Genomic DNA, 53,301 nt, shown 5'->3' with positions numbered 1-53,301 from the left:
TTGGACGTCCCCCCCCGTGACCGCACGGTCAGCGTCGAGCGGTCACCACTCGCGCCGCGGCACCTGCCGCGAGCGCGAACGCGATGAGGATCGCTGCGATCGCACCGGCCGGGACTCCGCGGTCAGCCGCGAGGCCCTGGGTACCGGCCGCGACCTCGGACGGGCTCGAGGCGTGGGTGTCGACAGTCTGGACCGCGAGGTCAAGGTTGCCGTCCTCCGCGCTGCCCCACGCGTAGACGATGGTGTTCACGCCATCGGCGATCTCCACGTCTGTCGGGCCAAGCACCGGGTCAGTCTCGCCGGTCAGCGAGACGGCCGCGGAGTAGGTGTCCGCGGCGACGTCGCCCATCACCTCGTCGGGGTTCGAGAGGTTCTCGAAGAGCACCGAGTCGTTCGCCCACACGTCGACGGCAGGAGCCGCAGCGGTGTGACGCACAGTGAGGCGACCCTCGCCCGCAGCGGTCTCGGAGATGTCGTTGGTGAACAGGTTGGCAGTAGGAGCGCCATCCGCGTCGAGGTGGGCGACGGCGGTGTAGCTCATGCCCTCCTCGAGAGTGAGGTCGATGGGGCCGAGGACCGGATCCGAGTCGTCTGCGGCGTCGGTTGCGGTGAGCGCGACCGAGTACGTGCCGGGCTCGAGGTCGAGGGGGCCGGCGAGGTCGCCGGGCTGGAAGTCGTCGATGGTGTTCTCGCCGTTGACGTACACATCCACAGGGGTGTCGGGGATGCCGTGAAGCACCGACAGCTCTGACATTCCGTCCTCGACTGCGAGGGCGGGAGCGGCTGCTCCGACGGCGATGAGCGCACCGGCTGCGACGCCGGCGATTGCTGACTTGCGCATGGTCGTTCTCCTTCTCCTGAGCTCGGGAGGGCGCCTGTTGCGACCTCCTTCACCCGGTACTTCCGGCCCAGGTGCCCGTTTGGATGCACCGATGTCGAGAATTCTTGAGAAGTTGCGATTCGGCCTCACTCTCCACCCAACGATGGCGCGCTACCAGGCGTCTTCTTAGCATGAGCACTATGAACGCCACAGGCGAGGGGACGGTGCGCCGCACGCGGCGCATCGGGGTCATGGCAGGACTGATCATCATGGCAGCGCTGATGGCGGGTTGTTCGTCGTCGAGCGAGTCGTCCGACGCGGCGTACGACACGGCGTCTGAGCCGGCCGTGAGCGAGGAGTACGCCTCCAGCGCAGGCGACACCGCGGGCTCAGAGGGCGGCGCACAGGACGACTCGGTAGGCGATGGGTCCCAGTCGCCCGCCGACCAGAGTCTGATCGTCACCGGCTCGCTGTACATGACTGTCGAGGACCCGCTCGCGGCCGCCGACCAAGCGGTCGCGATCGTGCAAGGCGCGGGGGGTCGCATCGACGCTCGCGACGAGACCACTCCCGACGAGTACGAGGGCGGCTCGGCTTCGCTCGTGCTGCGCATCCCGCAGGACGAGCTCGATCCGACCGTGAACGAACTCCGCGCGCTCGGCACCGTCGACCACTTCGCGACGCAGTCACGCGACGTCAGCAATGAGGTCACGGACCTCGAAGCCACGATCTCGACGCTGCGAGCGTCGACCGACCGCATCCAGGCCCTGCTCCTCGAGGCTCAGAGCATCAAGGACATCATCACGCTCGAGGACGAGCTCTCCCGTCGCCAGGCGGAGCTCGAGAGCCTGGAGGCGCGGCAGCGAGGGCTCAACGACCAGGTGTCGATGTCGACCATCGAGCTGTCGCTCACGACCGAGCCCGTCGTCATCGTGGACGACGCGCCTCAGACCTTCGTCGACGGCGTCACGTCGGGCTGGGACTCGCTCGTCACGTTCGTCTCGGGAGCGCTGGTGGTGACCGGTGTGCTGCTGCCCTGGTTGGCGCTGGCAGCCGTCATCACCCTCGTGGTGATCGCCGTGGTCCGCGCGCGGAGGTCACGGGCCGACCGCCCCGCCCCCGCATCGGCCGCTACCGAGACCGCGGCAACGACCGAGAGCTAGAGCGACGCGACGACCTCCACGGTCGAGCCCGCAGCCGCGTAAGGAACGGTGTTGCCCTCGATCGACGTGCCGTCGACGGTGAGGGTCGCCCCCTTGGCGCCCGTGCTCTTCACGGTGATGACGTAGGTCGCTCCGCGCACCTGGCGGCGCACGGTGTACTCGCCGACCTCTTCGCCGATGCACGGGTCGACCACCAGGCCGTCGTAGTCGGGCCGCACGCCCAGCAGGTACTGCGAGACGGTCACGAAGTTCCAGGACGCCGTGCCGGTGAGCCACGAGTTCTTGGCCTCGCCGTGACGCGACGCGTCCTTGCCCGCGATCATCTGCGCGTAGACGTACGGCTCGAGGCGGTGCACCTCGGAGATCTCCTCGCGGTAGGCGGGGGTGATCTGCTTGTAGTACTGCCACGCATACTCGGCGCGGCCCACGACCGTCTCCGCGATGATCACCCACGGGTTGTTGTGGCAGAAGATGCCGCCGTTCTCCTTGTAGCCCGGCGGGTAGGTCGACACCTCGCCCAGTTCGATCTGGTAGCTCGTGTAAGCGGGGTTCTGCAACACCATGCCGTGCGGAGTGTTGAGCCGTTCGCGGGACGCATCGAGGGCCTGGATGGCCTTGCCGTCGTCCACGCCGATGCCGCCCATGATGCAGAAGCCCTGCGGCTCGATCCAGATCTGACCCTCGGCGTTCTCGTGCGAACCCACCTTGTTGCCGTAGAAGTCGTAGGCACGCAGGAACCACTCGCCGTCCCAGCCGTGATCGAGGACCGCCTGCTTCATGTCGGCGATGGCCTTCTCCGCCCGATCAGCTTCCGCATCGTCCCCGCGGCGGCGCGCGAGCGCCGCGTAGTCAGGGCCGATGGCGGCGAACATGCCGGCGATGAACACCGACTCGGCGACGCCGCCGGCCTGGTTCTCGGTGGTCTGGAAGGACTCACCGGGCGTCGAGGAGAAGCAGTTGAGGTTCAGGCAGTCGTTCCAGTCTGCGCGGCCGATGAGCGGCAGCCCGTGGGGGCCGGCCTTCTCGAGCGGGTGGTTGAAGCTCCGCTTGAGGTGCTCCATCAGCGGCTGCGCCAACGACTCGTCGTTGTCGAACGGCACCATCTCGTCGAGGATTCCGAAGTCGCCGGTCTCCTTGATGTAGGCGGCGACGCCCAGGATCAGCCACAGCGGGTCGTCGTTGAATCCCGAGCCGAGCGTGTGGTTTCCGCGCTTGGTGAGCGGCTGGTACTGGTGGTACGCGCTGCCATCCTCGAACTGGGTCGACGCGATGTCGATGATCCGCTCGCGAGCGCGCTCGGGCACCAGGTGCACGAATCCCAGCAGGTCCTGACTCGAGTCGCGGAATCCCATGCCGCGCCCCATGCCGGTCTCGAAGTACGAGGCCGAGCGGGACATGTTGTAGGTCACCATGCACTGGTACTGGTTCCAGATGTTGACCATGCGGTCGAGCTTGCTGTCCGTCGACGAGACGGTGTAGCTGCCCAGCAGGTTGTCCCAGTACTCGTTCAGCCGCGCGAACTCGGCGTCCGTCTTGGCGTTGTCGTCGAACCGCTCAAGAAGCGCGTGGGCGGGCGCCTTGTTGATGACGCCGGGCGACTCCCACTTGTCGTCCTCCGCGTTCTCCAAGTATCCGAGCACGAAGGTGTACTGGCGCGACTCCCCAGGAGCGAGGTCCGCCTCGAGGTGGTGCGAGGCGACCGGGTACCAGCCCGAGGCGACGGAGTCCTCGGACTTGCCGGCGTGAGGCACAGCGGCCTCGTGGAAGCCGTTGCCGTAACCGAGGTACGCATCGCGGTCGGTGTCGAAGCCCGCGATGGGCGCATTGACCGCATACATCGCGTAGTGGTTGCGACGCTCGCGGTACTCGGTCTTGTGGAAGATCGCGCCGTCGACCACCTCGACCTCGCCGATGCTGAGGTTGCGCTGGTAGTTGGTCTGGTCGTCCTCGGCGTTCCACAGGCAGAACTCGACAAAGCTGAACAGGTCCACCGACTTGGGAGCATCAGACTTGTTGGTGAGCGTGACCTGGTGGATCTCCGCATTGACGTCGACGGGCACGAAGAACAGCACCGACGCCTCGAGGCCGCCGCGCTCGCCGGTGATGCGCGTGTAGCCCATCCCGTGGCGCGTCTCGAACCGGTCGAGGTCCTTCTTGTAGGGGCGGTACGAGGGGCTCCACACGTCGCCGCCATCGTTGATCGAGAAGTACCGGCCGCCGTCGTCGACGGGGGTGTTGTTGTAGCGGTAGCGCGTGAGGCGGCGCATCTTCGCGTCGCGGTAGAAGCTGTACCCGCCGCCGGTGTGCGACACGAGGCCGAAGAACTCCTGCGAGCCCAGGTAGTTGATCCACGGGAACGGGGTGTGGGGCGTCGTGATGACGTACTCGCGCGCTTCATCGTCGAAGTGACCGAACTGCATGGGGGTAGAGCCTTCCGCCAAGGTGTGTGAGCCGCGTCCCACTCTAGCCGAACTCGAAACGTTGCGATATCTCCCGGCCGGGACCGTTCATACGGCCGATGCGCCCGTCCACCTGGGTGCACTGCGCGCACCCCGGTAGGTTGTCACCATGCTGCTCTCCGACCGCGACATCCGCGCCCAGATCGACTCGGGCCGCGTGGTCCTCGATCCGTACGAGCCGGACATGATCCAGCCCTCGTCGATCGATGTGCGGCTCGACAGGTTCTTCCGGATCTTCGACAACCACAAGTACGCGGCCATCGACCCGTCGGTCGAGCAGCCGGACCTCACCCGGCTCATCGACGTCGATGACGAGCGCCCGTTCGTGCTGCACCCCGGCGAGTTCGTGCTGGGCTCGACCTACGAGACCGTGACCCTGCCCGATGACGTCGCTGCGCGGCTCGAGGGCAAGTCATCGCTGGGACGCTTGGGGCTGCTGACTCACTCCACGGCGGGGTTCATCGACCCGGGCTTCGTGGGCAACGTGACTCTCGAACTGTCCAACACCGCGACGCTGCCCATCAACCTGTGGCCCGGCATGAAGATCGGCCAGCTGTGCTTCTTCCAGCTGTCCTCCGCCGCCGAGCACCCCTACGGCTCGGGCAAGTACGGCTCGCGCTACAGCGGCCAGCGCGGCCCCACCGCGAGCCGGAGCTTCCAGAACTTCCACCGCACCGATATCTAGACAACGCAGCTATCTAGACAACGCAGAGATCTGAAACCGGCCATCGCCTGAGCCGCGGGTCCGCGACCAGGCCTCCCGCGCATCGGCGTTATGCTGTCTGAGCAACGACAGGGGAGCGCTTCCCGCAAGGGACCAGAGCGCTGAGAGTGCGGACCAGCCGCAGACCCTCGAACCTGATCCGGATGATGCCGGCGTAGGGAGTCGAGACTCGTCCCCTCCTACTCGTGGGAGGTTCCACACATGCGTGCACTGCGCACCACGACCGCACTGGCGGTCACCGCATCCTTCGTACTCCTCGCAGGCTGCTCCAGCGACGACCCCGCCGATCCCTCGCCCGAGCCGAGCGCTGACGAGAGCTCGCCGAGCGCATCGGCCGATCTCGATGGCCAGAGCGTCACCGTCGTCACGCACGACAGCTTCGCGGTGCCGGATGACGTCCTGGCGGCCTTCGAGGAGGACTCGGGCCTCGACGTCACCTTCGTGCAGCCCGGCGACGCCGGCACGCTCGTGAACCAGCTGATCCTCACCCAGGACGCGCCGCTGGGCGACGTCGTGTTCGGCGTCGACAACACGTTCGCGTCGCGTGCGATCGAGGAGGGCGTGTTCGCCGACTACAAGCCCACGGCCCCCGCCGCGGCGGACGCCGCCGAGTACGCGGTGGCCGGCTCGCAGGCGCTCACCGCGATCGACTACTCCGACGTGTGCCTCAACTACGACATCGGATGGTTCGAGGAGACGGGTCGCGAGGTTCCGGAGAACCTGGGACTGTTGTCCGACCCCGAGTACAACGGCATCCTGTCCGTCACCAACCCCGCCACCTCTTCACCCGGGCTCGCGTTCCTGCTGGCCACCATCGCGGAGTTCGGCGAGGACGGCTGGGAAGACTACTGGCGCGCGCTGGCCGACAACGACGTGCGCGTCACGTCGTCGTGGTCGGACACCTACTTCGTGGACTTCTCGGCCCCGAACTACGGCGGCGACTACCCCGTGGTCCTCAGCTACGCCTCGTCCCCGCCGTCCGAGGTCATCGACGGTGAGCCCACCACGGCCGCGCTGCTCGACACGTGCTTCCGTCAGGTGGAGTACGCGGGAGTGCTGGAAGGCGCCGAGAACCCCGAAGCCGGCCAGGCCGTCATCGACTGGATGCTCTCCGACGACTTCCAGGCCAGCGTGCCCGAGAACATGTACGTCTACCCCGTCTCCTCACAGGTCGACGTGCCCGCGGAGTGGGCCGAGTACGCGCCGCTGGCCGACGAGCCGCACACCATGGACCCCGAGGTGATCTCCGAGAACCGCGACGCGTGGATCGAGTCCTGGACCGAGATCGTCCTCGACTGATCTAGGTCAAGGGACCGCGATGGGCACACGGCGGCTCCACCATTCCTTGGGGTGGTGGGCGCTCGCCGCTGTGCCTTTGGCGTTCCTCGGGCTGTTCTTCCTGTGGCCGCTCGCCGCGGTCATGGGCCGTGGGCTTTTCGACGGCGGCTTCGACCTCGCCGGGGTCCTCGACGTGGCCACGTCTTCCCGCACGGCCGATGCGGCGGTTACCACCCTCGCTCTCGCGGCGGCGGGCACGGTGGGAGCGCTGCTGCTCGGGGTGCCCGGGGCGTACGCGCTGTATCGGCTGAGGTGGCGCGGCCAGACGGCGGTGCGGGCGGTCGCCGCCGTGCCCTTCGTGCTGCCCACAGTGGTGGTTGCTGCGGCTTTCACCGCGCTGCTGGGGCGCTCCGGTCCGCTGAGCGGCCTGGGCCTCGACCAGTCGCCCGTCGCGATCGCGGCGGCGCTTGTGTTCTACAACGTCGCGGTGGTGATCCGGGTGGTCGGGGGCACGTGGGCGAGCCTGGATCCGTCGACGGCCGATGCGGCCCGCACCTTGGGCGCGGACCGGCGCCAGGCGTTCACTCACGTCACGCTCCCCGCACTCGCGCCGTCGATCGGCTCCGCCGCGGCCGTCGTGTTCCTGTTCTGTGCCACCTCCTTTGGAGTGGTGCTGGTGCTGGGCGGCACGCGCGTGCGCACCATCGAGACCGAGATCTATCTGCAGGTGAACCAGTTCCTCGACCTGCGCGCCGCGGCGGTGCTGTCGGTACTGCAGCTGGTGTTCGTCGCCCTCGCGCTGGGCGGGGCCGAGTGGGCGCGCCGTCGCCGCGAGCGCTCGCTCGGCACGCGCCGGCTCGACGGCACTCGCCCGCTGTCGGGCCGCGGCGACCGCTGGGCGGTCGGCGCCGTCCTCACGGTGCTCGCGGCGGTGCTCGCGACCCCCCTGTGGGCGCTCGTCGAGCGGTCGCTCCGGACTCAGGACGGCCACGGCCTGGACCACTACGCGGCCCTACTGACCGACTCCGGACTGGGCTCGCTGGCGGTGCCAATGTGGCAGGCGGCCGTGAACTCGCTCGTGGCCGCGACCGTGGCCGCCGCCATCGCGACCTCGCTGGGACTGATCGTGGCGGCCCTGCTCACGCGGCGCACCCGTCGATCCACCGCCCTGGACTCGATCGTCATGCTGCCGCTCGGGGTCAGTGCGGTGGTGGTCGGACTCGGCATGCTGCTGACGCTCAACCGCTCGGTGCTGGGCGTGGACCTGCGCGGATCGTGGTGGCTCGTCCCCATCGCACAGGCCGTGGTCGCACTGCCGCTCGTGGCACGCACGCTGGTGCCCGCGGCGCGCGGCATCCCCGCGTCGATGCGCGCGGCCGCCGGAACCCTGGGCGCTTCTCCGTGGCAGGCGTGGCGCACGGTGGACTGGCCGCTGCTCAAGCGGCCCTTCGGGCTCGCAACGGGATTCGGCTTCGCGATCGCGCTCGGCGAATTCGGGGCCACCACCTTCGTGGCGCGCCCGGACCATCCCACGCTCACGACGGCGATCTACCGTCTGCTTGGACGCCCGGGGATCGAGAACGTCGGCATGGCCTTCGCGGCCGCGGTGGTGCTCGCGGCGATGACGGCAGCCGTCATGATGGCATCTGAGGGTCTCAGGACCCAGGTAGGAGCGGACCTGTGACGGGACTCGAAGTGCGGGACGTGACCGTGACGTACCCGGGACGCCCGCCGGTCTTAGCGGTCGACTCGGTGTCGCTGACCGTCGAACGCGGCGAGATCGTCGCGCTGCTCGGACCCTCGGGATGCGGAAAGTCATCCCTCCTTGGTGCCGTCGTCGGGACCGTGCCCCCCGCATCGGGCGTGGTGCGCTGGGCAGGCGAAGATGTCACGCGCGTGCCCGTGCACCGCCGCCAGTTCGGAATGATCTTTCAGGACGGTCAGCTGTTCCCCCACCGAACCGTGGCGGGAAACGTGGCGTTCGGGCTCGAGATGCAGCGCACGCCGCGCGACGAGCGCGCCCAGCGGGTCGCAGAGCTGCTCGAGACGGTGGGCCTCACCGGCTACGAGGACCGGCCCGTGACGGACCTGTCCGGCGGTCAGCGCCAGCGGGTCGCGCTCGCGCGGTCCCTCGCGCCCCGGCCGCGGCTGCTCGCACTGGACGAGCCGCTGTCCTCGCTTGATGCGGGGCTGCGCGCGCGGCTCGCGACCGAGGTGCGCGACATCCTGCTAGCCGTGGGAACCACCGCGATGGTCGTCACCCACGATCCGGCCGAGGCCGAGACCATGGCGACCCGCGTGGTGCGGATGGAGGATGGGCGGCTGCTGTAGAGCGAGCCCGCTCCCTCCCGCACCACCATGCCGACGGGACGGATCAACTGAGCGCGCGCATCCCGTCGCCGCACGCGCCGCGCGGTGACGGCTCAGTTGAGCCGTCCGTTCGGCTCGAATGGGTGCGATCGTCAGGCGCGAGGGGAGGCCGAGGTCAGCAGTCGCAGGCGATGCGCTCGCCCAGGCGTGCGGCGGGCGCGGTGAGCGGGTCCGGGGCCTGAGTGGCATCCACGTCCACGCGGCGGCCCTCGACCTCGACCACGCGGTCGACGGGCATGCCCTCGCGCGCCCAGTACTCGAAGCCGCCGATCATCTCCCTGACCGTGTACCCGAGCTCGCTGATGATCAGCCCGGCCCTCGTCGCCCCGTTGCACCCAGGACCCCAGCAGTACACGACGATCTGGCTGCCAGGACCCGCAACGCCGGGAATCTTCGCAGCGAGCTGCGCCTTGGGGATATGGAGGGCCCCGCGGGCGTGGCCCTGGTCCCAGGCGACCTGATCGCGCGTGTCCACGAGCACCAGCGACGGCTCGCGCGCCTCGAGCGCCGCGTGCACGTCCGACGGATCGGTCTCGAAGGCGAGCTTGGCGGCGAAGTGGGCTGCGGCCTCGGCGGGAGTCGTCATGGCTCGCACGCTACTCGCGGGCGCGGTGGCCAGTCGAGCCTGACGTGGCACCGCGCTCACCACTCACCAGCAGCGGCGACTTGAGCGTCTTCGACTCAACTTTGCACGCTCCGGCTTGACACCGCTCTCGCGACGTGGATACTTGAGCGTAGGCGGCTCAAGTTACGGGCCGGCAGACGTCGCGGCTGATTCGGCCGCAGAAGAAGGAGGACAGCAATGTCACGAGCAGTAGGCATCGACCTGGGAACCACCAACTCCGTGGTGACCGTTCTGGAGGGTGGCGAGCCCACCGTCATCGCCAACGCCGAGGGCGCCCGCACCACCCCGTCGGTGGTCGCGTTCTCGAAGACCGGTGAGGTGCTGGTGGGCGAGATCGCCAAGCGCCAGGCCGTCACCAACGTGGACCGCACCATCGCGTCCGTCAAGCGTCACATGGGCACCGACTGGACCACTGAGATCGACGACAAGAAGTACAACGCGCAGGAGATCTCGGCGCGCATCCTCGGCAAGCTCAAGCGCGACGCCGAGGAGTACCTGGGCGAGAAGGTCACCGAGGCCGTCATCACCGTCCCGGCCTACTTCAACGACGCCGAGCGCCAGGCCACCAAGGACGCCGGCGAGATCGCGGGCCTGAAGGTCCAGCGCATCGTCAACGAGCCCACCGCCGCCGCGCTCGCCTACGGGCTCGACCGCGGCAAGGAGGACGAGCTCATCCTGGTGTTCGACCTGGGTGGCGGCACGTTCGACGTGTCCCTGCTCGAGGTGGGCAAGGACGAGGACGACTTCTCCACCATTCAGGTGCGCGCCACCGCCGGTGACAACCGCCTCGGCGGTGACGACTGGGACCAGCGCATCGTCGACCACCTCATCAAGGAGGTCAAGAACAGCGAAGGCGTCGACCTGGCCAAGGACAAGTCCGCCGTGCAGCGTCTCCGCGAGGCCGCCGAACAGGCCAAGAAGGAGCTGTCGAGCGCGACCAGCACCAACATCTCGCTGCAGTACCTGTCGATCGGCGAGAACGGACCTGTCCACCTGGACACCCGCCTCACCCGCGCACAGTTCCAGCAGATGACGCAGGACCTCATCGAGCGCACCAAGACTCCGTTCGAGCAGGTCATCAAGGACGCGGGCATCAAGCTCTCCGATATCGACCACGTGGTCCTCGTCGGCGGCTCGACCCGCATGCCTGCGGTCGCGGACGTCGTCAGGGAGCTCACCGGTGGTCAGGAGCCCAACAAGGGCGTCAACCCTGACGAGGTCGTCGCCGTCGGCGCCGCACTCCAGGCGGGCGTCATCTCCGGCGAGCGCAAGGACGTGCTGCTCATCGATGTGACCCCCCTGAGCCTCGGCATCGAGACCAAGGGCGGCGTCATGACCACGCTGATCGAGCGCAACACCGCGATCCCCACCAAGTCTTCCGAGGTCTTCTCGACCGCCGAAGACAACCAGCCCTCCGTGTTGGTGCAGGTCTACCAAGGCGAGCGCCAGTTCGCCCGCGACAACAAGATGCTCGGCACGTTCGAGCTGGGCGGCATCGCGCCGGCCCCGCGCGGCGTTCCTCAGATCGAGGTCACGTTCGACATCGACGCCAACGGCATCGTGCACGTAGGAGCCAAGGACCGCGGCACCGGCAAGGAACAGTCGATCACCGTGACCGGCGGCTCGGCCCTGTCGAAGGAAGACATCGAGCAGATGGTCAAGGACGCCGAGGAGCACGCGGACGAGGACAAGAAGCGCCGCGAGGAGGCCGAGACCCGCAATAACGCCGAGACCTTCGCGTACTCGACCGAGAAGATCCTGTCCGAGAACGAGGACAAGGTTCCGGCCGAGACCGCCGAGGAGGTCAAGACCGCGATCGCCGACGTCAAGACGGCGCTCGAGGGCGACGACGCCGAGGACATCAAGGCCAAGCACGACATCCTGGTCGAGAAGTCGCAGAAGATCGGCGAGGCCGTGTACGCCGCTTCGCAGGCCGAGGGCGCTGACGGTGCCGAGGGAGCAGAGGGCGCGCCGGCCGGCGAGTCCCAGGAGCCCGCTGACGACTCCGACGACGATGTCGTGGACGCCGAGATCGTCGACGACGAGGACGACAAGAAGTAGCGACGCTCGAGCGACGGATGCGGGGCGACCCGCATCCGTCGCCTCAGCCGCTCACGGAGGCTCACATGACTGATGACAACAAGACGCCCGACGAGAACCCAGACGAGACCCCAGGCGAGACCCCCGAGCCCGCGCACGGCGAGGACAACGACTCGCTGGCCCAGGCCGAGGCAATCGTGAACGACGCCGCTGCCGGCTACGAGGGCCAGGACGGCGACGCGGACAAAGACGAGCAGGACGCGGCCGATGCCATCGATCGCGCCCAGCAGATGGCTGCCGCTCACCTGGCCGACCTGCAGCGGCTGCAGGCGGAGTACGTCAACTACCGCAAGCGCGTGGACCGCGACCGCGAGGTAGCCGGCGACGTTGCCGCGGCGAAGATGCTCGAGGCGCTGATCCCCGCGCTCGACGACATTGCCGGAGCGCGCGAGCACGGCGACCTCGATGAGGGCCCCTTCAAGGCCATCGCCGCCAAGCTCGAGGAGGCCCTCGCCCGTTTCGGTTGGTCTTCCTATGGCGAGGTCGGCGAGGAGTTCGACCCGCAGCTCCACGAGGCGCTGATGTCTCAGCCATCCACCGATGTCGAGGTGCCGACCGTGCAGCACGTGGCGCAGCCCGGCCACAGAATCGGCGACCGCGTAGTGCGTGCGGCGCGCGTGATCGTCGCGCAACCCGAGTAGACCACCGAGAACAGGCGAGAGGAGGCGTGCAGTGACGAGTCAGGATTGGTTCAGCAAGGACTTCTATTCGGCGCTGGGCGTCCCCAAGGACGCCAGCCAGGAGCAGATCAAAAAGGCGTACCGCAAGCTCGCCCGCGACCTGCACCCGGATCGCCATCCCGATGACAAGGTGTCGGAGAACCGTTTCAAGGAGGTCGGCGAGGCGTACGGCGTGCTCTCCGACCCCAAGCAACGTCAGCAGTACGACGCTGTGCGGACGATGGGCGGCGGCGGGCCGCGTTTCCAGGCAGGAGGACCGGGCGGGGCCGGCTTCGAGGACGTGTTCTCCGGAATGTTCGGTGGCGGGGGCGGCCAGCCTGGCCCGGGCGGAGCAGGTGGCCCGCAGTACCGGGCTCAGGGCTTCGAGGACATTCTGGGAAACCTGTTCGGCGGTGGCTTCCAACGCGGCCCGGTCAAGGGCACCGACATCGCGGCCACGACCGAGGTCTCGTTCCGCCAGGCTGCGGAGGGCGCAACCATCACGCTGCGCGCTGCGACCGGGGACATCACCACGCGGCTCCCAGTCGGGGTCCGCGACGGCCAGAAGATCCGGCTGCGTGGCAAGGGCCGGCCGGGACAGAGCGGTGGCCCCGCAGGCGACCTGCTCCTCACGGTGCGGGTCGCCAAGCACCCGGTGTTCACCGCGGAGGGACGCAACCTGCGCGTGAAGGTGCCCGTGACGTTCGACGAGGCGTCGCTGGGCGCGACCGTCGAGGTGCCCACCCTCGACGGTGCCCGCGTCAAGGTGAAGGTCGCGCCTGGCACACCCAGCGGAAAGACCCTGCGGGTCAAGGGCCGCGGGCTGCAGGCGAAGGACGGCGTGGGCGACCTGCTGGCGACCATCGAGGTCGCGGTGCCGAGCAAGCTCGGCCGCAAGGCCAAGGAGATACTGCAGGCGTTCGCCCTGGAGACCGCCAAGGATGACCCGCGCAAGGACCTTTACCGGGACGCGGCGAAGTAGAGCGGCCGATGCGCGCATCGGCGATAGATTGAGCGCACCTCAGGTGCGGCCAAGGAAGGAGGCACCGTGGACAAGCCAGCAGTCGACGAGCCCGTCTTCCTGATCTCTACCGCCGCCGAACTCGCAGGCATGCATGCGCAGACTCTCCGCCAGTACGACCGCCTGGGACTCGTCATTCCGCGGCGGCGCCCCGGAGGGGGCCGCCGCTACTCGCTTCGCGACGTGGCCACCTTGCGCCAGATTCAGCGGATGAGCCAGGACGAGGGAATCAACCTCGAGGGCATCAAGCGCATCCTGGCGCTCCAGAAGCGAGTCGACCGCCTGGAGACCGAGGTGGAGAAGTTGCGCCCGCGCGCCGACACCGGTTCCCGAATCTTCGCGTCGGGGCCCACCGGCTCTGTCGTGATCGTCGAGCGCGGGCATCGTGCTCGGAAGGACGAGGGCCGCTCGCTGGTGCTGTGGCGCTCGACGGGACGCGACAGCCGCGACTGAGCGATCACCGGGTGCTCGCCTCAGTGTGACCCGGCTACGCCGCACGCCTCGCACGGGCACTGACGCCCAAAGCGAACACCGGACACGAATGTCGCACCCCACTCATACGCTGTCGCTATGAGCATCGAGAACGCGGTGGAGGCTGAAGGGCTCGTCAAGAGCTTCAAAGACACCAAGGCACTCAAGGGCATCGACCTCACCGTGCCTCGCGGAACGGTGCTCGGGGTGTTGGGGCCGAACGGTGCCGGGAAGACCACGGCCGTGCGCATCCTCGCGACGCTGCTGCGCGCGGATGGTGGAGTCGCAAAGGTTGCAGGCTACGACGCTGAGCGTCACCCAGCCGAGGTCCGCAAGCGCATCGGCCTCACGGGCCAGTACGCCTCGGTGGACGAGGAGCTGACCGGCCGGGAGAACCTGCTGATGATCGCGGCCCTGCTCAACATGCGCAGCGCCGACGCGAAGTCGCGCGCGAAGGATCTGCTCGAGTGGTTCGACCTCACCGCCGCCGCAGACCGCACCCTCAAGACCTACTCGGGTGGCATGCGGCGGCGCCTCGACCTTGCCGCATCGCTCACAGGGCATCCGGAGGTCGTGTTCCTGGACGAGCCCACGACCGGCCTCGACCCCGCGAAGCGCGAGGACATGTGGGACGTCGTGCGGGACATCGTTGCGCAAGGGACCTCGGTGCTGCTCACCACCCAGTACCTCGAGGAGGCCGATGCCCTCGCCGACGACATTGTGGTGATCAACCACGGCGAGGTGATCGCCCACGACACCGCCCACAACCTCAAGCGGGTGGTCGGCTCGCAGACGCTCCGCGTGCGACCGACTGATCCGAACCACGCGGGCGCGGTGCGGGCGCTGCTCAGTGCAGTGGCGGCGGATGGCGCCCCCATCGACGAGCACCGGCCTGGTGAGTACTCGGTGCCCGTCGTAGACGACGGTGCACTGGCGGACGTGGTCACGCGGCTGCGCGGGGACGGCATCGGCGTGACGGAGCTGTCCCTGCAGCTTCCCAGTCTCGACGAGGTCTTCTTCACTCTCACGGGCGAGCGCCAAAGAGCACCAAGCAGCACGAACAACGGCGGGGAGGCGGCATGACCACTCGCGGCATGGGAACTGAGGGCGTGACACGGGCGGTCGAGATCATCCCGCGGGGCCCCATTGATGTGTTCCGACACTCGTGGGTCCTCGCCAAGCGATCCCTCGTCAAGACCTGGCGCACTCCAGAGGGCCTGATCGACGTCACGTTGTCGCCGATCATGTTCACGCTGCTGTTCACCTACATCTTTGGTGGAGCGATCGCCGGCTCGACGAGCGAGTACCTCGTCTTTCTGATCCCCGGGATCATCGGACAGAACATCGCCTTCGCATCTGTGGGCATCGGCATCCAGCTGAACTCCGACATGGCGAAGGGCATCTTCGACCGATTTCGTTCGCTGCCGATCTCTCGGATCGCTCCGCTGCTCGGGGCTGCGCTCGGGGACGTAGTCCGCTACGTGCTGCTCATCGCGATCATGGTCGGCACCGGGTACGTGCTCGGCTATCGGATCGCCACCGACCTCGTCAGCTTCCTCGCAGGCTGCCTGCTCGCCATCGTGTTCGCGCTGTCCCTCGCGTGGGCGCCGATGCTCGTGGGGCTAATCGCCCGGTCCGAGAGAGCGGTTCAGGGAATCGTGTTCATGACCCTGTTCCCCCTCACGTTCGCGTCGAGCGCCTTCGTCGATCCCTCCACGATGCCGGGCTGGCTTGAGGCGTTCTCCAACGCGAATCCGCTCACGCACCTGATCGAGTCGCTCAGGGCACTCTGGGGCGGAATGGGCGACTGGCAGACGCCCGTGGCGTGGACGCTCGCGTGGTGCGTCGGTCTCGTGGCGGTATTTGCTCCGTTGGCGATCCGGGCGTACAACCGCCGCGCGTAGCTACCCGACGACCGAGGGTCTGGCACCGCCCTCAGCGCGGTGCCAGACCCTCTTCGGGGCCACCGTTGCCTATCGCTGCAAAGACTCCATGAGCTCGCAGGCGTACGCGTGTGTCCCGGGGAGAGACTCGATCCACACACGCGGGGGCTGACGCATGAGGCTGTCGACCTTCATCGCGACTGCTCGTTCCCCTAGTTCGCCTCTCAGCGTGGCAAGGCCCGCACCGAGCGTCTCGCCGCGCTCAACGAGCACCGCGTAGAGTCCGTCGCTCAGGCGTGCCATCGGGTGGCCCTCGCCATAGGCGCCGCGCAGCGCGGCGCCAGTTGCGGCATTGCGCGCAATGCGCTGCCACGGATCTGTGCTCTCAACCGAGACGTCGACCATGACCAGGGCGTGTGTCTCGTTCACTACGTGTTCAAACCGAGCGGCCGTGCCATAGACCTCTGCCAGTCGCTGCGAGAGGTACTCGGCGGTCCCGAGGCCTGACTCGGCGTCGGTCATGACGGGGGCGTCAAGGGGGGGAACTGTACCCGTAGTCCACCCCTCGCACAGCGAGCGGATCGATCGGATAGGTGCGGACTCGTAGCCAGCCGCCTTGAAGAGCACCGCCATGTCATCGATCGCCTCAGTGATGCCCACGCCCGCTGCGGACCGTGCCTGGCCTAGTCGGTACGCGGCAGGGGCCGTATCGAGCCGAGCTTCGAGCGACTCCACCAGCGCGTCCGCTGCGGGCGTGTACCAGTCACCTGGGCGCAGCCACACCGTGTCGACACTTGCGCTCTCCCATCGCTGGATGAGGGCGCGAGGTGCCGGTGCGGGGACGGGAGTCTCGCTGTTCATGGACGATGAGACGGACGAGCTACAGGGCTATGACGCGACTTCCGAAAAATTCTTTTGCGACTCGCCCAAGGGGCCAATGTGACCAATTACGCTTCGCGGGCCTTGCTATGCAGGCAGTGCTACAGCGAACATGGGTAGGCATTCCTCGGAGTCGCCGTGGAAAGGGCCCCAGAATATGTCGTCGGAGGCGATCGCGCTGTGGACGGAGACGTCCAGCGATCCCGAGTTGATCGCAGGCGTGCGCGCCGGCGACTCAGCGGCCTTTGGCGTGCTCTACGAGCGTCACGCCCCCGCAGCACGAAAGGTCGCCTCCCAGTACACGAACGCCGCGAGCGACGTGGACGATGTCGTGTCCGAGGCCTTCGCCCGCGTTCTCCGTGCACTGCAACGAGGCGACGGACCTGACCTCGCTTTCCGTGCATACCTGTTCACGATCGTCAGGCGCACGGGCATGGACATCATCGAGAAGGGCATCCGGACCAAGCCCAGAGACGACATGTCTCCATATGAGTCCGCAATCGGCTACGGCGCCTCGTCCGACGAGCCTGCGCTCGAGGGATTCGAGCACGGCATGGTGGCTCATGCCTTCACTTCCCTGCCGGAGCGCTGGCAAGCAGTGCTCTGGTACACGGAGGTGGAGAAGAAGAGTCCGCGTGACATCGCGCCGCTGCTCGGTCTGAGCGCCAACGGTGTCGCTGCCCTGGCCTATCGCGCTCGCGAGGCGCTGCGGCAGGCATACCTGCAGCAGCACCTCGGCAGCTCTGAGGATCAGGCCTGCCTTGAGGCCAACACCCAGCTCGGAGCGTACGTCCGGGGCGCGCTGTCCAATCGAGAGCAGGCCAAGGTCGACTCCCACGTCAAGACGTGCGAGCGCTGTGCGGCTCTGGTGGCCGAGCTCGAGGACGTCAACCGTGGCATGCGCGGCATCATCGCTCCGCTGTTCATGGGTGTGATCGGCGCTGGCGCTCTCGAGGGAGGCATGCCCATTGGAGGCGCACTGGGGCCCCACGCTGCCGCGAGTACCGGCGCGGGCGGCGCAGGTGCCGCCGGCACCGGCGCGGCCACGGCTAGCGGCAGCGCCGGCGCGGGTGGGTTGGCCGGTCTGCTCGGAGTCGCGTCACACCTCGCACTTCCTGTCGCGGCCGCGATCGGCGTGACCGCCCTGGCTCTCAACGGAGCGAGCATCCTCGGCTGGCTCTCGCCTGCGGAAGACCCCGCCCTCTCCGGAGGACCAGTCCTGGCGGCTGCGTCCCCTTCTCCCTCCCCCACGCCCGAGCCCGACGGGAATGCCACCCCGTCCCCTGGGCCCTCCCCCACTCCCGAGCCTTCTCCAACATCCAGTGCAGGGGGTCCTGAGGATCCGCCCAACGCAGTCGCGCCTGACGCCAATGGTGACGGCAGGCTGCCCGAGGGTCAGGCTGCACCTCCCCCCGGCGCCGGCAACGTGGGTACCGGTAACGGGGATGCCGCCGACCCGGGCACCGGCACCGGCAACGGCCCGGGCACCGGCGGCACAGACCCTGGCGACCCTGGCGACCCCGGTGACCCTGGCGACCCCGGCGATCCCGGCGATCCCGGCGACCCCGGCGATCCCGGCGATCCCGGCGATCCCGGCGACCCTGGCGATCCCGGCGATCCCGGCGACCCTGGCGATCCCGGCGACCCCGGTGATCCCGGCGATCCCGGCGACCCGGGCGACCCGGGCGGAACGCCCCGGCTCTCGATCGCCAAGTCACCCTTGGACTACCTGGAGATCTCCAGAACCTCACCGTCCGTATCCTTCGAGGTCGCCAACGAAGGTGACGGCGCGGCTCAGCCGATCACCGCGCAGATCACCTTGCCCGACGGGCTGCAAGTGGCTCCTCCCGGCGGTGGCGCAGGGCTTGCCCTGGCGTCCTACGACCGCGTGTCGACCTTCCTCGACTACGCCACGACCAGCACGCTCAGCGTCGACGATTGGGAGTGCACCGTCTCTGACGGTGCGAATGTCGCGTTCTGCGCCCTCGACTCCATCGATCCTGGCGGCACGGCCGCTCTCACGCTGGACGTCGAGATCACTGCGGAGGAGCTGAGCGAGGAGTCCTTCACCGAGTTCGATGTGCGAGCCGGAGACCACCGCGAGACATATTCCGTGCGGACCGGGCTGGCCCCGCACGACGGTGGCTCGAATCCTCTTGATCCGGGCTACGCGGACGGGGGCGGGCTTGCGGTCGCACAGTTCGGCGGCACGGTGATGGGATGCAACCCCGCTCCGCTGCAGATGCCTGCGCAGAGCGCGTGCCGCACCGTCATGGACACGTTCAGCCCGCAGTCCATCCTGCGTCAGTCCAACAACGACTGGAACATGGTCCAGCTCAACGAAAATGGGGGAACGACCAACTCGGGTACGACGAGCATCACCCTCCCCGCCAATGCGACGGTGGAGGCCGCGTTCCTCGAGTGGTCGGCGAACCGGTACGTCCATCCCTCTGACGCCCAGCCTTCGGACACGTGGACGGGGCCCCTCGACTCGGCCCGCGTCAGGATAGGTTCCGGAGACTTCGTGAACGTCGAAGCGGGCACGGTGGACGACGGAATCGTCGAGGAGGACCGGCAGTACTACCTCTCGCGTGCTGACGTCACCGACTTGGTCGCCGATGCGAGCGGCGAGGTCCTCACCGTCGCTGACATCGCGGTATCCGAGACCACGCGCGAGCGGAATGTGAAGACCTACTACGGCGGCTTCACCCTCACCGTCGTGTACAAGGACCCGGAGCAGCCGGAGGCCTCAACTGTTGCCCTGTTCGAGGGTCCGCACTGGGTGACGAGCTCTGCGCCCGTGACCATTCGCTTCCACGCGGCCGAGGGTGCGTCGGTCACCCCCTCCTGGACGGCGTTCGAGGGTGACCGGGGCAACAAGGGTGACTCGATGCGGCTGGGAGGCGACAACTTCCAGCCTCTCGGGCCAGACGGAAGTGGTGCCATCGGACCGCGCGATTCGGGCGACATCGCCGATTCGACCGCCTTCGGGTCGCCATGGGGCAACACGCTCGGCGTCGATGCACGACCCTTCAGCACCAAGGTGATCGCTCAAGGCGGGATGCAGACTCTCACCACCTGGACATCAGGGGACAACTTCATGATTGGCACTCTTGCGATCACTCTGGTGGGCCCCCAGGGCAATCCGGCTCCCTGATCTGCGCGCCGCGCGTCCTTCCACGATCTATCGCGTGGGGTCCGGGCTCCAGTCCATGTCCAGCTGGCGGGCGGTGCGCCGCGCCATCGGCTCGCCCAGCATCAGCGACACGACATGGAGCGCCATGTGCATCCCCGAGGTCAAGCCTCCGCTCGTGATGATCTGCCCGGCATCGACCCACCGCACGCCACCCGTCGCGCCCGGCACACCGGCCTCGCGCAGGGCTTCGACGTCCTCCCAGTGCGTGGTCGCGGGAAGATCGTCGATGAGACCTTGCTGCGCGAGCAGGAACGAGCCGGTGCACACCGACGTCGCAAGCTTGGCCGCATCGACCAGCGTGCGCACGGAAGCGCCTACAGGCTCTTCACCGAGCGCACCCTCGAGAGCGATGGTCCCGGGAATCACCACCGCGTCGTAGTCCCGCGACTCGTCGGCGTTGCCGAGCGCGGTCAGAGTCATGCCGCCGTACGCGACGACGTCGTGTCCCCCCGGGCTCACCAGCTCGACGGAGAAGGCGGGTGCGTCACCGTCGCGCTCCGCGAGCCGCGACGCCGTGAGGAACACCTCATAGGGGCCTCCCGCATCGATGATGTCGAAGCCGTCGTACACAAGAATCCCGATGCGAGCGGTCATGCGACCACCGTAACCGCCGCTTGCGAGACGCCGAGACGCGCAGGAGCGTGCGGCGTCGTCCGCCTCAGCGGACGACCTCACTGGAGGTGCGCGGCCTCACGACCAGCCACAGGCTTGCGTGCGCCACGGCCAGGGCGCCGAGCATGACGATGGCCATGGACGTTGCGGAGGCCCCCAACACGCCGACGATGGGCGACAGCAGGCCAGCGACACCGAAGTTCATGGCGCCGATGAGGGAGGCCGCTGTGCCGGCCTCGGAGCCGTGCTTCTCAAGTGCCATCACTTGCACGGACGGCATGATGAAGCCCAGCGGAGAGACTACGAAGAACAGCGGGATGATCACTCCGAGCAGCCCGAGGTCCAGGGCCGCGAACAGCAGCAATGACAATGCTCCGCTGGTCATGACGATGATTCCCACGGTGGCGACCGCACGAGGTGCGACCACCCGCATCAAGCGTGCAGCGAGTTGGGTGCCGGCGACGACCCCGATCGAGTTGAGGCCGAAGACCACGCCATACTGCTGCGCGGTCAGGCCGAACTGGTCCTGGAGCACGAACGATGATCCGGACAGGTAGGCAAAGAGGGTGGTGAACGTCATCGCGCCCAGCACCGCCACGCCGACAAACGCACGGTCGCTCAGCAGCCGACGGTAGCGCGCGCGCATGGCGGCGAGGCCATCACCGCCACGCTGGCCGGCGGGCCGGGTCTCGCGCAGTTTCAGGCCGGCGATGGAGGCGATCAGGACCCCGTAGAGGGCGAGCACCACGAAGATCTCACGCCAGTCCACGACGCGCAGCAACTGAGACCCGATCACCGGGGCCAGCACCGGCGCGAGCCCAGTGACGAGGGCCATGCGCGACAGCATGCGAATGAGGCGTTGGCCATTGAAGAGGTCTCGCACGATCGCCATGGCGACCACAGCGCCGCCCGCGGCGCCGATGCCCTGGAGCGCACGGCCCACGAGCACCCATTCGACGGTAGGAGCGAAGACCACGAAGACGCTGGCAAGGATGTGCACGAGGGTGGCCAGCATGAGCGGCACCTTGCGACCGAAGGCGTCGCTGAGCGGACCCACGACAAGTTGGCCGACGCCGAACCCGATGGTGGTCGCGGTGAGGGTCAGCTGGATCGCGGCGTCGCTCGCCGCGAGGTCACGAGCCACCTCGGGGAAGGCGGGAAGGTACAGGTCGATGGTGAACGGGCCGAGAGCGACCAAGGCGCCCAGGATCAGGATGTACGCCACGCGCTCGCGGCGGGTCAGGCTGTCGCCGAGAGAAGGGATGGTCGCGCGCGACGTGGCAGGCTCAGTACGCAGGGTCAAACCAGAGTTCTTTTCTTGAGTGGGGCGGCTATGCCGAGTTCAACAGACGGATCGCGATCAGAGCGCACGGCTCGATCAGCGGGACACGTGAGTCAACACCGTCGGGTTCAGTGTATTCCCGACCGCGTGGTAAGTCGAACTGAACGGCGAGGCACTCGCCCAGCACTTTCGCCCAAGTCGCAGCTGGTGGCCCCTCACCGTCCCACTACGAGCAACGGCGGCCCCGTGGCGCGCGGGACGATTCGCCCCTGCGCACCACGAGGCCGCCGCCCCGGAGCCTTCGAGGGCTCTACCTCTTCGTCGCCTGTGCGTTGACCTCGTACGAGGTGTTGGTCGCTTCGAAGAAGTTCACGAGCTGAAGCGTGTCGTTCGCGGTAGCCATCCACTTCGCGGGGTTCGACACGTTGTAGTAGGGCTCGAAGCCAAGCTCCTCAAGGCGACGGTCCGCGAGATAGCGGACGTACTGGTTCACGTAGTCGGAGTTGAGTCCGAGGATGCCCTTCGGCAGGAGGTCGCGGTTGTAGGCCTCCTCCATCTCGACGGCATTGATGATCATCTGGCGAATCTCGTCGGCGAAGTCGGGATCCTGAAGATCCTCGTTCTCCTCGAGCACGGTGAGGATCAAGTTGATGCCGAACTGGAGGTGCAGCGACTCGTCGCGGATCACCCAGTCCATGAGCGAGCCGAAATTGCGCAGCAGGTTCCGCTGGCGGAACGACAGCGCGACCATGAAGCCCGAGTAGAACCAGATGCCCTCGAGGATGATGTTGTAGGCCACGAGGTTGCGGACGAAGTCCTTCTTGCCCTCGGTCGTGGAGATGTCGAGAGTCTCCTCCGTCATGCGACGGATGAACTTGACCTCGAACTCCTCCTTGGCAGCCATCGACGGCACGTCCACGTGGGAGCCGTAGGCCTTGTCGCGATCCAACGGGAACGTCTCCAGGACGTACTCGAAGGACATGCAGTGATTCGCCTCTTCCCACATCTGCTTCGCGAGATACAGGTGGCATTCGGGAGCGTTGATGTAGGGGTAGACGCCGAACGCAAGCGCCTTGTTGACGAGCAGCTCGTTCGGGTTGAAGTAGGACATGAGGAAGGTGACAGCGTGCTTCTCCTCCTCCGTCATCTTCCTGAAGTCGGACAGATCCTCACCGAGCTGAATCTCGTTGGGGAACCACGTGTTCGCGACGGCCTGGTTGTACAGGTCCATTGCCCACGGGTAGGTGATGGGCTTGAGCAGCAATCCGTCTTGGATGCCGGTGCCGAGAATGGCCATTTTTCAGTTCCTCTCTGCCAGCACTACTGGCAGGACTCGCACTGGAGCGCTTCCATCGGGTCCACGGGGCAGGCGACTCCGCCCACCACCTCCGCTTCTCCGGTGGGTGACGCATAGGTCTCTTCACTCACATTGAGCACCGCCGCGCCTTCGGGAGCAAACGCAGCGCCCGTCTCGAGGGCTCCGGTGGCCGCAGGTGCCTCCGCGGGCTCGGGCAATGACGTCGGCGGAACGTCTGGCTTCTCCGCCGGCACGGGTGCGAACGCCTGGCTCGACACCGCCGCAAGTACCGAGGCGGGTGCCGTGGCGATGGCGGTCCTCACGGCCTGAGGCTCTGTCTCTGCGGGTGCAGAGGCCGAGCTCTCCGCGACGGGCCCAGGCGCCGATGCGGGTGCCGCCTTCGCTGCCACCGCACCGAAGCCCTTCTTGGCTGGGGCTGCGGACGGGGCAGACTCCGCGGCGACAGCATGCGCCGCTGCGACAGCCTCACCCGACTCGACTGCAGCTGCGGCCGCGGCGTTCGCTGCAGTGGCGTTCGACGCGCCGGCGTTCTTGCGAGCGCCGAAGCCGCGACGCGAGGGGCCGCCGGCAGAGCCGCCGGTCCCGCTCGAACTCGCCTTGTTCATCTTCTCCGTCTTGTTGACGCGCACGGTGGACTGCTCCGCCGTGTGGCGCGGCTTCATGTGGAGGTAGTAGGTGGTCTTGACGCCGCGCTTCCACGCCGCCGAGTACAGCTCCATCATGTTCTCCACGTCGCGGTCAGCGAGGTAGATATTGCGGCTGATCGCCTGGTCGATCCACTTCTGGGCGCGCGCCGCGACCTCGATGAAGGCGTACGGCGAGAGCTGGAACGAGGTCTTGTAGACCTCCTTGAGGTGGTCGGGGGCGTCCTCGAGCTGCGACAGGTCACCCTGCACCTCGAGCAACTGGTCCCGCAGCTGCTCCCACAACCCCAGCTCCTGCAGATCGCGCACCAGGTTCCGGTTGACCTCGAGGAACTTGCCCGAGGAGGTGGCGCGGGAGAAGATCTGCGAGAACTGCGGGTCGAAGCCCGGCGTCGTGCCGGCGACGAGGCCGATCGATGCCGTGGGGGCCACGGCCATCAGCGTGGCGTTGCGGATGCCGCCCTTGACCTTCTCGCGCAGCACGTCCCAGTCCTGGCGGGTGGTGCGGTTGACCTCGATCTCCACGCCACGGTCGGCCTCTGCCTCCGCGATCGTGTCGAACGGCACCTTGCCCTGGGACCAACCTGACCCCTCGAAGTTCGAGTAGGAGCCACGCTCGCGGGCAAGATCGGCCGAGGCGTCGATCGCGTGGTACGAGACGAACTCCATGATCTCGTCGATGAGGTCGTATGCCTTCTCCGACTCGTAGGCGAGTCCCATACGTTCGGTGAGATCGGTGAAGCCCATGACGCCCAGGCCCACGGCGCGGTTCTCGCGGTTCGCGTGCTCGGACTCCGGCACGGAGGACAAGGTGATGTCGACGAGGTTGTCGAGCTGACGCACCGCAAGGCGCGTCGACTTCTCCATGCGGTCCCAATCGATCTTGCCGTCGACGAAGTGCTCGGAGAGGTTCACCGAGGCGAGGTTGCACACCGCGATGTTCTCGCGGTCCTGCGGCAGGCAGATCTCGGTGCAGAGGTTCGAGAGGTGGATCGTGCCGGTGTTGGTGTTGAGGGCACGGTTGTTGATCGTGTCCTTCCACGTCAGCCACGGGTGCGAGGTGGTCTGCAGCATGATCAGGATCGACTTGTACTGCTCACGCGCCTTCATCCTCTTGAAGCTGCGGATCTTGCCCGCCTGGGCGAGCGAGACGTACTCCGCGTACTTGGCCGAGAAGGCGGACCCGGTGAGCTCGACGAGATCCGGTGCCTCGGCGGGGTCGAACAGGTACCAGTCGTCATCGGCCTCGACGCGCTTCATGAACTCGTCGGAGATCCACACGGCGGTGTTGGCGGTGCGGGTGCGGCGGTAGGGGTCGCCGGAGTTCTGACGCAGGTCCAGGAACTGCGCGAAGTCCATGTGCCAGTTCTCCATGTAGAAGCACAGAGCACCGAACTTCTTGCCACCTCGCGACACGGCCCGGAGGGTCGAGTCGATGGTGTGCATGAACGGGATGGGGCCGGTGGAGGTGGTGTTGTTGGACTTGATGGGCGAACCCTCTGAGCGCAGCTTGGTCACCGACAGGCCGATGCCGCCGGTGCCCTTGGTGAGCCACATGACGTCGCGCACGCTCTTGGCGATGTGCTCGATGTCGTCCTCCATCTGCATGACGAAGCAGTTGGAGAGCTGGGGGTATGAGGTGCCGGCGTTCACCAGCGTGGACCCGGCGGGCAGGTAGTCCAGCGCCGAGATCTTCTCGTAGAACTTGATGGCCATCTCGGTGGGGTTGGCCTCGTTGAGCGACAGACCCATCGACACGCGCATCCAGAAGTACTGGGGGACCTCGAGGGCCTTGCCGTGGCGGTCGGTGATCATGTAGCGGTTGCGCATCGTGACCGTGCCGATGTACTTCAGCAGGTCGTCCCGCTCGTGGTCGAGCGCAGCCGCGAGCGCGTCGAGGTCGAAGTGCGTCTCCAGGCGCTTGTCGAGCAGTCCGTCCTCGACCGCGTCGCGCACGTAGCCCGGAAAGCGGGCCTGGTGCAGCAGGGCGAGCTCGAGGTTGGTCTCGTAGCCGCCGAGCACGCGCTTGTAGATGACCTTGCGCAGCAGGCGCGCGGCAACCGTGTCGAAGTGGGGGTCGTCCTTGACGTTCTGGACGGCGACGCCGATGGCGGCCTCGTCGAGCTGCTCGGTGGTGATGCCGTCGAAGAGCGTGATGGCCAGCTCGGACGCGATCTGAGTGGTGATCGAAATCTGGTCGGGCAGGCCCTCGGCAGCACGTTCGATCGCCTTGTTGATCCTGTCCGCGTTGTACGGCTCGCGAGTGCCGTCGCGCTTGGTGACGTGGATTCCCGAGCGGGCGGGATTGGCCTCCGCCACCGCCTCCGCCACGACGTCTCCGTTGACGCCGGACTGGGCCGAGTTCTCTGTGATGGTCACGATTCTCCCCTTGCGTTCAAGCTGCTATGCGAGCAGTACTGCGGGCCTGCGGCCTCGTGGTGTGGTGCTGACTTCTGTGGTGCTGGGGCCGGGGCGGAATCCCCCGTTGGGGACGCCGTCAAGAGCGCGAAGCGTGTGACGACAGTAACCCGAATTACACCGGTGTGCAACAAGATATAGGGGTGAGTTGGGGTGAATAACCCCACATCTTGTGGTCGTGTGGATAAACCTGTGTAAACCCTGTGGACAGCGCGGCGTGTCGTCCACAGGCACCCGCGGTATCTGGGGACGATATGAATTTCGCTGCTCTTGAGCCACCCCAACAGCCTCTCAGGGTGGTCTGACATCGGGGCCGCTCGGCCCCAGACGTGGCGAACGGCGCGGCGCCATAGGAGGCGCGGCGCGCGAGGTGCTACAGGTCGACGATGCCGTACAGCCGGTCGCCCGCGTCGCCGAGGCCCGGCACGATGTAGCCCACCTCGTTGAGGCGCTCGTCGACCTGCGCCACGACGACCTTCACGTCAGCGCGCTCACCGAGGGACACCCGGACGTGCTCGATCCCCTCGGGCGCGGCCAGCAGGCACACGCACGTCACGTCCGTCGCCCCGCGCTCGAGGGCGTACTCGATCGCGGCGACGAGGGAACCGCCCGTCGCGAGCATCGGATCGATGAGGAACACCTGCCGGCCCGTGAGGTCCTCGGGCAGCCGGTTAGCGTAGGTGATCGCCTCGAGAGTCTCCTCGTCGCGCTTCAGCCCCAAGAATCCCACCTCGGCGCTCGGAATCAGGCGAGTCATGCCGTCGAGCATCCCCAGCCCCGCGCGCAGGATCGGCACGATCAGCGGCGCCGGGTCCGCGATCTTGGTGCCCGTCGTCGATGTCAGCGGCGTCTCCACCTCGCAGTCGGTCACCCGCACGTGGCGAGTGGCCTCGTAGGCGAGCAGCGTGACGAGCTCGTCGACCAGCAGGCGGAACGTCGGGGACGGCGTGGTCTTGTCCCGCAGGACCGTGACCTTGTGACGGATGAGCGGGTGGTCCGCGACGTGAAGCTGCATGCCACGACTTTACCGGGCCCGGCGGCCCCGCTGCCCAGCCGCCCAGGCGCGTGAAGCCGATGCGCGGGTAGCCTGGCAGCGTGAGCGACGGGGACCGTATTGACTGGGACAGCGCGATGGGCGAGGCGCTCGCGCTTGCCCAGAGCGCATCGGCCGCTGGGGACGTGCCGGTGGGCGCGCTCGTCCTCGATCCGGACGGAGCGGTTCTCGGACGAGGGTTCAATCACCGCGAGATCGCACACGACCCCACGGCCCACGCCGAGATCCTTGCGCTGCGGGAGGCTGCGGCGACCCGCGGCACGTGGAGGCTCGACGGCTGCACCCTGGTGGTCACTCTCGAGCCATGCGCGATGTGCGCGGGTGCGCTGCTCGCCGCCCGCATCCCGCGCCTGGTGATCGGCGCGTGGGACACCAAGGCCGGCGCGACGGGGTCGCAGTGGGACCTGGTCCGGGACGCGCGCATCGGCGCCAAGGTCGAGGTGATCTCCGGTGTCAGGGCCGCGGAGAGCTCGTCCTTGCTGTCCGCATTCTTCGAAGGCAAGCGCTGATCGCGCCTGCGGCGCCCCTGCGGCCGATGCGCGATTTGGGTTCCACGGTCCGCGACAGGTATCCTCGGCGGCGGTGACGTGTCCGAGCGGCCGAAGGTGCAGCACTCGAAATGCTGTGTACGGTAACCCCGTACCGTGGGTTCAAATCCCACCGTCACCGCCAGATCGAGAGCCCCGAGCTCCCTGCTAGACGCAGGGACCGGGGCTTTCGTCGTTCCGGGGCTACGGCGCAGCGCTCGCCATGGCGTTCCACCACAGCAGCCCGGTGAGAGTGACCACCATGAAGACCATGCCGACCCATCCGACGATCGCTCCGGCCTTCGCGAGACCTTCGCCCTGCTCGCCGCGCTCCCGCGCCTGACGGCGGGCGATGTGGCCAGTGATGATGCCCGCGATCGAGCCCACCACGAGCAGGACGCCTACTCCACCGAGGATGGACAGCACCAGCGACACGACGGCGAGCATATTGGTGGGTGCGGGGGCCTCCTCGCCGGGGTACGACGGGTGCTGCGGCTGCTGCTGAGGGCTGGACGCGGTCATGCTTCACGAGCGTATTGCTCAGGCCCCGGAGGCGGCTCTAGTCCTCCGCCGATGGACTCGGTAGTATCACACGCCGGGAGCTAACGCCTCGGGTTCTCTCTGAGGCCTACGCGGACCACGGTCGTGTAGTGCCTGGACTCTCCGGGTTCGAGCCAGATGACCTCAGCGTCGTTCTCGGCTCGCGCTCGGCCACCATCCCGGGAGGTAGAAGGCTCCACCCCGAGCACATTCACACCGGGGCGCGCATCCCTCCAGAGAAGGAGGAACGGCCACGTCGCCGTGGACTGCTCTATCTCGCACCACGCACCGTCCGCGCCAGTCACGGTGACCGTGGCGCGCGGTCCGGAGAAGGGCGTGCAGTAGAGAACGGTCTCCGGTTCGTCTGCGGAGGATGCGATATCCAGCACCCATGGCAGCGTCGTGGGGGTGCTCGCCACCCGGTCTCGCTCGCCGTCCGGCTCAGCTGTCGCGTTCACCGTAGAGCCCGGGCCTACCAACGGGTAGCCCAGGTTGAGGTGATGGCGAAACATGTGCCCTGCCGGGGAATGTCCCGCGTTCATGACCGTGTCCTCGACCCGAAGCGTCGGTCGCACGGTGCTGGCGACGATGCGTCGCCTGAGACGCAGCGAAGGGCCCCCCAGGGACGTCTCGACCACGTCCCCCGTGATCTCGACACTCAGGTCGGCTCCGTCGACCACCAAGCCCCACCGCACGTTCTCCGCGGGGATGTGGCCCACACGGCCGTGGAGGCCGTGGTGGACGCCGTCCACGTCCGACGGCATTCCGGTCGCGGAGAGGCCGCAGGTCGTGAGCAGTCCCCCGCCAAAGGTGCGTGTCCAACCGAACCCGTGAGGCTCATATCGCGATGACTCCACGGGCCCGCGCAATGCCCGCCAGGCCAGTGGGAGTCCCTTCGCGTCGGCCCAACCCAGGTCCAGAGCTCGGTCGATGAGCACGTCGAACGACACGCCCTGCGGATTGCGGACGACCAGGACGGGCGCACCCCGCCCGGGCCCATCCTCGCGGACGAGTCGCTCGACTGAGATGAGTTGATCGGGCGCACCGACCATGCGACTCAGCTCTGGATCGAGCGCCGCGGAGTCAGCGCCAAACCCCATCAGCTCGCCCCACGGACCTCTCCGGCGGAGGATCGCCGAGCGCCGACCGCCACTGCCGCCGCGAGAACCGTGCCGGTGAGCACGTACTGCCAGTACGAGGCCACACCCAACAGGTTCAAGGAGTTGGCCAGCACGGCGAAGAGCACTGATCCGACGACGGTTCCGAACAAGGTCCCGCGACCGCCTCTCAGGGCAGTCCCTCCGACCACGACCGCCGCGATGACATTCATCTCGAAGCCCATCGCCATGTTGCCCTCCGCCGAGGACAGCCGCCCCGCCATGAAGACGCCCGCGAGTGCAAAGCACATCCCGGCGATGATGAACACTCCGACCTTGGCCCGGTTGACTGGCAGACCAGCGAGCTTTGCCGCGTGCTCGTTCGAGCCGAAGGCTCGGAGAGTACGGCCGAAGTACGTGCGCTTGAGCAACAGGTATGTCAAGAACGCCACCACGACCAGCACAAGGAATGGGATGGGCAGCCAGCCGACCGTGCCTGTGGTGGTGGCGCGGTAGTTGCTCGAGGTGATCGCGACGACGCCGCCGGAGGTCCAGATGAACGCCAGGCCGAGGAACAGATAGAGCGTTCCAAGTGTCGCGATGAAGGGCGCAATGCGCAGGTATGTCACCAGGAGGCCGTTGAGCAGACCGAGCGCCGCGCCGATCAGCAGCGCTAGGCCAATGGCGGCACCGATCGTCGTGCTGGGAAGGACTGTCGCAACGCCGATCGCGCTGACGGCAATCACGCCGCCCACCGAGAGGTCCAACAGCCCGCCGGCGATGAGCAGCGTCATGCCACACGCCGCAAGCCCGACGAACGATGCTTGGAACAGCACATTGGACAGGTTTCCGACGCCCCAGAACGAAGGCGCGGCCCAACCGACGGCAATGCAAAGGACGATCAGGACGACGACGAGATACTGCTGTGAGAGCACGTGGCGGACGTATGCGCCGCGGCTGGCCTTGGCCGGCGCCTCCTCCTCGGTCAGCTCATGCCCGGAATCGGTCCCGGCAGTTGCGATCTGACTGTTCCTCACGAGAGCCTCCCCTGAAGCATGCGCTTGACGGCCGCGCGCTGGGCGCCGTCGATGCTCAGCGCGAACACGAGCAGCGCGCCTAGAGCGACGTATTGGTAGAAGGACGGGACATTGAGCAGGTTCAGGCCCGAATTGATCATTGACAGCAGCAGCGCAGCGACGAACGTTCCGATGATGCGCGGTCGCCCTCCGGCGAGACTCGTCCCGCCCAGCACCACGATCGCGATCACTTGGAGTTCGAGGCCGGAAGAGATGGACCCATTCACTGCACCGAGCTGGCTTGCCAGGAGGACGCCTGCAATTCCGGCCGATGCGCCGGAGACGAGGTAGGCGAGCAGTTGCACTCGGCGCACGCTGATCCCGGAGTCGACGGCCGACTCGGGGCTGCCTCCCACCGCGACGATGTGCTTGCCGACGCGCATGCGGTCGAGGACGAACAGAGCGATGAGGCCGAAGATCACGGCGAGGATGAAGGGCACCGGGATCCCGAGCAGTGTCGTGGTGGACACCGACTTGAAGCTCGTGGAAGCGATCATGATGGGTGCGCCGCCTGTAAAGAGGAGGACCAGCCCGCGGAACACACTGAGGGTGCTGAGAGTGGCGATGAAGCCCGGCACTCTGAGGTGACTCACCAGCACACCGTTGAACAGTCCGAGTCCCACACCGACCGCGATGCCCGCTGCCACACCCGCGAGGGGGCCGGCCGCGTTCACCGTGGCCGCGGCCACGCATGCGGCCAGAGCCTGGGCCGAGCCGACCGACAGGTCGATTCCGCGAATAGCGATCACGACGGTCATGCCGAAGCCGACGATGGCCAGGATGCCCGCGTTGACCAGCATGTTGGTGACGTTCGAGGACGAGGCGAAGTTCGGCACCGCGAACAGCCCGATGAGCAGCACGATGACGAAGGGGATGACCACTCCGGCGTTCTGCAGCAGTCGGCGCCTGCTGTCGGCGCGTCGGGCACGCTCCGCTGATCTCGCGCGCTCGTCCGCGACGAGAGACTCTGCGGCCGTCGTGGCGATGTTGGACTCAGGCATGAGTGGACTCCTCTGCGCTCTGGCCGACGGACGCGCCGACGATGTTCTGCTCCGTGACGTCCTGGCCGCGCAGTTCCGCAATCTTGCGTCCCGCGAAGAAGACCGCGCAGCGATCCGCGATCGCGGCGATCTCGGGTGCGTCCGAGCTCGACACGATGATGGCGACGCCAGACGCTGCGAGTTCCTGGATCAGCTGGTAGATGTCGACCTTGGCGCCGACGTCGACTCCGCGGGTGGGCTCGTTGAGCACCAGCACCGCGCAACCCGACAGCAGAGCGCGCCCGAGGAGTACCTTCTGCTGATTCCCGCCCGAGAGGTTCCCGATGAGTTGACGACCGTGCGGCACACGAATGCGCATGTCCTTGCGCAGGCGCTCGAACTGTTGACGCTCATCACGCACCGCGGGCACGATCCTGGCGAGAAGCGGCAGGGCCGAGCGGTCTCGCGACACCATCGTGTTCTCGGTGACGTCGAGGTGGGGCAGGATTCCGCCGCCTTTGCGATCCTCGCTGAGCATGAAGATTCCATGGCGGATGGCCTCGCGGCTGTTGCGCAGTCGCACCTGTTTGCCATCGACCTGAACCGTGCCAGCGGAGGGCAGGTCTCCGAAGAGTGCGCGCGTCACCTCGGTGCGCCCCGACCCCACGAGGCCAGCCAGGCCCAGGATCTCTCCGCCGTTGACCTTCAGGTCGAACGGGGCCTGGAGTCCCGGGACGCGCAGCGCCGTGACCTCAAGGCGCGCGTCAGACGTCGCTACGACCTCGGCGTCGCGCTCGTACACCTCGGGCTTGCGACCGAGCATGTGCTCGACCAGACCCGCCTCGTCGAGCTCGCTGGTCGGGGCGTGCGCGACGAGTTCACCGTCACGAAGGACGGCCACACTGCCACAGATATCGAAGACCTCGGAAAGATGATGAGAGACATAGATGAGGGCCTTGCCCTGGCTGGCGAGCCTGCGGACGATCTCATGCAGCCTGCGCACTTCTTCGCCGTTCAGCGCCGCCGTGGGTTCGTCCATGATCAAGATGTCGAAGTCGCGCGAGAGCGCTCGTGCGATCTCGACCATCTGGCGATCACCGACCGTGAGCGAGGCAACCGCCCGGTCGGGGTCCAGGTCGAGCCCGAGTTGATCGAGGATGTCCTGAGTGCGCTGCCGCGTCTCGGATGCGCGAATCACTCCCGAACGCGTGAGCTCGTGGCCCAGGAAGACGTTGTCTGCCACTGACAGCTCGCCGATGAGTCGGAACTCCTGGCTCACCACGCTGATGCCCGCCGCCTGCGAGTCGGCCGAGCCTTGGAAGGTTCTCTTCTCCCCGTTGACTCGGATCTCACCGCTCACGGGCTGCTCGATGCCCCCGACGATGCGAATCAACGTGCTCTTCCCGGCGCCGTTCTCACCCACGAGGCCCAGCACCTCGCCGGCACCGACCTCGAGCGACACGCCCTTCAGCGCGCGTACACCTGGGTACTCCTGAACCACGTCCTCGACGTGCAGCACAGCAGACATTGACGTCCCTTCTTGACCGGTGAGACCGGGGTGGGGCGCATGCCCCACCCCGGTCATGACGGACTCAGTCCTGAGCGGACCTCGAGGCGCGGAAGTCCTCCAGGTTCTCGTTGGTGACGAGCTCGACCGGGAAGAAGATCGTCTTCAACTCCTCGTCGTCGTAACCCGAGTAGTCGCCTTCGAGCAGCGCGAGGATCGTCTCCACGGCTTCCATGCCCTGACCATAGGGGTCCTGCGCGACGGTCGCGCTCATGTCACCGGCCTCGATGAGATCAAGCGCCGCGTCCGAGCCATCGAACCCAATGAGGTAGAACCCGTCCTGGACCGACTTGCCTGCTGTCTCCATGGCCCGCTGTGCGCCAATGGCTGACGCGTCATTCGCGGCGTAGATGACCTCGAGGTCCGGGTTGGCCGACAGCATGTCCTGAGCGGCGGCGAACCCGCCGTCCACGGTGTCCTCGCCGTCAAGGCTCGAGACGATCTCGAAGTTGTCGTGAGCCTCGATCGTGGAGACAAACTCCTCGACCCGCTCCTCCCCGACGACCGAGCCTGCGTGCAGCTCGATGACACCGACCTGGTGCGGCCCGTCGGTCTCGCCCAGTTCGTCGATGATGTACTCGGCGGCGAGGGCGCCGCCTTCGGTGTTGTTCGACTGGATGTAGGCGTCGTAGTCGCCGGCGGTGCCGATGTCGGCGATGACGACCGGGATCTTCTCCGCGTGTGCGGCGTCGATCGACTCAGGGAGCGCGGACGGCTGCACCGGCGTGATGATGAGACCGGAGATTCCCTGGTTGATCAGGTCGAGGCTGCCCGAGACCTGCGCCTGCTGATCCGACTTCTGATCGGCGATCAGGATCTCGATGCCTGCCTCCTCGCCTGCGGCCTCGACGCCTGCGGCGTACGACTGCCAATAGGGGTTCTGCAGGTCGTATACCGAGTAGCCGATGGTCAGAGGTTCCTTGGCCTCGAACTCGACCTCGGTGCTGGAGCCGCCAGTGGCGGACCCGGACGTGTCCTCAGGCTCATCGGCGCCGCTTGCACAGGCGGTGAGCAGCATTCCAGTGGCCGCGGCGATCGCGACTGCGGGGAACTTGCGCATCTTCTATCTCCTTTGATGGGTGGTGCGGTGGGTGGGTGTGGATCGTGGTGGATATGGAGTCGTCAGCGAATGACGGTGGCGAGGCGACCCGAGTTCGCGGCCGGCGCGACGAAGGCGTTGTCGTGCAGACCAGCCCAGGAGGGCAATGGGGCGGGCTTGTCGTGGGCGTGCTCCGTGGGCTCGTGACTGAACGTCGACACCTCGCGGACCACCAGCGGCACCCGTGAATCTGCGGGGCACCGGAAGGCGTGGAGGTGCTTGCGGTGCATCACGAACTTGGGGTCTCCCGCGCGCAGACGCACGTAGCTGGTCAACTCGGCGTACGAGTCCTCGCGACCTGACGGCAACGCCACGCCCTCCGGCCATACATCACCGGCCGGCATGGGGCGGAACTCGAGCACGTCCTCGTCCCCCACTGTGACCGGGGTCGGCGAGTAGAAGACCTCCATCTCGCCCATGACGACCTCGTAGCTCTCGGTCTTGCGCTGGTGGAAGTGGGGCGGGCAGAACTTGCCGGGGTGCACGATCATCAACTTGTCGCACAACCCGCCGTACTCGGCATGTGCAGCGCCACCGACCGGGAGCCCATCCACCGCGGCCTCGTTCAGTGACTCGAAGATCACCATGGCCTCGTAGGGGTCGCGCGACCACAGCCCGCGCTCGAACGCCTCGTACTGGTCATCTCCGAAGATGATTCCCGCACTGTCGTTGACCATGTCGGGCGTGACCGGGTACCGCAATGCGAGTGCCAAGCTGGCTGCCTCGTTCATCCACTCGTCGTATTCACGGCGGGTTACGTGGTCACGTGTCACAGCAGCTCCCTCATTGGATATCTCGCGGGCGACGACCCCTTCAGGCGGGAGCGTCTGTTTTGAACCGGTTCATCGTGAACCGGTTCAATGATGCAGGCGCGTGATCGCCGATGTCAAACGTTGCGGGATCACGGTTTGGTCACGGCCGGGAGTCTAGGCATGTCAGCTCGCCGCCCGCGCGCGTTGCGCCATTGCGGCTTCAGAGCGCTTCGCTCCCCTGGCGGACGCTTGAGCGACGAATGATGAGCTTGGGCTCGAACTCGACGTGTTCGCCAGGCTGGCGGCCCGGGGTCTGCAGCAGCAGACGTGCGGCGGCCAGGCCCATCTCGAATCCAGGCTGCCTCACTGTCGTCAGCGGAGGATTGAGCGCAGCGCCGAAGTCAGCGTCGTCGTAGCCGACCAAAGCCACGTCGTCGGGGACGCTGACACCGTGCTCCTGCATGGCGAGCAACGCACCCAGGGCAAGCATGTCGTTCACGCACATCATCGCGCTGACCTGCTGGTCCCCCAGCAGCCCACGGACGGCGGCGGCGCCCTGCTCGACGGTGAGGTCGTCCACGATCACGTCTACCAGCACCTCGGTGGGGTCCAATCCCCGTTCGATCACCGCTCGAGTCGCACCCTCGCTGCGCTCCGCACACCAGGAGATCGAAGAAGGGCCATTCACCAGCGCCACTCGCGTGTGCCCTTGACCCAGCAGATGGCTCATCGCCAGCCGGGCACCTTCCACGTTGTCCAAGCTCACCCACGAGCCGCCCGACCCAGCCGGACGCTCCAGCGAGACCACCCCGAAGCGGCGCTTCTCGAACGCAGCCCACTCGCCGCCTCGGTCCGCGATCGGCGCAATCACGAGGCCGTCGACTCCTTGGCTCTCCAGGACTCTCAACAGGTGAACCTGCCGATCAGAGTCCTGGTGCGTCGAGCCGACCACCATGGTCAGTCCCGCTTGGTCGGCGACCGTCTCGATCCCACGAAGGACCGACGCCCAGAACGGGTTACCCACGTCTGGAATCACCACGCCAATCAACTCTGAGCGGCGACTGCGCAGTTGTCCTGCCGCTCTCGACGGGACGAATCCGAGCGCCAGCATCGCCGCCTCCACCCGGTCGCGGGTCTCTGGCACGACCCGATCAGGGTTGTTCAGAACATTGGAGACCGTCCCGATCGACACACCGGCCAGTGCTGCGACATCTCGCACCCCCGGCGCACGAGCGGGTCGCGTCAACGGGCTCGGCTCTGTCCCCACCGCACCTGCCCCCGTCCGTCGTGTCATCGCTCTAGCGTTCATCGCGCAACCTATGTCGATGGTTCCCCGGGTCGTCGGTGACGACGACCGTTCCAGGGAAGACGGCTCGAATACTACCGTCTGAGATTATGGGCATTCCTTGCGCACAGGGTCCAGTCCGGACGCACATCAGTGCAGAGCGGAAGGACTCGAGCACAGGCCGCCGTCCCGGTGATGGGCCTGGGCACGCGCCTCACTCCGTCTCGATGTACGCCAGTTGACGTGTGAGAGGGTGACCCACACGCTCAGCCATGACATGGGAGACGAGATGACCACAGAGTTGCCGCCATTCTTCTCCGCGGAATCCATCGCGGCATGCGAAAGTGCGCACGCACACGGAGCAGGCGTCGAGATGACGTCGGGCGCGGCGACCGATCTCTTCACTGACCCGGGCAACGGACATGCCGAAGCATCGGCAGCCGTTCTCACTCGCGCCGTGAACGGGCCGAGCTTTCAGTTCTCGGCCCGAGTGCAACCGGGACTCAGGTCGACATTCGATGCGGGCGCGCTGCTGGTGCGGACCGACGACAGCCACTGGGCGAAACTCTGTCTCGAGCAGGCGGTCGATGGTGCGCCGACTGCTGTGTCTGTGGTGACTCGACACCTGTCGGACGATGCTAACGGGTGGTCTCTTCCCGGGGCCGACGCGTGGATGCGCATCAGCCGCGACGGCGAGACTTTCGCATTCCACGTGTCGACCGACGGAGCCGTCTGGAAGCTGCTACGGATCTTCTCCCTCCCCGCCCATGGGTCGGTCGAGATCGGTGTGGTCGCTCAGTCACCGATGGGCGAAGGGTGCTCCGTGGAGTTCACGGAACTCACGCTCCACCCACACGCGCTCAGCGACCCGCGCAGCGGAGCTTAGGTCGCTCGCAGCGGACCCAAACTGCGGGGACTTACTCCTCCGCGGACGGCGAGGGCGAGGGGCTCGCCTCGGCCAACGGGTTCTCGGGAAGAGTGCGCGGCGCGGGCTGCGGGTTGATCAGGTTGACCGGCAGGCACTCTCCGCGCGACGACAGAGTGAGCTCAGGATCGACCTCGGGAGCCAGGAGCTCCCGCAGCTGCGGGTCCTCGCCGAACTGCTCGCCGAGGACCAGGTCCACCGTCACGTCCGAGCGCGTGTCGAGCACCAGGTCGACATCGTCGAAGTGCGTGGCCAAGGTGTAGGCATGGCGCAGACCCTGGACTCCGTAGAGGATCCGCACCTCGCCGCTGTAGTCGCGGCTCCAGTTGGTCGCGTCGACGACCAGGAAGCCGCGACCCTCCAGCGTGTCCGCCGTCGTTCCCGCGAGTCCGGGAAGCCCGGCACCGTTGTTCACGCGGACCACGACCTCTTCGTACGGGAGCGGCACCGCCCCGGAGGGTGCGCAAGCCAGTGTGATGTTCGACTCGAAGTCTCCTGCTGGGGTGTAGAACGCACGATCGAAGGGGCCCTCGACGTCGCCGCGGTACACAGCCGCGGCCGCGAAGGCGGCCGTCACCAACGCGATCAGGGCGATGCCGAACACCACGAACTGGCGTTCCCGGCGGTGCCGACGCACGGCCTTGCGGCGAGCCGGATCGCGACCGGTCTGCGCAGGGTTCACGGGCATCCACCTTGACATGGGCACGGACTACTGGCGGAGGATAGGGGATTCGAACCCCTGAGGGCTTGCACCCAACACGCTTTCCAAGCGTGCGCCATAGGCCACTAGGCGAATCCTCCAAGCCCGACGATGGTACCCGAGCATCGCCGGTCCACCTAAATCGCGTCTGCGGCTAGACTATTTGCGACCCCTCACGTGGCGTCATCTCGCTGAACTCCCCCAGGGCAGGAATGCAGCAAGGGCAGGCGGGCTCTGTCGGGTGCGTGGGGGGTCCTTTCATGCCTGGGCCGCCCAGCGGTCCGGCGATGGAGGGCCGATGCACGTGTCACCGCACGCCACTAGAGTGCGTGGGGTGAGCACAGCCCTGTATCGCCGCTATCGCCCCGACTCCTTCGCCGACGTCGTGGGTCAGGAGCACGTCACCACTCCGCTCATGCAGGCCCTGCGGGCGGACAAGGTCAACCACGCCTACCTGTTCTCCGGCCCGCGCGGGTGCGGCAAGACCACCTCCGCACGCATTCTCGCCCGCTGCCTGAACTGCGAGCAGGGGCCGACGGACACCCCCTGCGGCACGTGCGACTCCTGCGTGGGGCTGGCCCGCGGCGGCGCCGGATCCGTCGACGTCGTGGAGATCGACGCCGCCTCTCACAACGGCGTGGACGACGCCCGCGAGCTGCGTGAGCGCGCCGCGTTCGCACCCGCCCGGGACCGCTACAAGATCTTCATCCTCGACGAGGCCCACATGGTCACCACGCAGGGCTTCAACGCCCTGCTCAAGCTGGTCGAGGAGCCGCCGCCCCACGTGCGGTTCGTGTTCGCCACCACCGAGCCCGACAAGGTCATCGGCACCATCCGCTCTCGTACGCATCACTACCCGTTCCGGCTCGTCCCACCCGCCGTGCTCACCGACTATCTGGGCGAGCTGTGCGTGGCAGAGGACGTCCAGGTCGAGTCCGGCGTGCTGCCGCTCGTGGTGCGCGCTGGCGGGGGCTCCGTGCGCGATTCGCTCTCGGTACTGGATCAGCTCATGGCTGGCTCGGGGCCAGAGGGCGTCACGTACGAACGGGCCATCGCACTCCTGGGCTTCACCGACGCGACGCTGCTCGACGATGCCGTGGACGCGATCGCCGCCGGCGACGGTGCCTCGCTGTTCGATGTCGTCGACCGAGTGATCGGCACCGGCCACGAGCCGCGCCGGTTCGTCGAGGACCTGCTCGAGCGTCTGCGCGATCTGATCCTGCTGTGTGCCGCCGGTTCAGACGGAGTGAAGTCGCTGGGCGAGGTCCCCTCCGACCAGCTCGAGCGCATGAAGGACCAGGCGCGGCGACTCGGGCTGGCGCGCGGCTCGCAGGCCGGGGATCTCGTGAACGAGGCGCTCACGCACATGATCGGTGCCACCTCGCCGCGCCTGCACCTCGAACTGCTGTGCGCGCGCCTCATCGCCGCTCACGGCGCGGTGACCGCGCCTGCGGCGACGGGCACGCCTGGGCCCGATGCTGGGACGGCTCGCGCTGCCGTCGCCGCGGTCCGCGAACAGCCCGACCCAGCAAGGACCGTGCCCGACGCGGCCGCTCCGACTTCGCGTGCGGCAGCACCTGCGGCTTCCGCGCCCCCCGAGGGCGCTCCCCCGTCGAACGACACTGCGCCGTCGAACGAGCCTGCGCCATCGAACGACCCTGCACCATCGAACGACCCTGCACCATCGAACGACCCTGCGCCCTCAGACGAGGTTGCGCCGCCCGAGGAGGTCGCGCCGCCACAACGGTCGGCGTCCCCGACAGCGTCGGCGCCCCGCCAGGATGCTGAACCCGCAACCGAGGTCCCGTCCGCGCCAAGCGCACAGGGCGGCCCCCCGCCCGTCCCCGCGGAACCCGAGGCGGCCGATGAATCGCCCGCCCCTGCCACTGCATCGGCCGCACCGGAGCCGGCGGGCGGGCCGACAGGAGGCGTCGCAGGCGGCGCCGAGGACACCGAGCTGGTGCGCAGGCGCTGGCCCGAGGTGCTGGGAACGCTCGAGCGGCGTCGCGTCACCTGGTCGATGGTCAGCCAGAGCGCACAGGTCACCTCGGTCGAGGCCGGGGTGCTGACGCTCGCATTCGACAACCCCGCACTCGCCGGCCGGTTCGCTGGCAGCACTCACGCAGAGAACGTCGCGCTCGCCATTCGCGAGACACTGGGGCTGCACGTGCGAATCGAGGCCATCACAGACCTGAGCGCAAACTCCGTGCCCGCATCGCCTGCCGGCGCACCGGCCGCTTCCGCTCACTCCGCATCCCCAGTTGCCGTGGCCTCGGCACCCGCTGACAGCGACGCGCGCCCCGCAGGGGCCAGCACGGCCCGGAACCCCAGCGTCCCGTCGGCCACGACGCCGCCCGCGGAGGAGCCGCCGCCGTGGGACGAGCACGACGAGCAGATCTCCCCCGACGACGAGGCCGCGCCCGACTCTCAGCTGACGGGTGCCGACGTCGTCAAGCAGATGCTTGGCGGCACAGTGATCAAGGAGTAGGCGACCCGCCGCTTTCTGTCCGATGCAGCGATCCGACCTGGCGCGCCCCGCGCACGAAGTCGCGCCTGCACTGCTGGGCGCTCGCCTCACCCACGACACCGCCGACGGTGCGGTGACCATCGAGATCACGGAGGTCGAGGCATACTCCGGCGCGATCGATCCCGCCTCGCACTCGCATCGCGGCCCCACGGAGCGCAACCGGGTCATGTTCGGGGAGGCTGGCCACCTGTACGTGTACCTGTCGTACGGCATGCACTGGTGCGCGAATATCGTGACCGGGACGGCGGGGGAGGGCAGCGGCGTGCTGTTGCGCGCCGGCGCCGTAGTGGCTGGCACGGCGCTCGCCCGGGAGCGCCGCGGGCTCAAGGTCACCGACCGCAACCTGGCTCGCGGGCCGGCCTGCCTGGCACAGGCACTTGGCATCGACATCTCACTCAGCGCGGCCGACGTGCTGGGCGGCTCGCCGCTCAGGCTCGAGCCCGGTCGCGCGGTCGAAGCGGGAGGCGTCGCACGGGGTCCGCGCGTAGGCGTGCGGCTGGCGCCGGACCTGCCGTGGAGGTTCTGGATCGCCGGTGACCCCACGGTCTCGGCCTACAAGCGCAACCCCCGCGCTGTTCCTCGGCCAACTGGCTCCTGACAACCCGACTGCGCGGGGGCGCGCCCACGCATCCCTGGCCACCGCATCGGCCGTACTCTTGAGCCCATGTATGACGGCGCAGTTCAAGATCTGATCGACGAGCTCGGGCATCTCCCCGGAATCGGCCCTAAGAGCGCTCAGCGCATCGCCTTCCACATCCTCGCGACCGACGCGACGGACGTGCAGCGCCTGGCGGAGGCGATCACGACGGTCAAGGAGCGCGTGCGATTCTGCGACACCTGCGGAAACGTGGCCGAGTCTGAGCAGTGCCGCATCTGCGCCGACCCACGCCGTGTCGAGGACGTCCTGTGCGTGGTCGAGGAGCCCAAAGACGTGGTGGCGATCGAACGTACCCGTGAGTACCGCGGGCGGTATCACGTGCTCGGCGGCGCCATCGATCCCATGAACGGGGTCGGGCCGGACGACCTGCGCATCCGCCAACTGCTGACACGCCTGGGCGACGGCGCGATTGAAGAGGTCATCATTGCGACCGACCCCAACATCGAGGGCGAGGCGACCGCCACCTACTTGACACGCATGTTGGTGCCGATGGGGGTCGGCGTCTCGCGTCTCGCATCCGGGCTGCCCGTGGGCGGCGACCTCGAGTACGCCGACGAGGTCACGCTGGGCCGCGCGTTCGAAGGGCGCCGCCGCGTCACGTGAGCTGCACGGTCACCCGACGGTCGCATCGGCCGCCCGGCCCGTGAGGACAGGACGGCCGACGCGGTCGCCGGCTACGCCACCCGGGTGCCGGTGCGCAGCTTCTTGTAGGGCACACGCAGGCGACGGATGACGATCCACATGGAACCGACCAGCAGCAGCAGCTGGACGCCCAGGCCGATCCACGGCGCCGGCGTGAGGTTCGCCGCTCGCTGCTGACGCTCCTCCCACTGCGTCTCACTCTGCGCGTTCATCGCGTCCATCTCCTCCTGCGTCATGTCTTCGGCGACGGTGCCCGAACTGCCGGCGATCATGGCCTCCAGATCGGCGCACTCGTCGTAGGCGGGGATGTCATCAATACCTCCCTCGGGGCCAAGCCTGGCCTCCGAGATGAGCGCGTGGATGGTCGCGAAGATGCCGGAAGCCGCCCGGCCGTCCTGCGCCCAGGTCTCCGGATCGACGATAGGGGCCGTCTCCGAGATCATGACTGCGGGGTTCAGGAGCAGGATCCACGCGATCCTGTCGGTGTGCGTGATCGTGTTCGCCCACTCGGACTCGACACAGACGTAATCGTCCGCATCCAGCGTCGAGAAGTCGCCGGACATATAGGCGTCGTCGAGAGCCTCCGAGGCCTCTGGCGTGAGGTTCCCCCAGTCGATGTACCGCTCGCGCGCGGACGACTCCTCGGTGACGAGGATGCCCGCGATGCCGAAGGCGATCAGCGTGCCGATGACGAAGAAGCCCGTGGTCAGGTGTGCAAGCGCCACCGAGGCGACGGCCCGGGCGGCGATCGACGACCACGCCAGGCCGACCGCCGTGAACGTCAGGACCACGAGCAAGATCGCTCCCACCGTCAGCAGCGCCTCGGGCGCGTGCCATCCCGAGCTCAGGAACGTGTAGATCAGGAACGGGGAGAGAGCGAGCAGGGCCGCGACGGAGACGAGCCAGGACGAGAGCAGCTTGCCGACCGCGAGGTCCCCGGCCGTCAGGTGCGACATCTGAAGTGGAGCGAGCACGCCTTCGCCGGAGTCGCCGTTGATCGAGGTCGCCGAGAGCGAGGGCGCGATCAGCATCCCCACACCCAGCACCATGACCAGCACGATCTCGAAGTTGACGGACGACAGCTCCTGCGGCGCGAAGATCGCCGCCGCGACGCAGATCGCGATCACGATGGCGAAGAGGATGCCGTAGAACACGTAGCCCTTGGCGGTGGGGCGGCGCCGGCGGAGCTCGATGCGCGCCACGAGTCCCACGCCCCGGGGCGTGGGCGCCCAGGGGTTGCCACGCCGCGCTGGCGGAGAGACTGGCACGGCGTTGCTGACGGGCGGCGGGGCCTGGGGAGGGGTGTCGGTGCTCATCGCCGCTCCTCGTTCATCGCCATGTACGTCTGTTCGAGCGCGGAGCCCACCGGACCGAACCGGTGGACCTCGACGCCCTGCCGGACCAGCCAGTCGAGAGCCTGGGCCGCATTCCGCGCGTCCGCGATGCGCGTGATCGCGCCCGTCTCGGTGGGTTCGAAGTCCACACCTCCCGCGGCCAGCGCGGCCTGCAGCACCGCCGGGTCGATGGCGTCGATCCGGTACTTGAGCCGCGCGTCCGCCACCATGGCGTCGGCCTGCTCGCCCAGCGTGCGTCCCTTCGACATGAACACGGCTTCGTCGACCATCTCGTCGAGCTCGGCCAGCACGTGGCTCGAGACAAGGACGGCCCGCCCCTCCGCCGCGAACTGGCGCACCAGAACCCGCAGCTCGACACGGGATCGGGGGTCGAGTCCGTTCGCAGGCTCGTCCAGCAGCAGCACCTGCGGGTCGTGAACCAGCGCGCGCGCCAGCGACAGCCGCTGCTTCTGGCCGCGTGAGAGCACACGCGCGGGGCGGTCCGCGAACTCGCTCAGGTGCACCTGGTCCAGCAGGGCGCGGCCACGGTCGCGGGCCGTGGCCCGCGGGATCCGGTAGGCCTCGCCCATCAGCGTGAGCGTCTGGAGACACGTGAGGTTGTCCCAGGACCCCAGCTGATCGGGCATCCAGCCGATCGCGGCCCGCACTGCGGCGGCGTCGGTGCGCGGGTCCGAACCAGCGACGCGGATGTCGCCTTCGTGGGGACGCAGCAGTCCGGCCAGCATGAGCATGAGCGTGGTCTTGCCGGAACCGTTGGGGCCGATGAGCGCGGTCACCTTGCCCCGCGGCACCAGCAGTGTCGCGTCCTCCACAGCGCGCACGGCGCCGAACGAGCGGGCTACTCCCCGCGCCATGATCGCCTCCGTGACCGGAGGCGCCTCCTCAGTGATGGTCATCGCACTCCTTCATATGGTCGGTGCGGGCGCGCAACCACGCCCTGTGCCATCTCGCTTGAGTGTGACAGAGCAGCGCCGCCGCTCCTATGAGGGACGACCCTGATCTTCTGGGCGTGTCGAAGGCGCGCGCGCGTCGCATAAGAGCTCTATAGTCGACTTACTGACTACGTTGAGGAGCATGTGATGCCACGTCCCGCATCCGACAAGCGCGAGCGTCTGACCGACGCCGCCATCGATCTCGCCCGCACCACCGGCCTGGCTGAGGCCACCTTGGCCGCGATCGCGTCGCGCGCCGGTGTGGCGCAGGGATCGGTCTACTACTACTTCAAGACCAAGATCGACGTGGCGCAGGCTGTGGCGGACGGCATCGCTGACCGGCTCGCCGCGGCCCGCAGCGACCTCGGAGCCGACCCGGCGGATGCGCTCGTCGCGTTCCTGTCCGCCTACGTCGCGGACGCGGACGCGATCCGTGCCCACGGCACGCTGCTGGCCACCGCAGCAGCTGGCACGGGCAGCGACCGGGCGCACCGAGAGACCCTCGACTGGCTGACCGCACGCTTCGAGGAGCTGGGGTTCACCGGCGACGCGGCACACGCCCGTGCGATGCACCTGCTCGCCACTGTCGAAGGAGGCGCGGCGCTCGCCCATGCGCTCGGCGACACGTCCCCGCTCGAGCGCGAGGCCGCTCACCTCGAGCGGTGGGTGGAGAGCGCCTCCTCCTGACGCGGCTCAGGCCGGAAGCGGGCGGCCGAGCCCTTCGGACCACACCCGGCGCTCGACCCCGTAAGCCGCGCTCGTGCGCCGGCGGCCGTCAGCGCCATACACGATCGTCGCATGGTCAAGCGCATGACGTGGGGCGTCGACGGTGCCGTCGCGAACCAGCGCCAGCCAGTCCCCGTGCACCGCGTCCGCGAGCGCCTGCGGAGGATCCTCGCCCACCGCATCCCGCACACCCTCGGCGCCCAAGATGTCGAAACCGAACGGCACGTCGACGCAGTGCGCGGCACCTTGGGCCGCGTCCGAACGCGACTCCCAGCGAAAGTCGTACGCCCACGTGGGCCCATCGCCGCGCAGCGACGCCCACCCCGCCGTCGGCGCACGGAAGATCGCGTCCGTGAGGACCTGGCCGATGGCCCAGTCGGGCCCGCGCTCGGGTTCCCGGGCCGCCATCGCCGCGGCCAGGTCGTCCCCGGCGCCGGCTTCGCGTAGCAGCTCGAACGCGTCCGCCCCCGGCCTGGCCGCGGCCGCTCCGGCGAGTGCCTCATTGAACTCGTGGGCAGTCGACCCGATCAACAAAGGCCTGTCCGCGCCAACGCCCGCGAGGATCCCGTCGGTGACCGTGTGAGGAACGAGGTCGCCATCGACGACCGGGGCGAAGGGGAGCGGCTCCGCCGAGCGGGTGAGCAGACCCGTGATCGGGTCGCCAGGATCGCGCTGAGCCGCGCCGAGCGCTCGGAAGATGGTGAGCTCGTCGACCCCACTCATGCCCGCCGTGTCCGGTGCCACCCCGAGCGCCCCAGCCACCGCGCCGGCGGCCCTGCGGGCGTGGTCGGCACTCACGGAGGCGTCCGCCGGAGAGATCGCCATGGCGCGAGCGAAGAGGTGCTGAGCGGCGGGCAAGGTGAGTAGGCGCATCACCGCCGCTCCTCCGGCGCTTTGACCCGCGATCGTGACGCGGCTCGGGTCACCGCCGAACGCTGCGATGTTGCGCTGGATCCATGCGAGGCCGGCGAGCCAGTCGAGCACGCCACGGTTGTGCACGGCATCCTCCATCCACCCGAAGCCCTCGAACCCCAGTCGGTACGACAACGTCGCGGTGACGACCCCGTCGCGCGCGAAGGACTCCCCCACGTACCAGGGGCTGGCCGGGGAGCCGCCCACGAAGCCGCCGCCGTGAATCCACACCAGCACCGGAAGACCGGCGGCCGGCGAAGGATCGGGCGTCGCGACGTTGACTGACAGCACGTCGTCGCCCGGTATCGAGGGCTCGGGGATGCGCGGAGGGTCGTACGGGGACTCGCGTTGCGGCGTGGGGCCGTAGGGACCGGCGTCGCGCAGCCCATCCCAGCCTGACGCCGGGGCGGGTGCCGCGAAGCGCAGGGCTCCCACCGGCGGGGCGGCAAACGGGACGCCTCTGAACGTGGCATAACTGCCAGACACCCCGTGCGCGTCCGTGTGGGAGCGCCAGCGACCTCGCAGGCGTCCGCCATCGGTGGTCACTACCGGGTCATTCTGGTCATGGGTGAGGCGCACCCGCTCATGCTAATCGCGCGCCCAGCCCGCGCATCGGGCATGCTGCCCCTGCCCCTACCCGACAGTGCGAGCCACATGCGCGGCGAACGGGCTGTTGGAGGCCGCAACGGGCCGGTCTGCCTCCGCGTGTCGCGATCAGATGGTTCGTAGTGTCGGCAAGGGTGCGCCGGAATAGGCGAATGCGCGGCGCTTCACTAGAATGATGCCCCGTGCCCGGCGACGGGCATGCCACCCCTGACACTCCTGGAGTTCCCGCATGCCTCTCGTCGTGCAGAAGTACGGAGGATCCTCCGTCACTGACGCAGACGCGCTCAAGCGCGTCGCGCGGCGCATCGTCGAGACTCGCCGCGCGGGCAACGACGTGGTCGTCGCCGTGAGCGCCATGGGTGACACCACCGATGACCTGATCGATCTCGCGAACGCCGTCGCCAGCGACCCCGCGCCGCGCGAGATGGACATCCTGCTCACCGCGGGCGAGCGCATCTCGATGGCGCTGCTCGCGATGGCAATCCGGGAGCTAGGCGTGGGCGCCCAGGCATTCACCGGGCCGCAGGCGGGCGTCATCACCACCGAGCACCACGGCCGCGCGCGCATCATCGACGTCGCTCCCGGCCGCCTGCAGAAGGCGGTCGACGACGGCGACGTGGCGATCGTGGCGGGCTTCCAGGGGCTGCACCCGGACACCCAGGACGTGACCACCCTCGGCCGAGGAGGCTCCGACACCACCGCCGTGGCACTCGCCGCCGCACTCGGGGCCGACGTGTGCGAGATCTACACGGACGTCGACGGGGTGTTCTCAGCCGACCCCCGCATCGTGCCGTCCGCCCGCAAGCTCAGCCGCGTCTCGTACGACGAGATGCTGGACCTGGCGGCCTCGGGCGCCAAGGTGCTCATGCCGCGCTGCGTCGAGTACGCGCGGCGATTCGACGTGCCGATCCATGTGCGCTCGTCCTTCTCAGGCCTTGAAGGCACCTGGGTGACGGGGGACACTGAAGAAGGAGACGATATGGAAGACCCGATCATCGCAGGCGTCGCTCACGACCGCTCCGAGGCCAAGATCACGGTCATCGGCGTCCCCGACGTCCCCGGCTCCGCCGCGCGGCTGTTCGAGGCCGTCGCGCGCGCCGACGTCAACATCGACATGATCGTCCAGAACGTGTCCGCGATCGTCACCGGCGTCACCGACATCTCCTTCACGCTGCCCGCCGAGTCGATCCCTCGGGCGACGAACGCCATCGAGGCGGACCGCGACGCTATCGGCTACGCCGAGCTGCGGACGGACGACACCATCGGCAAGATCTCCCTCGTCGGCGCTGGCATGCGCTCCAACTCGGGCGTCAGCGCCAAGTTCTTCGCCGCGCTGCGCGACGCGGGCGTCAACATCGAGATGATCTCGACCTCGGACATCCGCATCTCGGTGGTGACCCGGTCGGAGAACCTGGACGACGCGGTGCGCGCCGTCCACACCGCATTTGAGTTGGACTCGACCGACGGCGAAGCCGTGGTCTACGGAGGGAGCGGACGATGACCCTGACCATTGCCATCGTGGGTGCCACCGGGCAGGTGGGCACCGTCATGCGCGAGCTCGTCGCCGAGCGCTTCCCCGACGCGAGCGTGCGACTTTTTGCCTCCTCGCGTTCGGCAGGGAAGGTGCTCGATCACCTCGGCAAGGACATCACGGTCGAAGACATCGCCTCGGGTGACTACGCCGGCATCGACATCGCGATTTTTTCCGCAGGCGGCGGACCCTCGAAGGAGTACGCGCCGAAGTTCGCGGCAGCTGGCGCCGTGGTCGTCGACAACTCCTCCGCATGGCGCATGGACCCCGACGTCCCGCTCGTGGTCTCCGAGGTGAACCCCGAGGCGCTGGATGACATCCCGAAGGGGATCGTCGCGAACCCCAACTGCACCACTATGGCCGCGATGCCCACCCTGAAGGCCCTGCACGCCGAGGCCGGGCTCACGCGCCTGGTGGTCTCCACCTACCAGGCCGTTTCCGGCTCAGGTGTGGCGGGCGTGGAAGAGCTCGGCTCGCAGGCACGCGCAGTCGCGGGTTCGGCCGATGCGCTGGCCAGGGATGGCCGCTCCGTGGACTTCCCCGCCCCTTCGGTGTACACCGAGCCGATCGCCTTCAACGTGATTCCGCTCGCGGGCGGTCTGCTCGACGACGGCTCCAACGAGACCGTCGAGGAGCGCAAGCTCGTCGAGGAGTCGCGCAAGATCCTTGGCCTGCCCGAGCTGCGCGTGAGCGGAACCTGCGTGCGCGTGCCGGTGTACTCCGGCCACTCGCTGTCCGTGAACGCCGAGTTCGCCTCTCCCCTGTCGCCCGAGCGAGCCTACGAGGTCCTCAACACCGCGCCCGGCGTGGTAGTCGACGAGGTGCCCACGCCGCTCAAGGCGGCCGGCGCGGATCCCACCTATGTGGGGCGCATCCGCCGTGACGAGGGCGTGGACGGGGGCCGCGGGCTCGCGCTGTTCATCGTGGGTGACAACTTGCGCAAGGGCGCGGCGCTCAACGCGGTGCAGATCGCGGAGCTGCTCGCCGCGCGCCGGACCGCTGCCAAGTCCTAGCCCAGCGACCGCATCGGTCCGCTCCAGCCTGCTGTCCGGCACTCATTGTCGCTTCTGACGCCTGCCGGCGCCCTGTCCGGCACCCGGCGTCAGTGACTGCCGGACAGCACGCCATGACTAGCCCAAACCGACAATGAGTGCCGGACAGGCGTGGGCTAGACGATGAGCCACGCCATCACGCCGATGACCACTAGGCACACGGCCGCGATGGGCAGCGCCTTCCTCAGCACCTCACCCTCGCGACCCGACAGGCCCACCGTGGCGGCTGCGGCGACCACGTTATGGGGACAGATGAGATTGCCGATCGCCGCTCCCGCGCCCTGAGCGCCCATCAGCGGAACCGGATCGAGATCAGCGGACAACGCGGTCTGGTCCTGGAACTCGGTGAACAGGATGTTCGATGCGGTCGCCGAACCGGTCATGAATGTCCCCAGCGCTCCCACGAACGGGGACAGCAGCGGCCACGCGGCCCCGGCACCCGCGGCGCCGACCGCGAGCTGGGTCGTCATGCCGGATTCGGACATCGTGAACGCCACCGTGACCATCGCCACCAAGGCAACGAACACCGGGATCACCTGATAAGTGGCTCTCTCGAAGGCGAGCCCCACATCACGGGGTGTGGCACGCTGCCACATTGCGCCGGCCAGAAACGCCAGCGCGAGCAGCAGTCCAGGGTGGTACAGCGGCTGAATGCCCTCCGAGAAGTGCCCGAACAACTCCCAGCGAACTTCCCACGACTGGGTGGCCTCACGGACCGCCGGGACCAACCGGGTGATCAGCACCAAGGCGACCAGCACCAGATAGGGAGCAGTCGCGGTGAGCACGGCCATGTGGGGCTCGTGGCGCACCGACGGTGCGGACGAATCTTGCGCGCCCACGGACAAGTCCGGCCCCGCATCGGCCGAGCGCACCTCCTCCGAGCGCTCGATGACCTCCTCTGCGCTCTCTCGCACTTGCTCCTCGGCGGCGATTTCCTCGTCGTCGAGCGGTGTTGCTGAACCCGTCGGAGCTGCATCGATGCGTCGCTTCACGGCCCAGCGGACCGCAAGGATGAACAACACCGCCCCGCCGATGGCACCGACGAGGGAGGGAAGCTCCGGCCCGACGAATCGTGCGATGAGCAGGTTCGGCACGAAGAATGCCGCGTAGGCGACGGCCATCCACTTCCACGGCGGGCCGGCGGTGGGCACCAGCGTGCCCACGAGCCGCGCGACGACGAAGGCGAGAACGAGCCCGGCGACCGCCATGTACGGCGCCACCGCCCACGAGAGGTCGCGTGCGCTGTAGTCGACGATCGCAAGCTGAGCGAGCGTGGGTGTCCCGACAGCAGCGAACGGCACGGCCGATGCGTGGCCCACCATGGCGGCCACCACCGCGGTCACGGGCTTGAAGCCTGCTGCCACGAGGAACGGTGCGGCGAGCGCCACCGGAGTGCCGAAGCCGGCTGCGCCCTCGATCAGCAAGCAGAAGAACCACACGATCAGCAGGGCGGCGACGCGCGGATCAGGGGTGATGCGCGCCAGCCCCGCCTCGAGCGCGGCAGTCGCGCCCGTGCGCTGCTGCAGGTGGTGGATGCCGAGAGCGGGCCCGATGATGAGCATCACGGTGAACGCGACCCAGGCCGCGCGTGCGAGCACGCCCGCTACTCCCTCGGCCGGACTGAACACGTCATCCACGCCGAACTCGAAGGCGGTCAGCGCCAGGATGATCGCGCCGAAGGCGGCAGTCGCACCGGCGAGCGAGGCGGACCACTTGGCGCCCACCATCAGGATCAGAATGGCGGCGACGGGCAACGCCGCAAGGACCGTCAGCATGGCACCGTCGCCCTCGTCGTCGGGGTGATCATGCCTTCAGCGTGCCAGATGAGCCGCCGATGCGGGGGTTCGGCTAGCCAAGCATCGTCCCAGGTGCGGGTGGTCTATCCGAGAGCGTGTCGCTCGCCGACCGCGTGATGCTCTCGCAGGGGATCCACCAGCAGCGGGGCGAACGCCAGCTCGGCGGCCCCCACCAGGATCAGCTCGTCGCGCAAAGCCGCGCGCTCGATTCGCAGGGCGTCCGCCAGGGGCGAGAAGGCATATGCGGAGACCGCGGCCTCCAGCCGTTCCGTCCGCAGCGCGTACAGCGTGCCCAAGAAGCCACCGAGGACGACGGACTCCGGGTTGAAGACGGAGACGAACGAGGCGATGGCACGCGCGAGCACGTCCACCTGGCGGTCGATCTCCGCGCTGAGCTCCACGGACAGGTCGCCGGCGAGCGCGGTGTCGAGGTCGCCATGGTCCAACGTCACCGATCCTGCCGCCACTTCGAGGCGCTGCAGGTTGACCTCCGTCTCAAGGCAGCCCGAGCGGCCGCAGTGGCACAGTTCGCCGCCGGGCGTCACGAGCGTGTGCCCGAGCTCCCCAGCAAAGCCGTCAGCGCCCCGCAGCACCGCTCCCGCCACGAGCACGCCACCGCCGATTCCGGAGGTCGAGCCGTTGAGGTAGACGATGTGCGAGTGGTCGCGGCCAGCGCCGAACAGCGTCTCCGCCGTCAAGGCCGCATTCGCATCGTTGTCGACGGCAGCCGGCACGCCGAACGCGGACTCGAACATGGCGGCGATGGGCTCTTCTCTCCACAGCAGGTGCGGAGCGCGCGCGACCACACCCTCGAGAGGCCGCACCAGGCCGGGGACCGCGATGCCGGCCCCGACGACGTGCAGGTCCGCGGAGGCCTCGGCGGTCAGCGACTCGACAGCGGTGCGCACGTGCGCGATGGTCGCCGCCACAGAGGGAACGCCGTCGAGTGCGATCCGCCGCCGCCCCTGCACCGCCCCACCCAGGCCGATGAGTCCGACGAGGATCGCGTCGACGTCGGGGTTCACGGCGATGACCGTGACGCGGGAGTCGGGACGGATGATCGGGCTAGGCCGCCCGATGGTGCCGGTCGCGGGAGCCGTCTCCTCGACGAGCCCTGCGATCACCAGTTCGGAGACCAGCGCACCAATGGTGGATCTGTTGAGGCCGGTGAGCCGCGTGAGCTCCGCGCGCGAGGCCGAGCGGCGATGGTGAACCAACGAGAGTAGGGTCGAGAGATTATGACGTCGAGTCGACTCATTGCGGCTGCCACGGCCGGCCGCGAGGGGACGTGGAGGGTGCGCTTCAGTCATGGCCCGAGCCTCCTTGTCCGATCGAGAGTTTATGGCATCGTTAACATTTTGACAGACTCTACGCGGGCCATTAAGTTGTAGTCAACAACCTAACAGATCGACGATGATCGATGATCGGAGCATGACAATGGCCCCCACCCCCACACGCGAGGACAAGTTCTCGTTTGGCCTCTGGACCCTCGGCTGGGAAGCACAGGACCCCTTCGGTCCCGCCACCCGCCCTCGCCTCGACACCGTGGAGGCCATTCATGGTCTCGCGGAAGCGGGCGCATGGGGCATTACCTTCCACGACGACGACGTTTTCCCCTTCGGCTCCTCTGACGCCGACCGCCAGAAGGCGATCGACGACCTCAAGGGCGCGTGCGACGACACCGGCCTCGTGGTCGAGATGGTCACCACCAACCTGTTCTCGCACCCCGTGTTCAAGGACGGCGGCTTCACGTCGAACGACCGGGGCGTCCGTCGCTTCGCGATGCGCAAGGTGTTGCGCAACATCGACCTCGCCGCAGAGCTGGGCGCCACCACGTTCGTGATGTGGGGCGGCCGTGAAGGCGCCGAGTACGACTCCGCCAAGGACGTGGGCGCCGCGCTCGAGCGCTACCGCGAGGCCGTGAACGTGCTCGGTGACTATGTCACCGACAAGGGCTACAACATCAAGTTCGCGATCGAGCCCAAGCCCAACGAGCCCCGCGGCGACATCCTGCTGCCCACGCTCGGACACGCGCTGGCCTTCATCAACTCGCTCGAGCGTCCTGAGCTCGTGGGCCTGAACCCCGAGACCGGACACGAGCAGATGGCGGGCCTGAACTTCACGGCCGGCATCGCCCAGGCGCTGTACCACGGCAAGCTGTTCCACATCGATCTCAACGGACAGCGCGGCATCAAGTACGACCAGGACCTGGTCTTCGGCCACGGCGACCTGCACAACGCCTTCTCTCTCGTCGACCTGCTCGAGCACGGCGGCCCCAACGGCGGACCGACGTACGACGGCCCCCGTCACTTCGACTACAAGCCGTCACGCACCGAGGACATCAACGGTGTGTGGGAGTCGGTGCGCGCGAACATGTCGATGTACCTGCTGCTCAAGGAGCGCGCCGCAGCGTTCCGTGCGGACCCCGAGGTCCAGGAGGCCCTCACCGAGGCTCGCGTCTACGAGCTCGGTCAGACCACCATGGGCGAGGGCGAGTCGTACGACGACCTGCTCGCGGACCGCTCGGCCTACGAGGACTTCAAGCCCGACGAGTACTTCGGCGGCAAGGGCTTCGGCTTCGTTCGCCTGCAGCAGCTCGCCTCCGAGCACCTGATGGGCGCTCGCTGACGCCACACGGCTAGATAGGTGCGCCCGCTCCCACGCCTCGCCTGGCGGGGGCGGGCGCACCGTTTTTCTCCACCATGACTTTGTCTCGACCACGACGAAAGGACGCGCGATGACGCTCGTTGCCGGTATCGACTCATCCACCCAGAGCTGCAAGGTCGTCGTGCGCGACCTGGACACCGGGGACGTGGTCCGGTCCGGCCGCGCGTCGCATCCCGACGGCACCGAGGTTCCCCCCGCAGCGTGGTGGGACGCTCTGCGCTCGGCACTGGACGAGGCGGACGGCCTCGACGATGTCGCCGCGGTCTCCGTGGGCGGACAGCAGCACGGGATGGTCGCCCTCGACGCCGAGGGCCGTGTGATCCGCGATGCCCTGCTGTGGAACGACACCCGTTCGGCGGGCGCTGCAGCGGAT

General features: G+C 67.9%; 45 protein-coding genes, 2 tRNA genes, 1 other RNA gene and 1 riboswitch (1 of these 49 only partly in view). Of the genes, 24 read left to right on the top strand and 24 right to left on the bottom strand.

What is annotated here, in order from left to right; translation table 11 throughout:
* Nucleotides 1-28 precede the first annotated feature (28 nt).
* Nucleotides 29-841: a DUF4397 domain-containing protein gene (locus tag ACNI3K_RS03625; protein ID WP_419390488.1), complete on the bottom strand. Its 813-nt coding sequence runs from the start codon at nucleotides 839-841 to the stop codon at nucleotides 29-31.
* Nucleotides 842-1,020: 179 nt separating this feature from the next.
* Here ACNI3K_RS03625 and ACNI3K_RS03620 point away from each other — a divergent pair, with 179 nt between their 5' ends.
* Nucleotides 1,021-1,983, top strand: a complete 963-nt coding sequence (locus ACNI3K_RS03620) for a DUF4349 domain-containing protein (RefSeq protein ID WP_419390487.1) — start codon at nucleotides 1,021-1,023, stop codon at nucleotides 1,981-1,983.
* On the opposite strand, the gene ACNI3K_RS03615 is transcribed toward ACNI3K_RS03620, so the two are convergent.
* On the bottom strand, nucleotides 1,980-4,403 hold the full coding sequence (locus ACNI3K_RS03615) for a glycoside hydrolase family 94 protein (protein ID WP_419390486.1): 2,424 nt from the start codon (nucleotides 4,401-4,403) through the stop codon (nucleotides 1,980-1,982). The two genes, ACNI3K_RS03620 and ACNI3K_RS03615, sit on opposite strands and share 4 nt — an antisense overlap.
* A gap of 148 nt (nucleotides 4,404-4,551) precedes the next feature.
* Between ACNI3K_RS03615 and dcd the strand changes: the two genes are divergently transcribed.
* The 4 genes from dcd (at nucleotide 4,552) to ACNI3K_RS03595 (ending at nucleotide 8,775) form a co-directional block, all read left to right on the top strand.
* Nucleotides 4,552-5,127, top strand: coding sequence for a dCTP deaminase (gene dcd, locus ACNI3K_RS03610; RefSeq protein WP_419390485.1), 576 nt, complete (start codon nucleotides 4,552-4,554; stop codon nucleotides 5,125-5,127).
* A gap of 99 nt (nucleotides 5,128-5,226) precedes the next feature.
* Nucleotides 5,227-5,344: riboswitch (TPP riboswitch) on the top strand.
* 23 nt (nucleotides 5,345-5,367) lie between these two features.
* Nucleotides 5,368-6,465, top strand: coding sequence for a thiamine ABC transporter substrate-binding protein (locus ACNI3K_RS03605; RefSeq protein WP_419390484.1), 1,098 nt, complete (start codon nucleotides 5,368-5,370; stop codon nucleotides 6,463-6,465).
* A gap of 19 nt (nucleotides 6,466-6,484) precedes the next feature.
* Complete coding sequence (locus tag ACNI3K_RS03600; protein ID WP_419390483.1) at nucleotides 6,485-8,128, top strand: ABC transporter permease; 1,644 nt, start codon at nucleotides 6,485-6,487, stop codon at nucleotides 8,126-8,128.
* Entirely contained in the window at nucleotides 8,125-8,775 is a 651-nt protein-coding gene (locus ACNI3K_RS03595; RefSeq protein WP_419390482.1) for an ABC transporter ATP-binding protein, read from the top strand. Before ACNI3K_RS03600 ends, ACNI3K_RS03595 begins: the two co-directional genes overlap by 4 nt.
* Before the next feature lie 154 nt (nucleotides 8,776-8,929).
* Here the strand turns inward: ACNI3K_RS03595 and ACNI3K_RS03590 are convergent, their stop codons facing one another.
* Nucleotides 8,930-9,400 carry a rhodanese-like domain-containing protein gene (locus tag ACNI3K_RS03590; RefSeq protein WP_419390481.1) on the bottom strand — a complete coding sequence of 157 codons (471 nt, stop codon included), beginning with the start codon at nucleotides 9,398-9,400 and terminating at the stop codon, nucleotides 8,930-8,932.
* A 216-nt stretch (nucleotides 9,401-9,616) separates the two neighbouring features.
* Between ACNI3K_RS03590 and dnaK the strand changes: the two genes are divergently transcribed.
* The 6 genes from dnaK (at nucleotide 9,617) to ACNI3K_RS03560 (ending at nucleotide 15,594) form a co-directional block, all read left to right on the top strand.
* Nucleotides 9,617-11,500: a molecular chaperone DnaK gene (dnaK, locus tag ACNI3K_RS03585; RefSeq protein WP_419390480.1), complete on the top strand. Its 1,884-nt coding sequence runs from the start codon at nucleotides 9,617-9,619 to the stop codon at nucleotides 11,498-11,500.
* A 65-nt stretch (nucleotides 11,501-11,565) separates the two neighbouring features.
* Nucleotides 11,566-12,180: a nucleotide exchange factor GrpE gene (grpE, locus tag ACNI3K_RS03580; protein ID WP_419390479.1), complete on the top strand. Its 615-nt coding sequence runs from the start codon at nucleotides 11,566-11,568 to the stop codon at nucleotides 12,178-12,180.
* Between the two features lie 31 nt (nucleotides 12,181-12,211).
* Nucleotides 12,212-13,180 carry a DnaJ C-terminal domain-containing protein gene (locus tag ACNI3K_RS03575; protein ID WP_419390478.1) on the top strand — a complete coding sequence of 323 codons (969 nt, stop codon included), beginning with the start codon at nucleotides 12,212-12,214 and terminating at the stop codon, nucleotides 13,178-13,180.
* A gap of 66 nt (nucleotides 13,181-13,246) precedes the next feature.
* On the top strand, nucleotides 13,247-13,672 hold the full coding sequence (locus ACNI3K_RS03570; RefSeq protein WP_419390477.1) for a heat shock protein transcriptional repressor HspR: 426 nt from the start codon (nucleotides 13,247-13,249) through the stop codon (nucleotides 13,670-13,672).
* A gap of 117 nt (nucleotides 13,673-13,789) precedes the next feature.
* Nucleotides 13,790-14,773: an efflux ABC transporter ATPase subunit, DrrA-related gene (locus ACNI3K_RS03565; RefSeq protein ID WP_419390476.1), complete on the top strand. Its 984-nt coding sequence runs from the start codon at nucleotides 13,790-13,792 to the stop codon at nucleotides 14,771-14,773.
* Complete coding sequence (locus tag ACNI3K_RS03560) at nucleotides 14,770-15,594, top strand: ABC transporter permease (protein ID WP_419390475.1); 825 nt, start codon at nucleotides 14,770-14,772, stop codon at nucleotides 15,592-15,594. Before ACNI3K_RS03565 ends, ACNI3K_RS03560 begins: the two co-directional genes overlap by 4 nt.
* Nucleotides 15,595-15,663: 69 nt before the next feature.
* Here the strand turns inward: ACNI3K_RS03560 and ACNI3K_RS03555 are convergent, their stop codons facing one another.
* A complete protein-coding gene (locus ACNI3K_RS03555) occupies nucleotides 15,664-16,434 on the bottom strand; it encodes a hypothetical protein (protein WP_419390474.1) in 771 nt (256 codons plus the stop codon).
* A gap of 175 nt (nucleotides 16,435-16,609) precedes the next feature.
* On the opposite strand from ACNI3K_RS03555, the gene ACNI3K_RS03550 reads away from it, so the two are divergent.
* Nucleotides 16,610-19,609, top strand: a complete 3,000-nt coding sequence (locus ACNI3K_RS03550) for a sigma-70 family RNA polymerase sigma factor (protein ID WP_419390473.1) — start codon at nucleotides 16,610-16,612, stop codon at nucleotides 19,607-19,609.
* Nucleotides 19,610-19,636: 27 nt separating this feature from the next.
* Here the strand turns inward: ACNI3K_RS03550 and ACNI3K_RS03545 are convergent, their stop codons facing one another.
* The 5 genes from ACNI3K_RS03545 to upp form a co-directional block, all read right to left on the bottom strand.
* Nucleotides 19,637-20,242: a DJ-1/PfpI family protein gene (locus ACNI3K_RS03545; RefSeq protein WP_419390472.1), complete on the bottom strand. Its 606-nt coding sequence runs from the start codon at nucleotides 20,240-20,242 to the stop codon at nucleotides 19,637-19,639.
* A gap of 64 nt (nucleotides 20,243-20,306) precedes the next feature.
* Nucleotides 20,307-21,563 carry a multidrug effflux MFS transporter gene (locus ACNI3K_RS03540; protein WP_419390471.1) on the bottom strand — a complete coding sequence of 419 codons (1,257 nt, stop codon included), beginning with the start codon at nucleotides 21,561-21,563 and terminating at the stop codon, nucleotides 20,307-20,309.
* A gap of 289 nt (nucleotides 21,564-21,852) precedes the next feature.
* Complete coding sequence (locus tag ACNI3K_RS03535; protein WP_419390470.1) at nucleotides 21,853-22,839, bottom strand: ribonucleotide-diphosphate reductase subunit beta; 987 nt, start codon at nucleotides 22,837-22,839, stop codon at nucleotides 21,853-21,855.
* A 23-nt stretch (nucleotides 22,840-22,862) separates the two neighbouring features.
* The gene (locus ACNI3K_RS03530) at nucleotides 22,863-25,823 is read right to left on the bottom strand and encodes a ribonucleoside-diphosphate reductase subunit alpha (protein WP_419391096.1); all 2,961 of its coding nucleotides are present in this window, start codon (nucleotides 25,821-25,823) and stop codon (nucleotides 22,863-22,865) included.
* Between the two features lie 472 nt (nucleotides 25,824-26,295).
* Nucleotides 26,296-26,937, bottom strand: a complete 642-nt coding sequence (gene upp / locus ACNI3K_RS03525) for a uracil phosphoribosyltransferase (protein WP_419390469.1) — start codon at nucleotides 26,935-26,937, stop codon at nucleotides 26,296-26,298.
* 80 nt (nucleotides 26,938-27,017) lie between these two features.
* Here upp and ACNI3K_RS03520 point away from each other — a divergent pair, with 80 nt between their 5' ends.
* Both ACNI3K_RS03520 and ACNI3K_RS03515 read left to right on the top strand, forming a co-directional pair.
* Complete coding sequence (locus ACNI3K_RS03520) at nucleotides 27,018-27,485, top strand: nucleoside deaminase (RefSeq protein ID WP_419390468.1); 468 nt, start codon at nucleotides 27,018-27,020, stop codon at nucleotides 27,483-27,485.
* Between the two features lie 72 nt (nucleotides 27,486-27,557).
* Nucleotides 27,558-27,648: transfer RNA gene (locus tag ACNI3K_RS03515), tRNA-Ser, on the top strand.
* 59 nt (nucleotides 27,649-27,707) lie between these two features.
* On the opposite strand, the gene ACNI3K_RS03510 is transcribed toward ACNI3K_RS03515, so the two are convergent.
* The 8 genes from ACNI3K_RS03510 to ACNI3K_RS03475 form a co-directional block, all read right to left on the bottom strand.
* Nucleotides 27,708-28,025, bottom strand: a complete 318-nt coding sequence (locus ACNI3K_RS03510; RefSeq protein ID WP_419390467.1) for a DUF4190 domain-containing protein — start codon at nucleotides 28,023-28,025, stop codon at nucleotides 27,708-27,710.
* An 80-nt stretch (nucleotides 28,026-28,105) separates the two neighbouring features.
* Complete coding sequence (locus ACNI3K_RS03505; RefSeq protein ID WP_419390466.1) at nucleotides 28,106-29,143, bottom strand: DUF4432 family protein; 1,038 nt, start codon at nucleotides 29,141-29,143, stop codon at nucleotides 28,106-28,108.
* Nucleotides 29,143-30,177: an ABC transporter permease gene (locus tag ACNI3K_RS03500; RefSeq protein WP_419390465.1), complete on the bottom strand. Its 1,035-nt coding sequence runs from the start codon at nucleotides 30,175-30,177 to the stop codon at nucleotides 29,143-29,145. The genes ACNI3K_RS03505 and ACNI3K_RS03500 overlap by 1 nt, the downstream gene beginning before the upstream one ends.
* Complete coding sequence (locus ACNI3K_RS03495; RefSeq protein WP_419390464.1) at nucleotides 30,174-31,217, bottom strand: ABC transporter permease; 1,044 nt, start codon at nucleotides 31,215-31,217, stop codon at nucleotides 30,174-30,176. The genes ACNI3K_RS03500 and ACNI3K_RS03495 overlap by 4 nt, the downstream gene beginning before the upstream one ends.
* On the bottom strand, nucleotides 31,210-32,724 hold the full coding sequence (locus tag ACNI3K_RS03490) for a sugar ABC transporter ATP-binding protein (protein ID WP_419390463.1): 1,515 nt from the start codon (nucleotides 32,722-32,724) through the stop codon (nucleotides 31,210-31,212). The genes ACNI3K_RS03495 and ACNI3K_RS03490 overlap by 8 nt, the downstream gene beginning before the upstream one ends.
* A gap of 64 nt (nucleotides 32,725-32,788) precedes the next feature.
* Entirely contained in the window at nucleotides 32,789-33,823 is a 1,035-nt protein-coding gene (locus ACNI3K_RS03485) for a substrate-binding domain-containing protein (protein WP_419390462.1), read from the bottom strand.
* Between the two features lie 62 nt (nucleotides 33,824-33,885).
* Nucleotides 33,886-34,635 (bottom strand): cupin domain-containing protein, encoded by a 750-nt coding sequence (locus tag ACNI3K_RS03480; protein ID WP_419390461.1) that lies wholly within the window; start codon nucleotides 34,633-34,635, stop codon nucleotides 33,886-33,888.
* A gap of 199 nt (nucleotides 34,636-34,834) precedes the next feature.
* Nucleotides 34,835-35,908: a LacI family DNA-binding transcriptional regulator gene (locus ACNI3K_RS03475; RefSeq protein WP_419390460.1), complete on the bottom strand. Its 1,074-nt coding sequence runs from the start codon at nucleotides 35,906-35,908 to the stop codon at nucleotides 34,835-34,837.
* Between the two features lie 280 nt (nucleotides 35,909-36,188).
* Between ACNI3K_RS03475 and ACNI3K_RS03470 the strand changes: the two genes are divergently transcribed.
* Entirely contained in the window at nucleotides 36,189-36,785 is a 597-nt protein-coding gene (locus ACNI3K_RS03470; RefSeq protein ID WP_419390459.1) for a DUF1349 domain-containing protein, read from the top strand.
* Nucleotides 36,786-36,816: 31 nt separating this feature from the next.
* Here ACNI3K_RS03470 and ACNI3K_RS03465 read toward each other — a convergent pair whose 3' ends face one another.
* Both ACNI3K_RS03465 and ACNI3K_RS03460 read right to left on the bottom strand, forming a co-directional pair.
* Nucleotides 36,817-37,506: a LytR C-terminal domain-containing protein gene (locus ACNI3K_RS03465; protein ID WP_419390458.1), complete on the bottom strand. Its 690-nt coding sequence runs from the start codon at nucleotides 37,504-37,506 to the stop codon at nucleotides 36,817-36,819.
* Between the two features lie 31 nt (nucleotides 37,507-37,537).
* A tRNA-Ser gene (locus ACNI3K_RS03460) sits at nucleotides 37,538-37,625 on the bottom strand.
* 63 nt (nucleotides 37,626-37,688) lie between these two features.
* On the opposite strand from ACNI3K_RS03460, the gene ffs reads away from it, so the two are divergent.
* The 4 genes from ffs (at nucleotide 37,689) to recR (ending at nucleotide 41,312) form a co-directional block, all read left to right on the top strand.
* An RNA gene (gene ffs, locus ACNI3K_RS03455) (signal recognition particle sRNA small type) lies at nucleotides 37,689-37,785 on the top strand.
* 37 nt (nucleotides 37,786-37,822) lie between these two features.
* Entirely contained in the window at nucleotides 37,823-40,012 is a 2,190-nt protein-coding gene (locus tag ACNI3K_RS03450) for a DNA polymerase III subunit gamma and tau (protein ID WP_419390457.1), read from the top strand.
* A 22-nt stretch (nucleotides 40,013-40,034) separates the two neighbouring features.
* Complete coding sequence (locus ACNI3K_RS03445) at nucleotides 40,035-40,649, top strand: DNA-3-methyladenine glycosylase (protein ID WP_419390456.1); 615 nt, start codon at nucleotides 40,035-40,037, stop codon at nucleotides 40,647-40,649.
* Between the two features lie 66 nt (nucleotides 40,650-40,715).
* A complete protein-coding gene (recR, locus tag ACNI3K_RS03440) occupies nucleotides 40,716-41,312 on the top strand; it encodes a recombination mediator RecR (protein ID WP_419390455.1) in 597 nt (198 codons plus the stop codon).
* Nucleotides 41,313-41,383: 71 nt separating this feature from the next.
* Here the strand turns inward: recR and ACNI3K_RS03435 are convergent, their stop codons facing one another.
* Complete coding sequence (locus ACNI3K_RS03435; protein ID WP_419390454.1) at nucleotides 41,384-42,667, bottom strand: ABC transporter permease; 1,284 nt, start codon at nucleotides 42,665-42,667, stop codon at nucleotides 41,384-41,386.
* Nucleotides 42,664-43,602 (bottom strand): ABC transporter ATP-binding protein, encoded by a 939-nt coding sequence (locus tag ACNI3K_RS03430; protein ID WP_419390453.1) that lies wholly within the window; start codon nucleotides 43,600-43,602, stop codon nucleotides 42,664-42,666. Before ACNI3K_RS03430 ends, ACNI3K_RS03435 begins: the two co-directional genes overlap by 4 nt.
* 183 nt (nucleotides 43,603-43,785) lie before the next feature.
* Here ACNI3K_RS03430 and ACNI3K_RS03425 point away from each other — a divergent pair, with 183 nt between their 5' ends.
* Complete coding sequence (locus tag ACNI3K_RS03425; RefSeq protein WP_419390452.1) at nucleotides 43,786-44,325, top strand: TetR/AcrR family transcriptional regulator; 540 nt, start codon at nucleotides 43,786-43,788, stop codon at nucleotides 44,323-44,325.
* 6 nt (nucleotides 44,326-44,331) lie between these two features.
* On the opposite strand, the gene ACNI3K_RS03420 is transcribed toward ACNI3K_RS03425, so the two are convergent.
* Nucleotides 44,332-45,855 (bottom strand): carboxylesterase/lipase family protein, encoded by a 1,524-nt coding sequence (locus ACNI3K_RS03420; protein ID WP_419390451.1) that lies wholly within the window; start codon nucleotides 45,853-45,855, stop codon nucleotides 44,332-44,334.
* A 256-nt stretch (nucleotides 45,856-46,111) separates the two neighbouring features.
* Here ACNI3K_RS03420 and ACNI3K_RS03415 point away from each other — a divergent pair, with 256 nt between their 5' ends.
* Nucleotides 46,112-47,383 carry an aspartate kinase gene (locus ACNI3K_RS03415; RefSeq protein ID WP_419390450.1) on the top strand — a complete coding sequence of 424 codons (1,272 nt, stop codon included), beginning with the start codon at nucleotides 46,112-46,114 and terminating at the stop codon, nucleotides 47,381-47,383.
* Complete coding sequence (locus tag ACNI3K_RS03410) at nucleotides 47,380-48,426, top strand: aspartate-semialdehyde dehydrogenase (RefSeq protein ID WP_419390449.1); 1,047 nt, start codon at nucleotides 47,380-47,382, stop codon at nucleotides 48,424-48,426. The genes ACNI3K_RS03415 and ACNI3K_RS03410 overlap by 4 nt, the downstream gene beginning before the upstream one ends.
* 155 nt (nucleotides 48,427-48,581) lie before the next feature.
* Here ACNI3K_RS03410 and ACNI3K_RS03405 read toward each other — a convergent pair whose 3' ends face one another.
* Together ACNI3K_RS03405 and ACNI3K_RS03400 are read right to left on the bottom strand one after the other, a co-directional pair.
* The gene (locus ACNI3K_RS03405) at nucleotides 48,582-50,240 is read right to left on the bottom strand and encodes an L-lactate permease (protein WP_419390448.1); all 1,659 of its coding nucleotides are present in this window, start codon (nucleotides 50,238-50,240) and stop codon (nucleotides 48,582-48,584) included.
* Between the two features lie 104 nt (nucleotides 50,241-50,344).
* On the bottom strand, nucleotides 50,345-51,478 hold the full coding sequence (locus ACNI3K_RS03400; protein ID WP_419390447.1) for an ROK family protein: 1,134 nt from the start codon (nucleotides 51,476-51,478) through the stop codon (nucleotides 50,345-50,347).
* 220 nt (nucleotides 51,479-51,698) lie between these two features.
* On the opposite strand from ACNI3K_RS03400, the gene xylA reads away from it, so the two are divergent.
* The gene (gene xylA / locus ACNI3K_RS03395) at nucleotides 51,699-52,889 is read left to right on the top strand and encodes a xylose isomerase (RefSeq protein WP_419391095.1); all 1,191 of its coding nucleotides are present in this window, start codon (nucleotides 51,699-51,701) and stop codon (nucleotides 52,887-52,889) included.
* A 109-nt stretch (nucleotides 52,890-52,998) separates the two neighbouring features.
* A protein-coding gene (xylB, locus tag ACNI3K_RS03390) for a xylulokinase (protein ID WP_419390446.1) crosses the window boundary here: on the top strand, nucleotides 52,999-53,301 show its start. It continues 1,119 nt past the right edge of the window; 303 of the gene's 1,422 nt are visible here — the first part of the coding sequence; it begins with the start codon at nucleotides 52,999-53,001; the stop codon falls past the right edge of the window.

This window comes from Demequina ureilytica (assembly GCF_048553575.1).
GTDB lineage: Bacteria > Actinomycetota > Actinomycetes > Actinomycetales > Demequinaceae > Demequina.
Note: the sequence above shows the minus strand (reverse complement) of the source record. Positions and strands in the feature narration are given on the sequence as shown.

Excerpts from the sequence above, each read along its gene's own strand:
- ACNI3K_RS03430 (WP_419390453.1), bottom strand. The coding sequence starts at position 43,602 with ATGACCATCACTGAGGAGGCGCCTCCGGTCACGGAGGCGATCATGGCG.
- ACNI3K_RS03415 (WP_419390450.1), top strand. The coding sequence starts at position 46,112 with ATGCCTCTCGTCGTGCAGAAGTACGGAGGATCCTCCGTCACTGACGCA.
- ACNI3K_RS03505 (WP_419390466.1), bottom strand. The coding sequence starts at position 29,143 with ATGGGGTTTGGCGCTGACTCCGCGGCGCTCGATCCAGAGCTGAGTCGC.
- ACNI3K_RS03535 (WP_419390470.1), bottom strand. The coding sequence starts at position 22,839 with ATGGCCATTCTCGGCACCGGCATCCAAGACGGATTGCTGCTCAAGCCC.
- dnaK (WP_419390480.1), top strand. The coding sequence starts at position 9,617 with ATGTCACGAGCAGTAGGCATCGACCTGGGAACCACCAACTCCGTGGTG.
- upp (WP_419390469.1), bottom strand. The coding sequence starts at position 26,937 with ATGCAGCTTCACGTCGCGGACCACCCGCTCATCCGTCACAAGGTCACG.
- ACNI3K_RS03470 (WP_419390459.1), top strand. The coding sequence starts at position 36,189 with ATGACCACAGAGTTGCCGCCATTCTTCTCCGCGGAATCCATCGCGGCA.
- dcd (WP_419390485.1), top strand. The coding sequence starts at position 4,552 with ATGCTGCTCTCCGACCGCGACATCCGCGCCCAGATCGACTCGGGCCGC.
- ACNI3K_RS03405 (WP_419390448.1), bottom strand. The coding sequence starts at position 50,240 with ATGCTGACGGTCCTTGCGGCGTTGCCCGTCGCCGCCATTCTGATCCTG.
- ACNI3K_RS03545 (WP_419390472.1), bottom strand. The coding sequence starts at position 20,242 with ATGACCGCTCGCATCGGGATTCTTGTGTACGACGGCTTCGACATCATC.
- ACNI3K_RS03425 (WP_419390452.1), top strand. The coding sequence starts at position 43,786 with ATGCCACGTCCCGCATCCGACAAGCGCGAGCGTCTGACCGACGCCGCC.
- ACNI3K_RS03590 (WP_419390481.1), bottom strand. The coding sequence starts at position 9,400 with ATGACGACTCCCGCCGAGGCCGCAGCCCACTTCGCCGCCAAGCTCGCC.
- ACNI3K_RS03485 (WP_419390462.1), bottom strand. The coding sequence starts at position 33,823 with ATGCGCAAGTTCCCCGCAGTCGCGATCGCCGCGGCCACTGGAATGCTG.
- ACNI3K_RS03475 (WP_419390460.1), bottom strand. The coding sequence starts at position 35,908 with ATGACACGACGGACGGGGGCAGGTGCGGTGGGGACAGAGCCGAGCCCG.
- grpE (WP_419390479.1), top strand. The coding sequence starts at position 11,566 with ATGACTGATGACAACAAGACGCCCGACGAGAACCCAGACGAGACCCCA.
- ACNI3K_RS03550 (WP_419390473.1), top strand. The coding sequence starts at position 16,610 with ATGTCGTCGGAGGCGATCGCGCTGTGGACGGAGACGTCCAGCGATCCC.
- ACNI3K_RS03600 (WP_419390483.1), top strand. The coding sequence starts at position 6,485 with ATGGGCACACGGCGGCTCCACCATTCCTTGGGGTGGTGGGCGCTCGCC.
- recR (WP_419390455.1), top strand. The coding sequence starts at position 40,716 with ATGTATGACGGCGCAGTTCAAGATCTGATCGACGAGCTCGGGCATCTC.
- ACNI3K_RS03450 (WP_419390457.1), top strand. The coding sequence starts at position 37,823 with ATGCACGTGTCACCGCACGCCACTAGAGTGCGTGGGGTGAGCACAGCC.
- ACNI3K_RS03625 (WP_419390488.1), bottom strand. The coding sequence starts at position 841 with ATGCGCAAGTCAGCAATCGCCGGCGTCGCAGCCGGTGCGCTCATCGCC.
- ACNI3K_RS03410 (WP_419390449.1), top strand. The coding sequence starts at position 47,380 with ATGACCCTGACCATTGCCATCGTGGGTGCCACCGGGCAGGTGGGCACC.
- ACNI3K_RS03620 (WP_419390487.1), top strand. The coding sequence starts at position 1,021 with ATGAACGCCACAGGCGAGGGGACGGTGCGCCGCACGCGGCGCATCGGG.
- ACNI3K_RS03565 (WP_419390476.1), top strand. The coding sequence starts at position 13,790 with ATGAGCATCGAGAACGCGGTGGAGGCTGAAGGGCTCGTCAAGAGCTTC.
- ACNI3K_RS03555 (WP_419390474.1), bottom strand. The coding sequence starts at position 16,434 with ATGAACAGCGAGACTCCCGTCCCCGCACCGGCACCTCGCGCCCTCATC.
- ACNI3K_RS03560 (WP_419390475.1), top strand. The coding sequence starts at position 14,770 with ATGACCACTCGCGGCATGGGAACTGAGGGCGTGACACGGGCGGTCGAG.
- xylA (WP_419391095.1), top strand. The coding sequence starts at position 51,699 with ATGGCCCCCACCCCCACACGCGAGGACAAGTTCTCGTTTGGCCTCTGG.
- ACNI3K_RS03435 (WP_419390454.1), bottom strand. The coding sequence starts at position 42,667 with ATGAGCACCGACACCCCTCCCCAGGCCCCGCCGCCCGTCAGCAACGCC.
- ACNI3K_RS03510 (WP_419390467.1), bottom strand. The coding sequence starts at position 28,025 with ATGACCGCGTCCAGCCCTCAGCAGCAGCCGCAGCACCCGTCGTACCCC.
- ACNI3K_RS03615 (WP_419390486.1), bottom strand. The coding sequence starts at position 4,403 with ATGCAGTTCGGTCACTTCGACGATGAAGCGCGCGAGTACGTCATCACG.
- ACNI3K_RS03490 (WP_419390463.1), bottom strand. The coding sequence starts at position 32,724 with ATGTCTGCTGTGCTGCACGTCGAGGACGTGGTTCAGGAGTACCCAGGT.
- ACNI3K_RS03495 (WP_419390464.1), bottom strand. The coding sequence starts at position 31,217 with ATGCCTGAGTCCAACATCGCCACGACGGCCGCAGAGTCTCTCGTCGCG.
- ACNI3K_RS03605 (WP_419390484.1), top strand. The coding sequence starts at position 5,368 with ATGCGTGCACTGCGCACCACGACCGCACTGGCGGTCACCGCATCCTTC.
- ACNI3K_RS03445 (WP_419390456.1), top strand. The coding sequence starts at position 40,035 with ATGCAGCGATCCGACCTGGCGCGCCCCGCGCACGAAGTCGCGCCTGCA.